We start from the raw sequence: 46,587 nt of genomic DNA on the forward strand, positions 1-46,587 counted from the left end.
CCGCCTGACGCGGGCTGGCGGAGCCGCCCTCCCCGTCGAGCAGCATCCGGCCGAGCTGGAACTGCGCGCGCGTCGAGCCGAAATAGGATGCGGCGTGGAAGTAGAACTGCCGCGCCTGCGCCAAGTTCGGCTGCACCGGGCTGTCGGGAATGCCGGTGCGCAGGTAGTCGCCCAGCGCCACGATGGCGCTCGCGACGTAGGCGGCATTGCCGGCGCCGTCGTCTTCCTGGTGCTCACGCACGATCGATTCGAAGATCTTGAAGGCCTCGTAGTCGTCCTTCTCGACCCCGTCGCCGTCGGCATACATGCGGCCGAGCTTCCAGCGCGCGCCGGCATGGCCCTTGTCCGCGGCGTAGCGGAGCGCCGCGACGGCTTCGGTCTTCTCGCCACGCTGATAGGCCTTGAAGCCCTGCGCGAAGAGTTCGAGCGGTCCCGCATTGGGCGACACCACCGCTTCCGGATCGAGCGCGTGCGTCGGCCGGTCGGCGACGGCCACGGCCGAAGCGAGCACGAGCGCCGGCACGGCGTATCTCAGGAAGCGACGCATTCAGAAGGCGCCCGGAACGGAACGGTTGATGAAAACGGCATGCACTGCTTCGCGACGGCCTTGCACGGTCGCGCGGTACCGAATTGATCCGGCCTGGATATGGGTGCGCGTCGCGTGGCGTTCCATCTCGTCCCCCGTCACTCGATGACGGAGACGACCATTGGCCGCGCGGTTCGATCCGCGGCAGCCGCAGCCGGCTCCGGTCCTCGCCCTCGCGGATCCCTCCCGTTCCCCAACGAAAGGCTCATGATCCACGATCCAGCGACACTGCGTGTGAAGCGGCGGTCCAACCCCTCAAAAACCGGACCAACCCCTTCGAGTGCGGCCTGACCTGAGGCGCGTTTTATGGCGGCAACAGGGCACTTCGTCTCGTCGGCCATCATATGCGATGCACCGTTGCAATAGTGTTGCCGACAAACAACGAGTTGGAGCGTTGCTTGAACCGGCTTGAGCGACGAGGGTCCGCGTCGGCCGTTGCGGCCGTGTTGCGATGACGGAGTCGTGAACGAAACAAATGGGGCGCCGTCGGCGCCGCGTCGCGAAAAAGCGCCCCGCCCTGAGGCGGAGCGCTCGCGGAATGCGCGGGTTCGGGCGGCTCGGTTCAGAAGTTCAACTTCACCGAAGCGGTCGCGCCGTAGATCCAGTCGTTGCCGACCTCGCCGTCGAAGTAGGCGCCCTCTTCGATGCGCTGCTCACCGTCGGTCCAGTAGCCGACGAGGCCGCCGACCCGCAGCTCGGCGAACTTGTTGTCCTTGAACGAGAAGCCGCCGGCGAGGGTGTAGAGGTCGGTATAGGTCGTCTCCGAACCGGTCGAGACGCCGCGGTCGTAGCCGACCGAGATCGCGCCCGAGACGAACTCGTTGAAGGCGCGGCCGATGCCCAGCGAGGCGGTGTAGCCGTCGCGCCAGTTGTACGGCGCGTAGCTCGACGAGGTGAAGGCCTGACCCGCCAGCGTGCCGTTGATCGTGCTGACGACGGCGTCGTTGGTGCTCCAGTCGGTCCAGCGCAGCGAGGCGAGCAGCAGCGTGCCCTCGGCGATGCCCGTCTGGGCGTTGATGGTGAAGCTCTGCGGGCTGATCGCCGTGTTCAGCGACGACTCGACGTCGAGCGCCGGCGAGGAACCGAGGGCGCCGAGCGTGCCGCCGATCTGGGCGCGCTGGGCGGGCGTCAGACCGAGCGCCGGGTTGGTCAGGAACACCGGTACGGACACGGTCGCGCCGTTGGCGAGGCGCACGAAGGCAGTGCTCGGGTCGAACGTGCCGCCGCCGGCGATCGAATCGTGCTCGATCTCGGAGCGGTAGATGCCCTGGATGCGCAGCGCGATCTCGGGCTTCTCGTAGGCGAGGCCGAGGCGATAGCCGGCCTCGTAGTCGCCGCGCGAGTTGACCGACACTTCGGTCGGCAGGATCACCGAGGTGCCCTGGCGATTGAGCGCGCCGCCGAGCTGCGGCCCGAGAAGGCCGTTCAGGCTGCGCTCGCCCAGACTCGATCCGCGGAACTCGAAGTCCTCGAAGAACACGCCGCCGAGGAGGCTGAAGCGGCCGACATCGGCGGAGTAGCTGACGCGGCAGGTGGCGCCGAACTCGTCCGAGTCGAAGCCGATGGTCTCGGTGCGGGACGTCAGGCCGGTCGTCAGGTTCAGGCGATCGGCGTTGGAGGTGCTCTGCGTCGCGGCATTCTGCGACGGCAGCGCGCCGCCCGGGGAGCCGCTGTAGTCCGCCTCGGCCGCGAAGCTCTCGGTGTAGTGGAAGGCGCAGCCGACGACTTCGTTGCCCGCGCCGATCGCGAAGGAGGGAATGTTGTAGGTGCCGGTGTACTCGCCGAAATCGCCCTCGACGCCGTTGATCGACTCGTAGCCGCGGCGGGGATCAATGTGGGTGAGGCCGGCGCGGAAATTGACGGTGCCCGACTCGAAGAGGATGTCCGTATCGGCGGTTCCGCGTTGGAACCCGCCGGCCTGGGCTGCGCCGACGACAGCAATGGTCGCGAGAGCGGTGTTCAAGAAGAGTCGGCCGAACCTGGGCATGTCATTCCCCCCGCCCGGATGCGCTAACCTCCCTGCGGACCGGCCGGGCCCGTTCCGCCATTGACGCGAACGTAAAACGGAAAGCTTTGCTTGCAAACGGGGGTGCGTCACGCGATCGCCACAATGCGGCATTCGCGCAACATAATCCGCAGTCCTAGGACCGCGAGGCTTGCCCGAGCCTCGCGGTGCTTCGTCAGCCCAGGCGCTCGATGGCCGCAACGAGGCGGCGCACCTCCTCCTGGTACTCCGCGAGCTTCTCGCGCTCCTGCGCCACGACGTCTTCCGGCGCACTCGCCACGAAGCGCTCGTTCGACAGCTTCTTCTCGACCCGCGCGACCTCCCCATCCGCCTTGCCCTTCGCCTTGAGGAGGCGGGCGCGCTCGGCCTCGATGTCGATCATGCCGCCGAGCGGCAGGGCGAAGAGCGTGCCGGCCACGAGGATCTGCGCCGACTGCGGCGGCACGGCGGAGCCGGTCTCGATCGTGCCGAGTCGGGCGAGGCGCTTCAGCGAGGCCTCGTGGCGCGCGAGGCGCTCGGCGACCTCCGGGCCCGGCGTGATCGCGAGGAGCGAAGCTTCCGCCCCGGGCGGCACGTTCATCTCGGAGCGCACCGAGCGGATGGCCGTGACGAGCTCGACGAGCCAGTTGACATCGGCCGCCGCGGTCTCGTCGGCGAAGTCGACCTGCGGCCACCGGGCATGGCACAGGAGCGACAGCCGCGGGCTGGCCTCCGGCGCCGTCGTCGCCCACAGCTCTTCCGTGATGAAGGGCATGAACGGGTGGAGCAGCTTGTAGACCGAGTCGAGCACGAAGCCGAAGGTTTCGCGCGTCTCGGCCTTGGCCGCCTCGTCCTCGCCCATGAAGACGGGCTTGGCCAGCTCCACGTACCAGTCGCAGAAGAGGTTCCAGGTGAAGCGATAGAGCGCCGCCGCCGCGTCGTTGAAGCGGTAGGCTTCCAGCGCGCCCTCGCACTCGCGCGCGGCCCGGCCGAGCTCCGTCACGATCCAGCGGTTCAGCGGCAGGCGCAGGGCCTCCGGCCAGATCGTCGCGCCGTGCGCCACGCCGTTCATCTCGCCGAAGCGCGTGGCGTTCCAGAGCTTCGTCGCGAAGTTGCGGTAGCCGGCGATACGCGCCGGATCGAGCTTCACGTCGCGCCCCTGAGCCGCCATGATCGCCAGCGTGAAGCGCAGCGCGTCGGCGCCGAACTCGTCCGCCAGCTCCAGCGGATCGATGACGTTGCCCTTCGACTTCGACATCTTCGCCCCGTTCTTGTCGCGAACGAGGGCGTGGACGTAGACGGTCGAGAAGGGCTCCGTGCCGGTGAACTCCAGGCCCATCATCATCATCCGGGCGACCCAGAAGAAGATGATGTCGAAGCCGGTGACGAGGACGCTCGTCGGATAATAGGTCGCGAGCTCCGGCGTCTCGTCCGGCCAGCCGAGCGTCGAGAACGGCCAGAGCGCCGAGGAGAACCAGGTGTCGAGGACGTCCTCGTCGCGGCGCAGGAAGCCGTCGCGACGCGCCGGGTCCTCCGCCATGGCGCGCGCTTCGGCGTCGTCGATCGTCTCGTTGGTGACGTAGTGGGCGAGCGCCTCGGCGACCGCCTCCTCTTCCGTCTCGGCGACGAAGCACTGGCCGTCAGGCCCGTACCAGGCAGGGATCTGGTGGCCCCACCAGAGCTGACGCGAGATGCACCAGGGCTGGATGTTCTCCATCCAGTCGAAGTAGGTGCGCTCCCAATTCTTCGGCACGAAGGTGGTGCGGCCCTCGCGAACGCTGGCGATCGCGGGACGGGCCAGCGTCTCTGCGTCGACGTACCACTGGTCGGTCAGGAACGGCTCGATCGGCACGCCGCCGCGGTCGCCGTGCGGGACCGAATGCGGGTGATCCTCGATCCGGGCGAGGAACCCGCCCTCCTCCATCATGGCGACGACCCGCGCACGGGCCGCGAAGCGGTCCAGCCCGTCGATCTCGGCGATGGTGCGATCGAGCTCGGGCGTGCGCACGAGCCCGTCGAGGAAGGCGTCGTTGTCCGCCAGGGTCATCGAGGCGTCGTCGCGCATCAGCGCGATCATCGGAAGATCGTGCCGGCGGCCGACCTCGTAGTCGTTGAAGTCGTGCGCCGGCGTGATCTTCACCGCGCCAGAGCCGGTCTCGAGGTCGGCATAATCGTCCGCGACGACGGGAATCAGGCGCCCGACCAGCGGCAGGCGCAGGTTCTTGCCGACGAGATGCGCGTAGCGCTCGTCGTTCGGGTTCACCGCGACCGCCGTGTCGCCCAGCATGGTTTCGGGCCGCGTCGTCGCCACCGTGAGGAAGGTCGAGGGATCCTCGGGGTCGTAGACCGTCCCTTCCACCGGATAGCGGAAGTGCCAGAGGTGCCCCTTCACCTCGCGCTGCTCGACCTCGATGTCGGAGATCGCGGTGCGAAGCGCCGGGTCCCAGTTCACCAGCCGCTTGTCGCGGTAGATCAGGCCCTTGCGGTAGAGCTGGACGAAGACGCGCAGGACCGCCTTGGACAGTCCCTCGTCCATGGTGAAGCGCTCGCGCGACCAGTCGCAGGACATGCCGAGACGCCGATCCTGCCCGACGATCGAGCCGCCGGATTCAGCCTTCCACGTCCAGACGCGCTCGATGAAGGCCTCGCGGCCCATGGCGCGGCGGTTCGGCTCCTGGCGCTCCATGAGCTGGCGCTCGACGACCATCTGCGTGGCGATGCCCGCATGGTCGAGGCCCGGCTGCCAGAGCACGTTCTTGCCGCGCATGCGCTCGAAGCGCACCAGCACGTCCTGGAGCGTGTGGTTGAGGGCGTGCCCCATGTGGAGCGAACCCGTCACGTTCGGCGGCGGGATCACGATCGAATAGGCCGGCGCGCCGGGTTCGGCCGCCGCGCCCGCGCGAAACGCGTCAGCCGCGTCCCAGCGCTCGGAGATCCGCGGCTCGATGGCCGCGGCGTCGTAGGTCTTCTCGATCATGGAGTCCGTCGATCACCGTCGAAAACAGGAGGCCGGACTAGCCCCTCGCCTTCGGCGCGTCAACGAAGAGGCGTCGGCCCGTCAGGCCGCAGCGCTGCCGCGGGCCGCCCGATGGATCTCGTCCTGGACCATCCGCTCCACGAGGTGCGGGAGATTGTCGTCCATCCATTCGCGCAGCATCGGCTGCAGAAGGCCGCGGACGATCTCCTCCATCGACCCCATCGTGCCGGCCCGCACGGCCGAGGCGAGATCGGCGAAAGCCTCCGCCGTGCGGCCGCCGGCCTCTTCCGCGATCAGGGCGCCGATCTCGGCGATGCGCGGCTCCACCGCCACCACTTCGCGGGCGACCGGCAGCATGGCGAGCGCCGTCGTCCCCGTCGCGGCAGCAGGCGCGCGCTCCATTTCCTCGTGGAGCGCCATCATCAGCGCCGCCTCGTCGAAGCCCTCGGCCTCCGCGCGGCGGTCGCCTGCATCATTGGCGGCCGCCGGCGGCACGACGGTGATGAACTCGGCCACGACCTCCGGCTCGCACACCGCCTCCGGCTCGGCCGGGACCGGCATCGGCTCGGGCGCGAGAAGGATCGGGGTCACCGCGGGCGCAGCTTCCACGACCACGTTTTCCGCGAGTTCGACGACAGCCGTCGTCGTGTCCGGCGCGACCTCGGCAAGCGTCGCCACCGCTGCGGGAGCGGCGGTGGCTCGGGCGCGGCCGCCCATGCTGTCGGCGACGGCGCGCAGCTTCGCGACGGCCATCGAGGTTTCCTGGCGCAGGAGCGCCTGGTCCGCCGAACGCGCGGTAGCGGGCACGGACGCGACGGCGGTGACGGCCGTAGTCGAGGCCACCGAAAGCTTCTCGGGCCGTCGATTGAGGCGCTGGAGAGCGGACGCGAAGCGATCGAAGCCGGCCGTGATCGGCGAGCGCAGATCGCGCGCCGCGGGGCTCGGGCGAGCGTCGTTCGCCTCGACGCCCCACGGGCGCGTCGCGGTCAGATCGTCCGACGCCGACGCGGCCTCCACGGCAGCGGGCGCCACCGGCTCCACGGCGAGCATGGTAAGCGATTCGATCGCGGCCGCTTTCGGTGCCTCGGCGACGGTGGCTCGCATCGGGGCCGAGGTGTCCTCGCCGGCCAGCGAGGTGAACACGGGCGCGGAGGCGGTTCCTTCCGGCTCGATGATCCGCCGGATGGAGGCGAGAATCTCTTCCATCGTCGGTTCGCGTGCAGCGCTTGCGCCCATTTTCGTGCGGTCCCCGGCAATCCCGCTGGCGAGATTCGCCGCCAGCTTTCCGGTTACAGGGATATGGCAGACCAGCTTGCGCGAAGAGTGCGGATGAAAGGTCCAGGCCTCCGCGGCAAGCTCCGCACCAGCCTCGACATCCGCACTGACGGTCAGCGACCGTCCGGAGTCCTGAGGCCGAACCACTTGTCCTCCACGGCCTGGAAGTGCTCCTCCGGCTTGTAGGGATCGTTGGTGAGCCCTAGCGCGGCCGCCCGCAGGCGACCGGTGGCGCTCAGAAGCGCATAGCCCGCCACGACCTCGTCGCGCTGCGAGCCGACGAGCAGGATCTGCGCCGTGATGACGTCGGCCTGGGCGTTCAGGACGTCCAGCGTGGTGCGCTGGCCGACGTTGCGCTCTTCGATGACGCCGCTCAGCGCCAGGCGGGCGGCATCGACCTGCGCGGAATAGCCGACGATGTTCGCCTGCGCCGCCTGGTACTCGGCCCAGGCCGTGGCGACCGCGGCGCGCACCTGATCGCGCGTGCCGTCGACCTCGATGCGGCGCTGACCAAGCACTTCCTTCTGCTGGCGGATCTGCGAGCTGACGAGGCCGCCCTGATAGATCGGGATGGTCAGCTGGGCACCGACGGTAGTCGACACCTGATTCTGCGTCTGCACCTGGACGCCCGGCAGGCTCGACGGGTCGGTCTCGTTCAGGCCGTACTGATTCTGGACCGATGCCGTCACGCCGAGCTGCGGCAGCAGCGAGCCTTCCGCGGACTTCACCTGGAACGCGGCAGCATCGACGGCGTGGAGCGTCGCGAGAATCGCGGGGTGCTCCTTCTGCGAGATCGAGAAGGCGTTGGTCACGGAGCCCGGGATGGAGCGGGCCGGCGGACGGGCCGGCGCCAGATCGTCGGCAGCCTCGCCGATCACGTCGTAATAGGTGGCCTCGCTCGACGCGACGGCGGCGAGCGCGTTGTTCAGCGTCGCCGTGGCGAGCGCCTGTTCGGCTTCGGCCTGCGCCACGTCGGTGCGCGTGCCCTCGCCCACTTCGAACCGGGCGCGCGCGGCGCGCACCTGTTCCTGAAGGAAGCCGAGGTTCTGCTGACGCAGCGCCGCGATGCGGCGGTCGCGAACGACGTTCATGTAGGCCGTCGCGGCGTCGAGCAGGACGTTCTGCTCGGAATTGGCAAGGTTTTCCTGCGAGGCCAGCACCTGCGCCCGCGCCGCGGCGACGTTGTTGGGCGTCCTGAAGCCGTCGAAGAGCGTCTGGTTCAGCTCGATGCCGACGCCGAGCGATCCGGTCCGCGCCTCGGAACTCGGCAGGTTGTCGCCCCGCGTGGTGCGCGAGCGCGACGCCTGGGCGCTGGCCGTTCCGGACACGCGCGGCCGCAAGCCAGCCTTGGCCTGAGGGACGTTCTCGTCTGTTGCGCGAAGCTGGGCGCGCGCGGCGTTGAGCGTCTGGCTGTTCGAATAGGCGGCAGCGAGCGCACCGTTCAAGGTCTCACCATGCGCCGCCGTCGTCACGAGCATGCTCGTGACGAGCAGGACTGCCGACCAATGACCGTGACGCATGCGCATGAACCCCCGTAGAAAAGGCAGGCCACGCCCGTATCTCGGGCGAGTCTGCCTTTTCAACATTTAGCGGAACTGGATGCACCGCGTCATTCACGGAATGACGGAGTCGCTCGATCCGGCACCAGCTTGCCGGCGAGCGTGACCGAAAAACCGCAGCCCCGTCAGTTGCGCAGCCGCGCGTGCGCCCTCAGAAGACGAAGGCGGCCTCCTTGCGGAAGCCCGGCAGGGGCTTGACCGCGCAGTTGAAGGCGACGCGATCCGAGACGATCCCGTCGTGATCCTTGACGTAGAGCTTCGCGAGCGCGGCGTTGCCGATCCCCTCGACCACCACGAGGCGGCCGCCCGGCTTCAGCTGGTCGAGAAAGGTGTCCGGAAGAACTTCGACCGCGCCCTCGAAGACGATGACGTCGAACGGCGCCTCGGAGGGATAGCCCTTCTCGAGCGGCCCCTCGACCACCGCGACGCTCAGGATGTCGAGGCCCGCCAGCGTCTCGCTCGCCTTGGCTGCGAGGCCGGCGTCGCTCTCGAGCGCCACCACCGAGCCGGCGAGGTGCGACAGGATCGCCGCCGAGTAGCCGGTGCCGCAGCCGACATCCAGAACGACGTCGCTGGACCGGATGTCGGCCAGCTGGAGCAGCTTGCCGAAGGGCGAAGGCTCCATGATGTAGCGCCCGCCGCCGAGCGGCACGTCCTCGTCGATATAGGCGAGCACCTTGCGCGCGTCCGGCACGAAGGCCTCGCGCGGCACCGTCAGGAAGGCGCGCAGGATGGCGTGCTCGGTGACGTCCGTCGTGCGGATCTGGTTGTCGACCATCTTCAGGCGGGCGGCGGCGAAATCCATGGGACGCGTGTTCCGTTGGCAGGCAGGATCGTCCTGCCGTGAGCGAGAAGGGCATGATCGCCGGCGCGGCCTGCGGGATCCTTGCGTCGCCGACCGGGAGGCCGAAGCGCTCCCTAGGAAGCGCCGGCCCGAGCCGAGCGCCGCGCCGTCGACGAAAGGACCTCGCCGGCCAAGCGCCGGCCGGCATCGGTGCCGTTTCTTAGTGCCACACCCGACCGCCCGCAAGGCAAAGCCGGGAGACCGCTCGTGGAACCCGCGCCAGCAGGCCACCCGCTCCAGGATCTCGCACCATGAGCGCGGAAGCCGCGGCCCCCTGATGGACGATGAACACCCGTCCCGTCGCCGCCCTCAGTCCTGCGCTTCGTCGGTGAACTTCCCGACGTTGACGAGATCGTTGTCCAAGCCCTCGAACTGCGATGTCGCTTCATCAGCCTTCGCCGGCTTGTCCGTCGCCGCTTCCTGTCGCAGCTCCTCCTCGATGCTCGCCGAGCCGGCATCGTCTTCCGAGACGATCTCATGGTGCTTCAACGGAGCGCCCCTTTGTTGTTCGGCGCTCACCCCGAGACCATCATCCTTGATATCCGCCATGACAATCTCCTCGTCTGTCGAATGCTGAAGAGAGGCTCGGCCCGGAAGTTCCATAAAAGGCTCGGCACAACCCGCAGCGACCCCAACGATCGGTCCCATGCGAACTGGACGGCGACCCGACAGCCGCCGCTGATCCGCCGGCCGACAGCGAGTGCGCCGCCGCCTTCGCGCCTCTCTGCGCGCGAAGCGGCCGACGCTTCCGGCGGGGCGATGCCGCGCTTCAGTCCGAGATGGCGGCTCGGTCGGGCTTGCCAGACGCGAAGGCGCCCCTCCGACGCATGAGTGCTTTCGAGGCCGGCGCTGAGACGAGCTTGGCAATTGGTATCGGACGGTCTCTCCTCCACTCGTCGCCGAGCCGAAAAGGACCGTCCGCGACATTCGGTGGCGATCAGGCGCTCATGCGCTTGAAGCCCTCGTTAAGATCGAGATCCAGACCTTGCCGGGTCGGTGCAGGCGCCGCGCGGGTCATTTCGGCTCGGCTTGCTCCGAACTCGCTGACACGATCCTGTAAGGCCTGCACCGTCTCCTTGCGCTTCACGGCTCGCTTCGGCGATGCGATGACCTCTGACTCCCCTGTCCGGAAGAAGCCGGCGCGCTCGTTCAGCCTCCCCGCCTCGGCCGACAGCTGCGCCGCCGTTGCCGACATCTCGTTTGCCGCGCCGGCGTTGGCCTGCGTCACCTGGTCGAGTTGCTGGATCGCCTGGTTGATCTGCTCGACCCCGATAGACTGCTCGCGGCAGGCAGCGGAGATCTCGGACACGAGCTCGGCCGTCTTCTGGATGTCGGGCACCAAGGTATCCAGCATCTGCCCCGCTTCCTCCGACGTCAGGAGCGACTCGGCTGACAGCGTTCCGATCTCGGCCGCTGCCAGCTGGCTGCGCTCGGCGAGCTTGCGCACCTCGCTCGCGACGACCGCGAAGCCCTTGCCGTGCGGCCCAGCCCGAGCCGCTTCGATGGCCGCGTTCAAGGCCAGCAGATCCGTCTGGCGGGCGATCTCCTGCACGACCTTGATCCGCTCGGCGATCTCGTGCATCGCCTTCACCGACTTGCCCACTGCAGCGCCGCTCTTCTCGGCGTTCAGACTTGCGGCCGCCGCGATGCGCTCGGTCTGGGTTGCATTGTCGGCGTTCTGACGGACGTTGGCCGTCATCTCCTCCACAGCCGCGGAAGCCTGCTCGGAAGCCGCCGCCTGTTCGGTCGAGCCCGAGGAAAGCTGTTCGGCCGTCGCGGCGGACTGCGTTGATCCCGAAGCCACCTGCTCGGCGGAAACCCTGACGTCCGTGACGATCTCGCTCAGCTTGCCGGCCATGGCCGCCATGGCGCGCTGCAGATCGGCGATCTCGTCGGTCCCCTTGGCATCGACCCGCTGGGTCAGATCGCCGGCGGTGATCGCCTCGGCGAGAGCCACCGACCGCCGCAGGCGTCGAGCCGTCGATAAGGACAGCCATGCGGCGACGCCCGCTCCGGTCACCACGGCGGCGATGATCAGTGCGATCGACAGGTTGCGTGTCGCGATGTAGCTGGCTTCGGATTCTGCGACGAATGCGTCCGATCGCTCGTTCGCCCGCGCCGTCAGATCGGTCACGATCTTCGAGACCGCTGCCGTGGCCGGCCGCTGATCGTTGACCAGGGCCTGGGCCACCGCAGCCGACCGGTTCAACAGCCCCTCGTCGCCGCGGACGCGCATGCCGGCGAAATGCTTGTCGGCAAGCGTTGTGACCTGATCGAGATCGGCATCAAAGCTGGCGGGCAGCAACGTGCGCAGGCGGTCGACGTTTGCACGAACGAGCGCTTCCAAGTCGTTCAGCTGAACGCTCCCTGACTGCATCCGATCGCGATCGCTGTCCACGATAATACGGAGTGTCGCCAGAACCGACGTGAGCAGAGCCGCTTCCGTCTGGTAGACGATGTCCGTCGGCTGGGAGCCTAGCTTCTCAGCCCGTACTTTGGACATGAGAGTCGAGAGTTGGTCGCGGACTTGCGCGAGATCCGCTTCGGCCTGCGCCAGAACATCCCGAGCCTCGTTCGGGTTCACGAGCATGGCGTCGGCCATGATCTGGTCCGAAACAGGTCGCAACGCCTCGATCGACGGGCGCAGTTCAGCCATAGCAAGCTTGCCCTCTGGCGTCTGGACCCCTGCCTCGTACCGGTCGAGAGACGCCAGCATTCGCGCCCAAGCTTCCTGGTACGACTTCATCTGAGCCGCCTTCCCATCGGCGGTTGGCTCAGCCATCGCGTTGCGCGCGAATCGTCGAACGGCCTCCAGGTTGGCGGCAACACCACCCAGTCCCTGGACTTGCTCGAATGGGCGCTGTGTAAACTGGTCCAGCTCGTGATTGCTGTCTGACAGAGCCTTGATACCGAAGTAGCCGACGGCGGTAGTCATCAGAAGAACGCTGGCGAAACCGGCACCCAGTTTCATACCAATACGGTATTTCATAAGTCGACCTTCTCTTTCCGGGCGCCTCCCGTCATCTCGTTACCTCGATTGTTCTAATGGATCGTATCCTTGGTAGTTGTAGGCAGTTCACACTTGTGCGCGCCGTGCTACCCGAACGGTTCCAGGACCATGACGCCCCAAGGCCACGCTCTCGCCCGACCGGTGCGGGAGCGTCACGTCCATGCCGATCACCATCGTGGCTTTGCCATCCTCAAGCCCGAACTGGGGGCGCTTGAGCGTCACCATCTGCCCGAGGCGGATGCCCATCGCCTGCGAGGCGCGTGCCGGCATCTTGCAGCGCTTCCGCCGTTTGAGGCATCCATGAATGGGCGGCAGCTGGCGGCTTGAATGGAACGCCCCCAAAGGCTTTTTTAGATTGCCCCGAGGATCGTTTTTCGGAATGCCGCCGACGCCTCTTGCGCAAACCCCTATGGGTCAGTAGGTACGGCCCCGTTGAGGCCTCGTGGCGGAGTGGTCACGCAGAGGACTGCAAATCCTTGCACGCCGGTTCGAGTCCGGCCGAGGCCTCCAACGCTTTTCTATAGTCGCTGCAGGCACTTAGGTAGCGATCTCACCTCCCTCTCCTGCCCCGCCATGTCGCATCCGTGTTGCAGCCATTACCCTTGATTTGCAGGGGTTTCGTTCGGCGCACGGCAGCTCCATGCGACATGTCGCGCGACATGGAATGCCCTCGACAGGGGCGAATCCGTAACGGTTACGGATTTGCCACCGTCGCCAGTTCGGACGCGCAGAAGTGTGGGCGCACTCACTTTTGAGGTCTCCTCCGTTGGAGGAAACCTCGGTTCCAACCGGACGCTCGGATCGTAGTGTCGGCCGAGGTCTCCACCGTTGGTGGGAACCTCTCATCGCGCGGGATTGCACAGTGCAGACTTCCACCAATGGTGGGAGTCGAGAGCACGCGCTCGCCGCACCGTAAGCCGAGTCGCGAAGCCTGAGCCTCGCGCCGCCGCTAGCAGAGGGTTACTCCGTTGGAGGAGACCTGCGACCACCCCGACAACATCGGGTTGGTTGGCGTCCCAGCGGCGGACGCCGATGGGTGTCACCAGAACCGGGGGCCCATATCTCCCAGATGTGGGGGATGGCGTCACACCGTTCGGCACCAAGGTATGGTCATCATGACCACACCTCCGGGTATACGCATCACGCATACCCCTTGCCGTCATCTCGCGGGCATTGCCATGATGGCAACACCTCTCGGTCGCTCTGAACTCGCGCCGCACTGGATGTCCAATGAACTCCGTCCCCCTGCTCGGCTGGGCCCTCCTCATCGCCGTGCCCCTATCCGCGTTCTGGATGCTGTCTCAACCCCGACCGAAGAGGCGCCGACGCGGCAGCGATTCCGGTGGATCCGGTGACGACGGCTCTGCGGGCGGCTTCTCCCACCACTGCGACGGCGGGTCCGACGGCGGCGGAGATGGTGGCGGAGGCGGCGGCGACTGAGCGTTGCCATCCGTCATCCATTGCCAGATTATATGCAGGTGCGCTTGTCCGCTTAGCTCAGCACGAGATCGAAGGAGCGGATGAGGGGCACCTCACCGCCATCGATCTCAGCTCGCTTCTTCGCCTTCGCCAGGGCATCGGTTGCGAGTGCCTCAGGCATGTCGCTGAGCTGCTGAACCGCCGATCGTGAGACACGGAAGCGGCCGCAGGTCGGGCACGTGAACTCGGCGAAGTCGCCCGTGCTCGACTGATCCTGCTGTGCGGGCTCGTTGGTCACGGGACATTGTTCGTTTGTCGAGGACATCGGATCTCCTTGTGCCGGCGGATTGAGGCGATGGCCCGAACACCGGCATAGCCCAACGGCATGCAAGGCGTTCGGTTCGCGTGGCCCTTGATGCTGGAAGGAACGCTCGAGCGCTGGCCAGCTTGTCCCCTGACAAGTCACCAGCAGGAGAAGCCCCGTGGCAATCGCACCGCAGAGATCTAAAGGCGTTCGCTGGCTCTACATTATTATCGCGCTGGTCGTAGTGCTCGGCCTCGCCTACTGGTTCACGAACTACAACGCAGGCACCACAACGGACCGCGCCGCACCGGGAGCCGCACCCGCAGCCGCTCCGGCGGCGACGACCTCGAACTAGTGGCCCCCGGCACTTGATGGGGTTTGCGCCACGGTGGCGCGAACCCACTCCATGATTGCTCCTGGGTTTGAAGACGGACGTTACGCCGCCTCGGCGACCATCTTCCCGGGATCAGGCCACAGCAGCCTCTCCAGATCCAGATAGAGAAGCGCGCGCAGCGAACCCCTTACCGGCCACGGACGGCACTCCACGGCCCGCAGGCGCGCCTTCTCGAGGTCGATGCGGTTGAGGGCGGCTTGGAAGGCCCTTGGCTCAGCGCGCCAGGCGGGACACGAGATCAGCACGTCCGAGACCGAGGCGATGACCTCGCTCCAAAGCGCCTCGCAATTGTGCTCGCTCTCGCGCAGGCAGTGGAGCACGAAGCGAAGGTGCGCCTCGCCGTGCTCGGTCAGGATCTCGGTCAGAGCGCCGCGAGCATGTGTCTCGCCGGGGCGGCGACGGCGAGATGTCGGCACGATGCGGATGCCAGCCTCGGCGCAGATGGCGGCTAAGCGGTCAGTGGATTCGAGCATGTGGGATCCCCGCGCGAGATGCCCGGTAACATAGCACCACACGCGCTAGGCGGAAGGCACGGAGATGAGGCGCTGGGATCGCTTTGAGCTGCCATCGGCACCCGGTTGCTTACAGCTTCGGGGTGCGTCCGATTGGCTGTAGGAAATCGGTGACCACTTCCATATAAATCCGGATGAGTGAGGGGGACGCAGCAGTCGAATGATACCTGGATTCAACCAGTCCGGTGTGCTGCCGCCATTCGTTGGCGCGGATCCGACGCAGCGCACGGGCATGTCGCCTTACATCGCCGACATGCCCCAAGTGGTAGCCCGCTTCTCACAGACACATGAACGCCGAGCGATCCTCTCAGGCGTACTCAATTACCGGCAGGAGCTTTATCAAGCTGGTTTCACCAGTGGCGTGCAATGGTTTGATGGCAGCTTCGTAGAGGATGTTGAAACGCAGCAAGGTCGAGCGCCGCGGGACATTGACGTTGTCACGATTGCCGATCGACCCGCGATCGCCCTGGCGGACTTCCGCGCGTTTGTTCAGCAAAACCTCCACTTGTTCGATCCCCAGCGGCTGAAGCAACAGCATAAAGTAGACGGCTATTTCATCGACCTCGGAAAACTCGATAAGGTGCTTCTGGTCAATGATATCTGCTACTGGTATGGTCTTTTCTCGCATCGACGCCAGACGTCGCTCTGGAAGGGCATGCTGCAGGTTCCCCTCGATCCAGCGAATGATGCCATCGCTCGGCTCTTTGTGTAGGTGAACGATGATGCTTAAACGTTTGGAATTGCAAGCACTTCAGGCAGACCTCCAAACTGTAAGCTCTCTCCTCGGAGCCAGGACGGAGGAAGAGGATCCTATCGGCTTCCTGCAGTTCAGCTATCGTCGAGATGAACTCACGCGACAGATCGAAGATCTTGCCGATCTGCATGTCTCGACCGCGAACGTCGGGTTGTTTTTCGGCGGGCAGCCGGTGCTGGGATCGCGCGGGATCGACGCGACCTTCGGCAGCAAGGCTATCGAACAGTTTCAGATGCTGGTGTCGACAAAGTACGGCGCGACGAATGGCGCTGTCGGCTCCCGTGGACGGCTACCTCGTCGCGATCAATCCGAACTTCTAGTCACGGATGTGGTCAGAGGCTCTTTCGGCTTCGTCATGGAAGAGAACGGTGATGCCGACCTCGTTGATAGCGGGCTGAAGCACGCTGTTGCAGAGGTAGTCGACCTTATCTACAGGCTCGGAGCGCCGGACGAGGAAGCTTTCGAGGCAGGGCTCGAGAGCCTCGACAACCGGCTGCTCACCGCGCTCAAGAACTTCTTTCACACTCTGGATGACGCAGGTGCGACCATCAGGTTGGTGGAAGATACGCGTGACTTCTCTTTGATGCGGGACAGCGTCACCAGAGCTCGCGAACGGACCGATGGCTTGGCGATCACGGAGGATCGGAACGTCCAAATTCAAGGTCGGCTCTACCTTCTGCCAGATGCTCATCGCTTCGAACTCCACCCGTCCAACGGCGATCCGACAGTCCGTGGCACGTTTACAGAGTTGAGTCTGGAAGGCGTCGCTGATGCTGACGGTCGGATTCCACCAGGAGTGATCGGCGAAACATGGCTGGTTGATCTAGCCGTTCGCACCGTCCGCGTGCCGAATCGGGATGATCGACATACCTACCGGATTGCCCGTATGAGACGGGCCGGCATCTAAAAACCAAACGGGACCCAGACGGTGCAATCGCGCCTATTGCGGGCAACCCTGATCCGCGCTCCCGTCACCAACCGCTACGCCGCACTCCATGATGGTTGCGATCACGTCCTCGGCCGCTGGCGATCTCAGGCGCTTGCAGGCCACCGTGGCGCTGGCAACTTCGTCGAGAGGCTCCATCGGCTTCCCGCGCGCTTGCCGCAGCTCGATGACGTGGCGCTTGATGCACATCTCATATTTGCCGTCGGCGCCACGATACTTCTGCGGCAGGAGTTGCTGAGCGGCGGCAGGGCTGGCTGCGAGCATGGCGACGGCAAGAGCAATCCTCATCATGGTCGACGTTCCTCCTGCTGTGCCTGAGCGCCACCTCTAGCGTCCCTCAGCAGCCTCGTGTCGGCCGCCTCGTGAGCCGAAGGGCGTCACGGCTGCTGACGAACAACCATATCATCGATCTGGCGAATCCGCCGGCGGATGGCGCTGAGCTCCTCCTCTGCAAGTTCCTCGAATTGCAGGAAGGCTGCCACAGCGTCCGACCATCGTCCGTCAAGCTCATCTGCTGCGAACGCCGCTGCCTCCTCCATCTCCGCGTAGCGATCTTCACCGGGCCAATACTCGTCAGGCGGGTAGAAGTGAACCGGCTGAATGATTGTGCCAAGACATCTATTGAGTAGTTCAAGGGAGGAAATGATCCGGTGCCTTTGGGCCTCAATGCGATCAGTTCCAAGCATTAAGGCTTGTGAGTTCCGGAGGTTTCTGAAGGTGGATGCTATTTCATGCTCGCGGTTGTGCACCCACTGCATATCAAGGGGACGGCGAAATGATCCATGCTCTTGGTCGAAAGCATGATCGAAATTGCTGAGTGTTCTCGAGATTCTCTCTCGGTCTTCTGCGATTAGCATCTCAAGAGCTGCAAGGCGTTCGGCGATGATCTCCCGAGAGGCGATCTCGTTCTGCTGGGCCATGCGACCGAGCTGCATCCACACGGGCCGCAGTGCCAGCATGGCAGCCAGCAGAGCGATGATGCCGGCAACGAGGGTCTGCATCTCCTTGAACAGCCGGAAGAGGATGCATGTCTTCCAACCACGGACAGGATCATCCTGGCTCGGCGCATAGCAGGTGAGCTCACCCGCCCCGATGAGGACGGCCACCATGATGAGCACGGCGATCGTCAGCACGATGTACGAGCTGTTTGGCAGGATCTTCACGAGGTCGGCTCAGCTGCTGTCGGGCGGGGCGCGCGCCGCCGGCAGGCTATCAGGAGCCGGCGACGCACGCTCGAAGCAGTGATGCCCTTATGGCGAAGCTACAATCAACCCCGCTACGAACAGCATCGTCGCCGCAGGTGAGGATAGGATCCGCACATCCCCCTCCTGAAGGCCGCAGCCGTTGCCAGATGCGGCCACAACCGGGTCATTATCAGTCCGAGAAGTTCGCCATGTTGGCGGCGAAGCTGTCGATCTGGTCCGCGACGAAGGGCAGGGTCTTCATGAGGCCGAGGACGTTCTCCGGCGTCGCTTCGGGGCGCTCGCCGTTGAGGGTGACGCCGTCGGCCCACGTCCAGCCGGCCACCGCGGCGGCGATCTGCTCTTGCGCCTGGCGCTCCAGAGCCTCGGCGGATCGGAAGCGCTTCGGGTTCCGGATGCGCTCGTTCGTCACCTCGTTCTGACAGGCGCGCATTTTCACGCCCTGGTAGCCGAGTACCTTCACCGTCAGGCCGATCGGCTTCTGCGTGACGGGGTGGAGGATGTCCAGATCGGCGCCTTCGTCCTGCCGGTCGTAGATCTTGGAGAGGTCGGAGAGGTCGGTCATGGTGGTTCCTTGGTCGTGGGGGAGTCAGGCCGCGCATTCGCGGGTCATCTTCGCCTGCCGGCGGCGCTCGGCGCGGTTCTGTGCGGGCAAGGGGATGACGTTGGAGGCCGAGGCCGCCGGCATCCCCGCGGCGGGGCGGATGGGGTGGCCGACACGGTCTTCCGGCCAGGTCTTGAGGATCTGGTGGGTGATGCCGGTGCGTCGAACGAGCGTCAGCATGACGTGGCCGCCGACGACGAGGTTGCCGCTCGCACGATCCGCGTCGGACTCGGCCTCGCCGCGGTAAAGGCGCTGACGCTCTACCAGAGCGACGCCGTCGCGCATGACATCGAAGCGCGAGCGGTCGATCGGCGCCTCGCCCATCAGCGGCATTCGGATCGTCGCCGGCTCCCCGAAGGGCTGCTCAAGCTCACTGGCGAACATGACGAGGCGGGCGCGGTCCTGGTCTGTCGACCACCCCGCCATCGCAACCAGGATCTCGCGTCCGCCCTGCTCCTCGAGGAAGTCGGCATAGACCGCGTGCCAGTCCTGGAACCACGCCCCGCCCTCAGCCGAAATGTGATCGATGTCCTCGAAGTCTCGGGCCAGAAGGCGGGCAAGTGCTTTGTGCCCTGCCGAGGCCCCGGATACCGCCAGGACGATGTTCGGTCCCTTGATCGTCTGGCACTTCGGACCGATCCGCCGGACGATACCCTGGCGGTCGTAGGAGGCGCCATCGGTCAGGATGACGGCGGCATCGTCGTAGCGGATTGCGTTCAGGGCGGTCATTCGCCGGTCTCCTCTTCGAAGGTGATGCCGATGTCCCGGAGGGGGGCGGCGATCTTGCGCTCGGCCTCGGGAAGCTTCGCGATGGACGTCTCGAAATCGAGGTTGGCCATGAACTCCGCTCGGCGGTCGGTCAGAGCCTTTTCCTTGTTGAGGGCGGCCAGACGGTCGGTCATGGTGCTGATCTCGCCGGCGGCCGTCTTGATGTCGGCGATCTGGCCGGGCGTGACGACCTGCCCGGCGGCCGCAGCGGCGCGGCGAGCCTCGGCAAGTGCGCCCATCTCGAAGCGCAGAGCCGCCGCCGCGCCCTCCGTCATGCCGAAGCCGTCGACCTGCGCCCGAAGGCTGTCGACCTCTCGCTCAATGGCGTACCTCTGACGCTCAAGGGTATCGCTGTACCGCTCGGCCTCGGTGCGGGCCGTGCGGCGCCGCGTCGTGGTCTCCGTTAGGGCGTCAGCCTGGTCCTTGAGGGCCTTGCGGATGTCCTCCGCGCCCTCGGGGTCCATGCGGTCCATCAGGCCCCGCTCCTGGTCCCGGGTGGGAGTGCGTAGGCGCCCGCCCTTCTCGGCGATCCCCATGCGCTCCAGTGCGAGCGAGGCCTCATCGGCCCGCGCCGTGAGGCCGGCCAGCGTCTTCGTATATTCGAGCGCGGCTTCGATGGCGGTGCGCATCTCCTGGTCGTCGCCGGCCACCTCATGCAGGTATTCCATCTGCTTGCGGAACGGGATCACGGCGTCCGTCTCGCCGCGCTTCAGCGCCTCGCGGAGCGTGTCGACCTGCTGACGGATCGGGTCGAAGAGGCGCTTAGTCGAGCCTTCGTCGAAGTCCTTGAAGCCGAACTCGAACTGCGTCGCGAAGCGATCGGTGAAGCCGACGTCGACGTTCTGCATCTCCGCCTTGATCTGCCGCTCAAGGTCCCGGCGATCAATCTCCAACTCGACGCGAAGGCCAATGGCCTGCTCCGCTTCGCCGATGGCCTCCAGCTTGGTCTTCAGGTCGTCGTACTGCGACGTCACCCGGTCCAGGATCTGACTGTGACGCTCGAGCACCGTCGCGGCGTCCGGCAAGCTGTCGCGGAAGGCATAGGCGAGCGCGCCGACCGCGGCTGTGACGCCAGCGACCGCGATGCCAACGGGGCCGAGGGCGGATGCCAGGGAGGCGCCGCCAGCGATGGCCGCGTTCTTCATGGCGATGAGCGAGCCGCGCACGCCGCGGGGGCCGTCGCCGAGCACCTGGACGACCTGACCGGCCTGCGAGGCCATCACCTGGAACGGGCTCGCGCCCATTGCCAGCATCGTGCCGACGTCGTTGATTTGGTAGCCGAGCCCCTGAACCTGGCCCCTGGTCAGGCGGATATTGTCGTTCGCCACCTTCGCGGCGGCGCCCATCGAGGTCAGCCCACCGGACGCGGCCACGGTCGCGGCGTCGACCTTCGCCATCTCCCGGGCAAGCTGCTCGTACATGCCGCCGGTGCCCTTGAGGTGGCGCTCAAGGTCGCGTTCCATCTTGAGCTGGCGCTCGATCATGCGCGTGTGCGCGTCGACGGCCTTGCTGGCGGTTTCTGTCTTGCGGCCCGCCTGCTCTATGCCGCGCCCGAGGGCGTCCGCGGCCTTCCCGGCTTGATCCGCAGTGCGGACGACCGACTGCAGAGCAGTGTGACCTGCTTGGAGGCCGGTGGGGTCGAAGCTGACCCGAAGGGCTGCGAGATCAGGCACGGAGGCCTCCCTTTGCTCGAACCTCGGCCACGGCTGCGTCGACGTTGGATTGCCACCGCTGGGCCGCCATCAAGATGAAGGCCGTGCCCGGCCGCCCCTCGGTGCCGTATTCGACCGCCGCGGCGTAGCTGGCGGAGAAGGTGGCGAAGATCGGCTTGTCCCCGCTCGCGTTCAGGAGGACGAGCTCGTAGGCCACCTCGTCGAGGTCGTACGTCTTCGTCGGATCTTGGGGAGGCATGACCCGCACCTGGGGCGTGCTTTCCGACAGCATGAAGCTCGCTCGTAGGTAACCAGTATCCACGGGGAGCCGGCCCGTGCCGCCAGTGCGGGCCACAGGGCCCGAGAGCTGCCGGCGGTTTTTCCCGCGTCCGGTGGAGCCGATGCCGGCGGCGATCGCCTTCTTGGTCGAGGCCACGGACGGGCCGGGCTCGATCATCTGCCCGACGGTCGTCTGCACGGCGGTCTTGAAGACGGCGACCATGGCCGCTTCGATCTCGCGGACCTGCTTGGCGACGTCGGCGGCGAAGGTCTGGGTCATCCGAACGCCCCCATGCGCGCCTGCATGAGCCGAGCGGCATCCGGGTACTTCTCGGCGACATCTCGGCGCCTGGCCTCGAAGGCGGCCACCTGACTGTCGGAGGGCTCCATTCGGCCTACGCCGTCCGTGTCCTGCGCGCGAAGCTCTTCGATCAGGTCCCAGAGGGCCATCAGGGACGCCGCGTCACTGTCGGGGCGCTGGTGGGCGTAGAACCGGCGGCGCTCGATGGTGCCAGTGTCTCGGTCCAGGGCCACGATCGTGAAGGGGAACTTCACGTGGCCTTCCTCAAGCGAGCGGTCATCCTCGAAGGGCACGCTGTCGCGAAGGCGCATCCATGCCAGCGGGTGAAGCCTGAACCACTTCCGGTCCATCTTCTCGGCACGCTCGGCGGCGCGGCGGTGGCGCTCTTCCGGTTGGGTCATGACGATCTCCGAAGGGAAAGGGCCGCCCGCCGCGGGAACCCGTGCGGCGAGCGGCGCAACGGCCGAGGAGGAAGGGGCATCGGCCGCCATCTGCATCAGTCGAGCACCGTACGGTGGGGCTTGTAGTCGTGGCCGGCCTGGACGCCTTTTTCGGCCGTCACCACTGGCGACCAGTCCTGACGGAAGAGAGAGGCCGCCACCTCGACGAGGCGCTTGCTGTTGAAGTACCCAAGCTCGGGCTGCTTCGCCCCGGTGTCCCGTGCCAGGTCGGCCGTCTGCCTGGAAAGCTCCTCTGCCCGGTTCTGGATGGCGCGCCATGCCTCGACGCGCTCCATGAAGGCGGGCCACATCTCGCACATCTGGTCGACAAGCTTCTGAGCGTCCTCGCCAAGACGGCCGTGCTCTTCGACGAGGGCGGCAAGCATGGCCTCGCCCTCGCGTCGCACCGCGTTCGGCAGCTCTGCCTCCAGAGCGGTGCGCTCGACGCGCAGGCGACGGGCGAAGCGCTCGGCCTGGAGGTGCTGTTCTTCGATCGCGTCGACGTCGGCGCCGGTGCGGATCGCCTCCGCCAGTTCAGCGTCGAGGTCGCGGGCTGAGTGCGCCTTCTCCTGTCGGCCGATATCGGCGAGACGGGCGCGGATCGTGTCGGGGGTGAGCGGGGCGACGATGTCCATCAGTCGTCAGCCTTCGGAAGGCGGAAGCCGTAGCCTGCTGTCGTAGGTTTCTGGCCATTGGTGGCCGCGGTGATCTCGCTGACCGCGTTGTGGATCGGCGAGAAGGAGGCCATGAGCTGGTCGGCGACGGAACCCCGACCTGACGCTCGGAGCACATTGCACGCCAGCTCGATCCTGCTCTTCAGGAGGTTGAATGAGGCCTTCATTGCCTCGTCGTCAGCCTGCCGGCGGGCGCCGGCTTGTGCGTTTATGAAGTGATGCACGGTCGTGTCCTCCGCAGATCAGGCGGCGCGATCCACGCCGACCATGTCGAGGTCGCCGCGATGGAAGATGCCGGGGAACTCGGCGCCCGAGCGCTTCAGCTTTTCGGCGGCAGCGGTGATGACGAACTCGTTGGGCGTGATGCCGGCGCGATTGGCCTGGTCGAAGAGCGCGTCGCGGAACTCACGCGTGACGCGGGCGCCGTTCAGGAAGAGCTGGGCTGAAGCCATGAATGCCTCCGTTGATGGAGGCAGTAGACTAGACATGAATAAACATGTTTAGTGGGCATGTCCGGACACAGACAGCATGCCGCATTCTACAGAATCGTGCGCCTGACATGCTGGGAGGAGCAGCCTTCCGGTACAGCAACGCACAAGCTTACTTATCATCGGAACCCGAAGGTAGTAGCCATGCGAGCAGCAATCGGAACTCTCCTGATTATTTTGTGTGGAACAGTCGCATTCGCGCAGGCGCCGCCGCTTGAGGACACGCTGCCGCTTCAGGAAGGATCAGCTAAGATTTCGATACCGCTGAAAACCGAGGATGCGGACCTTAGATCTTTCTTGAGCGCTCCTGCCCAGCTATTCCTCACTGTCGAAGTTAAAGGGCAATGCGCTCTCGTGTATGCGAAGCACGAACATCAAGCATACGTGACTCAGGGTCGGGGTGGTCCTCGTCAGCCAATACGCCGAATCGATTTGCATTCGAATATTGCAGGTGATCGTCAGACCAAAACCTGCGAGAATACAGAATTTTGCGGCAGAACAGAAGAGGAGTATAATATTGGCTGCAGAAGAAGCTGTGTATCAGCCACTGGTACGCTGCAGACTGGGCAGAAGTGGTTCGTGAATGAGGCGTGCATCTGGTAGGCCGCCGGGGGAGGCTACGTCAGCCCCAGGTATTTGGCATATCTATGGACATGCTCAGAACGAAATTCGCCAGACCTGAGAGATCTTAATGCTTCAACATCGCCGTAGCGCTTGGCTTCAAGCGCTACGGCGCTGATTTCCCATGGCGCCCCAGGCGAGGTGCGTCTTCCAATACCATCCTCCTTGCACCACCGGCGTATCGTCTTCTCGTTCTTGCCGGTCCGAAAAACAGCCTCCTTGAGGCTGATTACCTCCTCAGGGCGCATCAGAACCGATAGCGCGGCTTGCTTCATTGTCATCGGCCATCTCCGGAGCCGGAGCGATGCCTCGCACTCAGGAACATGGCCACAGTAGGTGCCGTCTGACCTACCAGCCCAACCAGGCAGCCTGCCACGGCATTGGCGACGTCGTCGTGGCCGTTCGGTGGATGATCGATGCTATCCCGACCCCCTCGGCTGGTACGTCGCTCCAGGCTGGCGAACTGCGCCACCAGCCGGTCGTGGTCCAGCAAGTCCGCCTTCTTCGAGTTCAGCGCGGGCAGAACGTCACGATAGAGGTCGCTCTTCGGCCGCGCCGACGGCTCGTAGTCGATGCCGTGCTTCCGGAACTGCTCCCGCGGCCACTCGCCGGCATAGCGGTCGCCCTGGACCTTCGTCACGCCGTAGGCCTTCAGGAGCTTGGCATAGTCGGCGACGACGCCCTCCGGACTGAAGGGCGGTCTCACCTCACGCAGGGCGTCGAGGACCGCGACGGCGTTCTCCATATGCCCGATCGCCAGAGTGAAGCTGTCGGCTGATCCGCCAGAGGGATCCACGAAGGCGGTGTAGCGCTGGCTGGACAAGGGAGCGCGCTCACGAACGCCGGTCGCCACGCAGGCCTCTACCGCCTCGCGGCTGATGAAGCCCTCGATGTCCGTCCGGAACTGCGCCCCGTACTCGGCCGCTGCACTCGATGCGTCCCGATCGATCGCCCGGTCGATCACCTCCTGTCGGATCGTCGGGTTCATCGTGCGCGTGGAAGCCTGCCAGACGAGCGGCGCACCATCGACGCCATAGAACCGCTTGTAGGCGTCCCACAGCGCTCCACGCCTTGCGTACGGGCTAGAGGCGCATAGCAGCACCGACGTCGGGATCGACGACATGCCCGGGCGGATCGCGTCAAGGATCTCGAAGTCGGGCTCGGCTGCGTCATCGGTGTTCCAGAAGGCGAGCTCGTCGCACAGCACCGCCGCGAAGGCATAGCCGCGCGTGCCGCGGAAGGTGGCCGTGCCGACCTCGACCGTCACCTGGTTCTTCAGATCGAATCCATCAGCGCGGGGATCGCTCTCGAGCATCCGCTTCAGCATGGGGATCCCGTCCACCATAGCCTTGGCGTAGCGCAGGATCACACGCGCTTGCCGGCGGTCGGTGGCGATCACCAGGACCGTGGCCCGCTCACCCGGGGCAAGGAACTCCCGATAGCTTTTGAAGCAGGCGAGGTAGACGGCGATCAGCGCCATCACGAAGCTCTTACCGCCACGCCGGCCGATGACGAGCCACGCCTCATTGGTGGGCACCGTCGGCAGCACCTTCCGCCCGGTGCAGGCGCGATAGGTGGCGGCCTCATCCTCGGACATGGGCTCGCCGAAGAGAGCAGCCAGGAACGCCCGCCAGGCCGTCCAAGTGGCTCGATCCTTGAACCAGGGACCGAAGAGCTTCGGGTCCTCCGCCGCCTTGAGAATGTTCACTCGGACGCACCCGCGAGATAAGCGGCGAGGTCGGGCTCGGAGGATGCCGATCCGGCCGACTTGATCCCGAGCTGCCGGATCAACCGGGCTTGGAGGTTGGAGAGGCGCACCAGCTGCTCGTGGTTCACAGCCTCGCCCTTCACGATCGCGGCCTGGAGCTTCTCGCTCTCGACGATCACCGCGGCGAGCTGCCGGATGGTCGTCTCCTGCGCCGGGTTCAGCTTGGAAGCCCCGCCGAGGTCATCGGCGAAGCTCATGCACAGGTCCCGGTAGCGCCGGCCCATTGGCTTGCGGTTATCCACGCCCTCCAGGATCCATGATCCGTTCGTGATCGCAGACCGGTTCTTCTTCGGATTCGTGACGAAAGGTGGTCGAACAGCGCTCATGCAAGCAGGAATGGAGCGACATCGTAGCTTGATCAACGGCTTACGCGGCTATCCTGGAAGCTGGCACTCTCGCGATGCTCGTTCCTGCACGGCGCCGCCTCGGGGCGCATGCGATCACATCCGGGTGAAGTCTGTGGATAACCGCAGGCTGAGGAAGGGGATCATCTCCGGTGCGAGGTTGGCCTCGTCCTGCGCCAGTGTTCAAGGCGAAGGAACCCTCGGACGATGAGATATCCAGGGACGGACGCAATCGCTGCCCACGCCCAAAGTTGCTCTAGAGCCCACTCTGACTTGCGATCGACTAGGTGAGGCAGGAAAGGACCGACCATGATAAGGCCGATGAGGAACGATAAGGTGAGCTTCAGAATGGCCAGCCTAAGCGGGGTGATCCCGGTACTACGGGGCGCAGCGTGGGCAGCCTTAGTCGTCTCTTCCATCTGTTCCTTAAACCGCCTGTGACAACACGCGAGAGACTTGCACGGCCGTCCACGAAGCGCCACCTCGCGCCGTCGGGATGCCGCGGTCCATCAGGCCGCGGGCCAGCGCTCCCAGGCTCGTAGCGCCTCCCAGACGCATCTCCTCAATGATGGGCATAAGATCCGCAGCCCTTGCCTTCGCTCGCGCTGTGGCGGCCTTCCTGCCGGCCTGACGCGCCTGGGCGCTGATGATGGAGCCGCGGTTGCCGCCGAGCTTCACGCCCCGTGCCTTTGCCGCCTGCAGGGCATCCTTGGTCCTTTGCGAGATCATGGTGGCTTCGTGCTCGGCCACAGCCGCCAGAACGTGGATCGTCAGCCGGTTGGCTTGCGGGAAGTCTACGGCGATGAAGTCGATGCCGGCTTCCATTAGCGCGGAGACGAAGGCAACGTTGCGGGCGAGCCGATCAAGCTTGGCGACGAGGAGCGTGGCTCCATGGATGCGGCAGAGGCGGATGGCTTCGGCCAGCTTCGGGCGGTCGTTCTTTCGGCCGCTCTCGATCTCGATCACCTCGGCGACGAGGGACCAGGATCCGCCGTTCAAGTGCCGGCGCACCGCTTCTTGCTGCGCCTCCAAACCGAGGCCGGATGCACCCTGCCGTGCCGTCGAGACGCGGTAGTAGGCGACGAACTTGCCCTTGGCCATCGGGTCCTCACGAGCGTTACGTTGGTCTCAACGCCCGTCGACAATGACGCAAACAGGGCAGAACGCAAGGGCTTCAGAGGGAAGAAAACGCAGAAAAATCAGGCGCTTCAGTCTTCGTCTTGAGGAGGAAGAATAGGAGGGCGCTTAGGCCTTCCACGCCGCGTTGAGCATCTTCCATCCATCCCGGCATGCTTCCATTGGAGAGCGCGGCAGGCGCTGGCCCATTCTGATGTATGGATCAAGCAGTGGGATCAGCTCTTGAGCTAGTTCGAGGAAGTGCGCGTCCATCTCCGCCACAAGGTGCGCAGCCTCGTTCGGTTCGCCCAATCCACGCCCGGCCTCTAGCCGAATGCGTGCATGGGCGAGCCTCAATGCCACTTCGCGCATGGTCTCAAGGTGCTTCGCGACATCATCGCCAACGAGATATTCCATCTCGTAGGAAGCCCGGTGGAACGGCCGGTCAATGCCGTACCTTGGCGCAGGATTGTTCATCAGATTGGCGATCTGGCTGCGCAACTCCTTATATGCGTCATAGCGCTTTTCGAAAAGATCGAGCACGAGCTTCTGACGAGCCACATGCCATTGACCCCATGCAAAGACAGCGGCGATCAGCGCCGCCGCAAGAGCGGGCGCTGCGACGGCAACCTTGGCTAGGATGCCGATTGCGAAGCCGACAAGCGGGAAACCCGCGATGACCGCCAATCGCCCTTGATGCCTGTAGGCCCATTGCTGAACCGACCTAAGCCACAAACGCATCTTCCAACCGCCCCTTCCACTGGGTGTGCCCCTACCGCTTCTCGACGCCTTCCCACCCTAAGGGCGCAGGCTTCCGACGGGTGTGTGTTCCGACCCTATTCTACGTATAGGTAGCCGGCGCGCTTCTGAGGGCACCTTCTCTTGGATGATGATCAGGCTTCGAGAGCGCTGAGGCGATCGATGAGGCGCTTGTAAAAGGTAGGCTCCGGAAGCTTAGACCGTTCCCCGGCATACCCGGTACGGCGGATCTTCAGCTGACCGATGATCCGGGCGAGATAATCGTGCCGGCGCCCTTCCAGATGGGCGAGAACCGGATTCACCTCGGAGACCACATCGTCAAGCGCGGCTTCCATCTCGATCGTGCCGTTGGCAACGGCGGTGGCCTTCGTTGTGGCAAGGCGGAGCGCTTCGTTCGGATCGACGGTGTTCATGATCATCCCCCTTCGATCACGGCCTGAGGTGCGTCTGCAGGATGGAGGATGAAGGGTTCAAGAGGCCGAATTCTGACGCTCCTTCTCGACGAGCTCGCGCACCTGTGTGCCGAGTTCGAGATCGGCGAGCATCCGTCTGGCTTCCAAGTTGCCGTGCCTCCTCATTAAGTGGAGCGCCTGTCGAACATCCGCCACGTTCACCTTCACGACGAAGGTTGATCCCTGCTGCCTACCAGTTCCGAAATCCACGACACGGTAATGCGCCGCTTCACGATGGTCGACGGCAGGCCGGCTGAAGCCACCCTGGAATATGTCGGGCGGAACATCCTCCTCTACGCGATCACTCTCACGCTGCAGCTTCATCACGTGTCCGCCTGTCTGACGTAGATCACAGGCACGCCGTTCTCCTCAGACCAACGCCTTGCGGCACCCAAAGCTGCCACCTCGCTCTCGAAGGGCGCTGGGGTGAAGAACGTGACGGCATGGCTGCCTGCCGCCGAGCCGTTGACCACGTACCGGCCACCGGCGGTGCGTTCGACGACCATGTGATCGCTATCCTCAGGGACACGCTCGCCCTTGGCGATCTCTCGCACTTCGACCATGGGGACTACTCCTCCTCGCCAGCGATCTGCCGAAGGATGTTAACGAGCGCCGGACCGTTCGGTCGCGAACTCGCCGACTCAATCGCGCCTGCGAAAATGCCCTCGACCTCCATCTGACTGAGCGTCTCGGTGCGCAGCAGCGTGGCGATGAGGTGCTGCTGAAGCATGATGCTCGCCTCGGTGAGATCTACGAGCTTGTGACCGGTCTGGCTCATGGGCGGGTCCTCTGATGTCGAGGTGCCGGGATATAGCGGCGACGCGCAGATCTGCCCTCGCCATCAGCCCGCCTCCCTCGCGACGAGTGCTTTCCACCAGCGAGCTTGCCGTTCTGTCAGTCGCAGAACCGGGTTGCTCCGCCGAGCCCTTCGCTCCATCGACATGACGAAGCCGCGCTCGTTGTCGGCCAGGGGTCGAGCCAGGAGCCTGGCTGATGCCGACAGCACCTCCTCTTTCGAGACGCTCGTATCGAAGCGCGGCTGACGCACATGGATCTGCGGGCGCCGCACAGCAAGCGGCTCATCGAGAAACCCGTTCCGGTCGACCCACCCCCAAGCCTCTGCGTTGGTTTTGAAGGGGCCAGCTAAGCGCCAGTTGCTGTTGCCGGCGACGTAGAAGCTGCCGTCGCGATCGGACTTAACGATCATGCCGCGTCACCTCCCTCGGGCTGGCGGCGGATGGCATGTCGAGCTCGCCGATTGAGCTCAACCTGTACGGCATCGAAGAAGGCCCGCAGCTCGCGCTCGATGCGGTCGTCAGCGATCCCCGCCCGCTCCATCTGGCGGCGAAGGTCGGTCACGGTCCGCCGCCAATAGGCCTCAGCGCCACGCTGTGTGCTGTCGTAGAGCTGCTGCGCCGTGCGCCTGATCTTGCCCACGCGCTTGGTCGTCGGGAACGGGATCACCTCGACAGGAGGAGGCGTCCAGCGGAAGAGAGGGAGGTCGGAGTGACGATCCATCAATGACCTCTTGAGGCCAGAGCATACTGGTTAGACGTCCCACCCTTCTCAGAGCGGTATATCTCTTCAGGTGTTCCGTTCAGGTGTTTAGCCGCCATGGGTGGCGGGTCGAGAGCCGCCATGGGTGGCGGGTCGAAGTGCTCTCGAGCCGCCATGGGTGGCGGGTCGAGACGAAGCTCCCGACGTGCATCTCGGAGCATCGCGCGCCGGTCGTCGATTGCAGTGGCACGGACCCTGTTGTCGACGAAGACGTAGCGGTTGGACTTCCGGCGATCGTACCGGCGCACCTCTACCCAACCGGCTGCCTTGAGGTCCGCGACGGCGCGCTCCACCACTCGCTTCGACAGGCTGAGATCGTCCGCGATCGTCTCGATCGCCGGATTGCACTGGCCGGTCTCCGAGTTCACGCACGACAGAAGGTAGATGCCCACCAGCTTCGCGTTCACGGGCAGGACCGGATCGCACATGATCCAGTCCTGCGCGTCGAGCTTGGCCGAGGTGAATGACTTCCGGTTCCGCTCGGCGGCGCGCTTCTCCTCACGCCGCCGAACCTGGACCGACACCTCGGACCCGCTCACATTGCCCTCGCGTGCATCAGCCCGGCCTCGCGGATGGCGATGCAGGCTTGCTGAGGCGAGAGTCCAAAGCGCTGACGCATTGCCGGCACGATCGGCCGAGGACGATCCTCTTGAGGCAAGGATGCGAGCCAGCGGGCCGCCTCGTCGATCTGCGCCGTGCTCTCGTGATCGTGGCCGGTGGTACCGCCTACGGGGATGGTGCTCATTCGGCCGCCTCCTTCTCCGCCACGAAGGCGCGTAGGAGACGTAGCCCCTCTTTGGCCGACTCCTGGTTCCGCATGAAGAGGTCGAGCTCTCTGCGATCGAAGGAGATCTCGACCCAATCCGGATCCTCGTTCTCATCCCAGTAGTCCCGGCACTTCTTGATGAAGGCGGCTGCCCGTTCGTTCCAATCAATCAGCATGTCGGCGGCTTCGGTGAAGGTCTCAGGCTGCTTGCTCACGCCGCTTTCCCTTCGTTCCGGGCGGCAATGCGCGCCTCGAGCCAAGCTTCGACCTCGACCTCCATCCAGCGAGAGGCGTGATTCGTGACCTTCACGGCGGCGGGGAAGGCGCCCCGCCGCATCATGTCGTAGATGGTCCGACGGGCGAGTCCGGTGCGGTCGCAGACGTCGGCGATGCGGAGCATGCGATGGTGATCGGACGCGCTCACTGGCCAGCCTCCAGGCTGTCGAGCCGCTCGAAAAGGACTTCGAGATTTCGGCGCATGTCTTCGGCGATCTGGGCGATGGCGTTGCCGAACTCGCTCCTTCCCTCGGCGATGATGCCGTTGCCGACGAGGAGGAGGATGCGGGCGCGGTGTTGAAGGGCGGACAGGTCATCCATCGCGGCGGAGAGGTCCAGGGCGGTCATGCCGACTTCTCCACCGCGAGAGTGGCGATGTCTTCGACCGCGCGCACGAACGCCAGGGCAAGGTCCATGAACTCGCCGTTGATCGTGCAGACAGGCTCCTGGCCGACCGAATACTCCGCGTTGGCGATCAGGGTGTGGCTGGCCTGCTCGGCGATGATCTTGATGGTGTTCAACGCGCGTTCGGACTCGCTGGCCAATTGGAACCAGTGCAGGTCGCTTGCCGCAGGCGCGGCCGCGGTGGTATCGGTGCGGGTGCCCATACCTATCTCCTTGCAGGGATGTTGAGGGTCATGGTCCGGCGAGGTGGCAGCCTCGGCCGGGCCGCTTGCTTCCGAGACCTGCAAATTTGCGGGTCTAGGCTGGTCGTAGGCGAGCAGCCGGTGGATGATCTCGGCGTTCATCGAGCGCCCGTGCAGGGCGCCTTCTTCCTTGATCTTGTCGCGAAGGCCATCGGGAAGACGAAGGCCAACCTGATCCGCGCCGCGCCCGTGGGAGCGACCCATGAGGGCGTGGGCCGCGCTCAAGCGGCATCCCCGGTGAACACGGCGACGAGCTTGCTGCGCTCGATCACCCAGCGATTGCCCACCTTGCGGGCAGGAATCTCACCCGACGTGCATAGGTGGAACGTCTGGCGCTCAGTCCGCCCGATCATCCGCGCGATGGCGGTCACGCCCCAGATGAGCTCCAGGTTTTCGGTACTCTGTGTCACTAGCCGTAATTCCCTGTTAATGGACCACGTGTAAACCACGGTGGGTACATGCACACAGGGGAGACTTGCCGTCAACCCCACGCTGGTGCATGCATGGACCACGATCAGGTTGAGGGGCTTATGGCGCGCGAAGATCCACAGATGAAGCTCAGGCTTCCCGAGGCGCTGAAGACCGCCATTGCAAAGGCGGCAGAGGCTAACGGTCGCAGCCTCAATGCCGAGATCGTGCAGCGTCTCGAACAGTCGATTGGGTTCGAGGAGGAGTACGGACCGCTGGAAGAGGTTATGCGTGAGGTCTGGAACGACATCGAGAAATTGAAGGCTCGTGTCGCTGAGCACGACGAGCATCTATTCCCCAACCGCTACGATCGGGACTGACCATGTCTGTCCGCAAGCGCGCCTGGACGACGCCGAAGGGCGAGGAGAAGACGGCCTGGGTCGTCGACTACACGGACACGGCGGGCAAGCGCCGGCTCAAGACGTTCCCGCGGAAGAAGGAGGCCGACGCCTTCGCCGCCACCGCGAGCGTCGAAGTGCGCGAGGGTACACACGTCGCGGACAGCGCAAGTGTGACGGTGACAAAGGCGGGAGAGCTATGGATTGCTTCCGGCGAGAGCGCCGGGCTCGAACGGTCGACGATCAAGCAGCGCCGCGCGCACCTCGACGTCCACCTGACGCCGTTGATCGGCCCTACCCTGCTCTCGAAGCTGACGGTGCCGCTGGTGCGCGAGTTCGAGGACCGGATGCGCAAGGAGGGCCGCTCGGCGGTCCTGACGAAGAAGGTTCTGACGTCGCTCGGGTCGATCTTCGCCGACGCCAACGAGCGCGGCCTCGCCACCCGTAACCCGGTGCGCGACATCCGCGGCAGCCGGAAGGGGCGCGAGCTCCGCGCTGAGAGGCGCCAGAAGGGGCGGCTGGAGGTCGGGAAGGACATTCCAACCCGCGAGGAGATCCGCGCGCTGGTGGCTGCCCTGGACGATAATTGGAGGCCCCTCCTCCTCACGGCCGTTTTTACCGGCATGCGCTCATCCGAGCTGCGCGGGCTCCGCTGGCAGGACGTCGACCTGCGGAAGGCGTGCATCCACGTCCGGCAGCGCGTTGATGAGTTCGGGCAGATCGGGCCGCCGAAGTCCGAGGCAGGCGCCAGGACGATCCCTGTGCCGCCGCCGGTCATCGTCGCGCTCAAGGAGCAGAAGCTTCGCCAGGCGAAGGGCGTCGACTTCGTGTTCGCCAATCCCGAGGGCAAGCCGCGCTCGCACACCAACACGATCGACCGCGGCCTGATGCCGGCGATGATTCGCGCTGGCGTGACGGTGACGACGGGCGAGGTCGACAAGGACGGCCAGCCGATCGCGGCGGCGAAGTACACGGGCATGCACGCCCTTCGGCACTTCTACGCCTCCTGGCTGATCAATCGGAAGGAGGAAGGGGGGCTCGGCCTGCCGGCGAAGATGGTGCAGGAGCGGCTCGGCCACGCCTCGATCGTGATGACGATGGACGTCTACGGCCACCTGTTCCCGAGGGCCGACGACGGCGAAGAACTGGCCGCCGCCGCGAGGGCTCTGCTCGGCTGACTGCAACATGGCCGCGACATGCGGCCGAAAAGCTCAGCGAAATCAATGCCGGGTCGAAGCCTGCAAATCCTTGCACGCCGGTTCGATTCCGGCCGAGGCCTCCACCAGTGCTCAACACCATTGATAATGCTGGAGAAATTCCAGCATATCGCAACGCCGAACGGTACCCGCGCGGCGAGGTGTATCAGTCGGTTGCCGAGCCGTTCCCCGACTGGCAAAGAGAACTGTCCTTCGTCGCTCCGCCATCCATCCCCGCCGAACTGTCCGACGACGCATGCGGCACAGTCGTCGAGTGGATGCAGCGCCCACTCACCACCTCGGCGCCCGAGCGAGGCTATCGAGGCCTGTCGGGCGAGTACGTCGAACTGGCGGCCCTCTTCCTCTCCGGCGAGATGACGTTCGAGCCGGTTCACCTCCCATTCAAGGGCGGCCGCTTCCAGGATCAGAATCCGTTCGAGCTAAATCTGCGAATGGTATGCAGAAGCGGAAGTTATGTTTGCATACAAAACAGATGGAGCCAGCCGACAATGCTGCTTAAACATGATCCTGGAGCGCAACATAAGCAGCCGGTCGCTATTGCGCTAGAAGCGATCGGGGCGCGGCGGCGGCGTTGCAATCGAATGAACCTGCCGGTAGGACGATGTTGCCCGGCATGGTCGCGACTTATCTGATGATCTATCTGTAGAGCATGGCATTTGAAGCGCCCCAGCTGAGGCTGAAACATTCAATCCGCGGGGATGATTCACACGTCGAATCGCGATCGGCCGACAGCATCATCAAGCTGCACGAGCTCCCGTCCGTCGGCGTCGGCATCCACATGGACATGGTCTACTCCAACGTCGCGGGCCTGGGGTGCTGGTCGGTGAACTCACCGTCCGGCTTCGTCGCCTCGGTCGAGCCGCAGAGCAGCTACGTCCTTCTGCATTGGATGCGATCGGGACGGATCGATTATCACACCGGCCCGTGCCGCACCGTGTTCTCCGCCGGCTCCGTCTTCACCTGGAGTTCCGCGGAACTCCACCGCGTGGAACATGCGTCGGACCTCGACATCGTCGTCACTACGATCCGGCAGGACGATCTCGCGCGCTTCGTTCAAGTGCTGACGGGTAGCGAGCACAAGGGTCGCGTCGAGTTCTTCGCGGTGCCTCCGGACAGCCCCAACGAGCGCGGCTTGCGCTTCGTCATGGCGACGCTCGCCGGCGCGATCCTGGACGACACGCCCCTCGCCTACGCGCCCCTCGCCATCGCCTCGCTCAAGGACATGACGCTCGGCGCGATGATCGAACTCTGCCCGAACAACATCCGCATGCCGGGTTTCGTCAAGCCGTCCGAGCCGGTGGCGGTCGCCCGGGCTCGCGACTTCATGCGGGCCAATATGAGCCGGCCGATCCGCGTCGCCGACATCGCTCGCGCCAGCGGCATCCCGCTGCGCACACTTCAGATCGCCTTTCGCCGCGCGACGGGAGAATCCCTGGTCGAGCACCTGCGCATGCTGCGCCTCGAGCGGGCCCGCTTCGATCTGACCGATCCTGCCTGGTCGCCGCGGGTTTCGGAGGTCGCCTATCGCTGGGGCTTCAGCAATCTCAGCGACTTCTCGCGCCGCTACCAGCAGGCTTTCGGAGAGCGGCCCCGCGATTCTCTTCGTCGCAAATGGCACGCCTGATCAGGCAGCTTCCGCGTCTCCGGCGTCGGGAAGCGCGGGGCGATTCGGCGCCTCTGCGCAAGGGCCGAGCCCGTGCCCGGGCCGCTGATGCTCGCGCCGCCGACGAGCGCCGCGACAGCCTCTTGCCAGTGCGCCGATTTTTCAGGCGGCCGGCAGTTCGAGCAGCTTCTTCGGCACGCTGACCTGATCGCCGGATATAGTAACGACCTGGAGAGAGTTGGCTCCCGCGCCGTTCCTGTAGAACGGGTAGCTCGCTCCCGGCATCAACCCGAGCGAGATGGCGGAACAAGCGTCATCGCGGACACGAACATACGAAGTCATGGCTCAAGACCTTTCGCAATCGAGGCGTTTCTTGCCTTCGAAGCGATAGAACCATGAGATTGCTGAACCGAGCCTGAAGCCGCCGTTCAGGAAGCGCAGGATGGTTTCCGCTTTGCCACCCGACGCTCAGGCATGTCGGGCATATCGGCCCGCTACCGCGGCGTTCCGGAACCCGAGACCCGCCCGCGGATTCGCTCTGAAGAACGGGGCGTGCGCGACCGGAGTTCCAAGTGCCGGCTCCCTCGTCCGCCCCGGGCGCGGAAGAGGTGTTCGATCCCGCGGAACAACTTGCCGGCCGAAATTCCGGCCGGCAGAAGATTTTTCCCGCTGCGCCGAGAAGAAGAGTTCGCGAAAGGCTTTCTGCGAAGGGCTCGTTGACACGATGATAGACGCCTGATCAGCATTGTCCATCTTCTCTATAGGGATAGTAACGATGCCCCGCTTCCGAACTCTCGCGCTCGCCCTTCTCGTGTCCGTCGGGGCAGCCATGCCGGCCCTCGCCCAGCAGACCCTCCTCAACGTCTCCTACGATCCGACCCGCGAGCTTTATCGCGACTACAATGCCGCCTTCTCGAAGCATTGGCAGGCCGAGGGTCATGACGCCGTCGCCGTCCAGATGTCGCACGGTGGTTCGGGTGCCCAGGCCCGCACCGTGATCGACGGCCTCGACGCCGACGTGGTGACCCTTGCCCTGCAGGCCGATATCGACGCCATCGCCAAGGCGACGACCAAGATCCCGGCCGACTGGCGCGCCCGCCTGCCGCACAACTCCGCACCCTACGCCTCGACGATCGTCTTCCTGGTCCGCAAGGACAACCCGAAGGGGATCAAGGACTGGGGCGACCTCGTGAAGGACGGCGTCGAGGTGATCACGCCGAACCCGAAGACGTCGGGCGGCGCGCGCTGGAACTACCTCGCGGCCTGGGCCTACGCCAACAAGGCCTTCGGCAACGACGAAGCCAAGACGAAGGAGTTCGTCGGCGAGATCTACCGTCACGTCCCCGTGCTCGACACGGGCGCGCGCGGCTCCACCACGACCTTCGTCCAGCGCGGCATCGGCGACGTGCTGCTCGCCTGGGAGAACGAGGCCTTCCTGGCGATCGAGGAACTCGGTCCGGATCAGTTCGAGATCGTCGTGCCCTCGATCTCCATCCTCGCCGAGCCGCCCGTCGCGCTCGTCGACGGCAATGTCGACGCCAAGGGCACCCGCGAGGTGGCCGAGGCCTACCTCAACTACCTCTACTCGCCCGAAGGCCAGACCATCGCGGCCAAGCACTTCTACCGCCCGTCCGAGCCGGAGACCGTGACCGACCAGGCCCTGCTGCAGCGCTTCCCCGACGTCGAGCTGGTGTCGATCGACGACGCCCAGTTCGGCGGCTGGGAGAAGGCGCAGCCGACCCACTTCGCCGATGGCGGCGTGTTCGACACGATCTTCAAGCCCGCCAACTGAGCGCGACGGCCATCGGCGTGCCGCGCGCGGGGCTCCGGCTCCCGCGCGCGGCGCCGTGCCGTTCGATCACGGTGAACCAACCCGGGACCTGGATGCTCCATCGCTCATGACGCAAGCTCTCGCCTTCAAGCGGCCGAGCGTGATCCCCGGTTTCGGGATCGCGTTCGGCTTCACGCTGTTCTATCTCGGCGCCATCGTTCTGATCCCGCTGGCGGCGCTCATCCTGCGCGCCGCTGGCGTGGGGTTCGCCGAGTTCCTGACCCTCGCGACCGATCCGCGCGTCACGGGCGCGCTGAAGCTGTCCTTCGGCGCCTCGTTTGCCGCGGCTGCGATCAACGTGGTCTTCGGCTTTCTCGTCGCCTGGGTGCTCGTGCGCTATGACTTTCCCGGCCGGCGCCTCGTCGACGCCGCGATCGACCTGCCCTTCGCCCTGCCCACGGCGGTCGCCGGCATCGCGCTGACGACGCTCTACGCGCCGAACGGCTGGATCGGCTCGCTCTTCACGGCGTCCGGCCCGCTCGGCTTCCTGTTCGGCGAGAGCGGCCTGAAGATCGCCTACACGCCCCTCGGCATCGTCGTCGCCCTCACCTTCGTGTCGCTGCCCTTCGTGGTGCGCACCGTGCAGCCCGTCCTCGAAGAGGTCGACATCGAGCTCGAGCAGGCCGCCGCGACCCTCGGCGCGAACCGCTGGCAGACGATCACGCGCGTCGTCCTTCCCGCCATCGTGCCGGCCCTCCTCACCGGCTTCGCCCTGGCGCTGGCCCGCGCCGTCGGCGAATACGGTTCGGTCATCTTCATCGCCGGCAACATCCCCTATGTCTCGGAGATCGCGCCGCTCCTGATCGTGATCCGGCTGGAAGAGTTCAACTATGCCGGCGCCACGGCGGTCGCCGCGATGATGCTCGGCATCTCCTTCATCATGCTGCTGGTCATCAATCTCATCCAGGCCTGGAGCCGCAGGAGGTTCGGACATGGCGCTTGAGGCCGTCCACATGCCCGCCGCCGACGCGACCAGCGCGAGCCCCCGCGCGCCCCGACCCGTCACCACGGAAAGCCCCCTGGTGAAGTGGCTGCTGACCGCGGTCGCCCTCGCCTTTCTCGCCTTCTTCCTGTTCCTGCCGCTCGTCGCCGTCTTCGCCGAGGCCTTCCGCAACGGCCTCGACGCCTATTTCGCGGCCCTGGTCGAGCCCGACGCGCTCGCGGCCATTTGGCTGACGCTGATCGTCGCGGCGATCTCGGTGCCGCTCAACCTCGTCTTCGGCCTCGCCGCGGCCTGGGCCATCGCCAAGCACGACTTCAAGGGCAAGAGCCTCCTCCTGACCTTGATCGACCTGCCCTTCTCGGTCTCGCCGGTGATCGCGGGCCTCGTCTTCGTGCTGCTCTTCGGCGCGCAGGGCTACCTCCAGCCGCTCGTCGCCTGGACGGGCATCAAGATCGTCTTCGCCATTCCCGGCATCGTTCTGGCGACGGTCTTCGTCACCCTGCCCTTCGTCGCGCGCGAGCTGATCCCGCTCATGCAGGAGCAGGGCACCGGCGACGAGGAAGCCGCCGTCTCGCTCGGCGCCAACGGATGGCAGACCTTCTGGCGCGTGACGCTGCCGAACGTGAAGTGGGCGCTCCTCTACGGCGTCCTTCTCTGCAACGCCCGCGCCATGGGCGAATTCGGCGCCGTGTCCGTCATCTCGGGCAAGATCCGCGGCTTCACCAACACGATGCCGCTGCAGATCGAGATTCTCTACAACGAATACGCCTTCTCCGCCGCCTTCGCGGTTTCAACGCTGCTGGCCGGCCTCGCCTTCGTGACGCTCGGCATCAAGGCCGTCCTCGAAGCGCGCTATGCCGGCGACATCGCCGCCACCGGCCGCGGCCGACACTGACCTTCGCCCGAAAGGACAACGCTCATGGACATTTCCGTCCGCCATCTCGCCAAGGAGTTCGACGGCTTCCGGGCGCTTCACGACGTCTCGCTCGACATCCGCTCGGGCGAGCTGATCGCGCTTCTCGGCCCGTCCGGCTCCGGCAAGACGACGCTTTTGCGGCTCATCGCCGGCCTTGAATTCCCCTCCGCCGGCACGATCCGCTTCGGCCAGGAGGATGCTTCTTTAAAGAGCGTGCAGGAGCGCAATGTCGGCTTCGTGTTCCAGCACTACGCGCTGTTCAAGCACATGAGCGTCGCCGACAACATCGGCTTCGGCCTGTCCGTGCGCCCGCGCGCCACGCGCCCGAGCCGCGCCGAGATCCGCCGCCGCGCCGCAGAGCTCCTGGATCTGGTGCAGCTCCCCGGCCTCGGCGAGCGTTATCCAGCCCAGCTCTCCGGCGGCCAGCGCCAGCGCGTGGCGCTCGCGCGCGCCCTCGCCATCGAGCCGCGCGTCCTTCTCCTCGACGAGCCGTTCGGCGCGCTCGACGCAAAGGTGCGGCGCGAGCTGCGACGCTGGCTGCGCGAGCTGCACGACCGCACCGGCCACACCACCGTCTTCGTCACCCACGACCAGGACGAGGCGCTGGAACTCGCCGACCGCGTCGTCGTCATGAGCCAGGGCCGCATCGAGCAGGTCGGCTCGGCGGCGGACATCCACGACCGCCCGGCCTCGCCCTTCGTGTTCTCCTTCGTGGGCTCGTCGAACATCCTGCCCGTCGAAGTGCGCGGCGGCGAGATCGCCTATCGCGGCACCGTGCTCGGGCGCACCGAGGACGCCGACGGTCCGCGCAGCCTCTTCGTGCGCCCCTACGACCTGGAGCTCGTCTCCGACGGCGCGCCGGGCATCGGCGGCACGGTCTCGCTCGCCCGCCGCTCCGGCGGCTCGCGGATCATCGAGATCGAGACGCCGGACGACGGGCGGATCGAGCTGGAGCTGCCGGCCGAAGCGCCGGGCAGCGTCGGCGACCGCATCGCGGTGCGCCCCCGCCGCTGGCACCTGTTCGAAGCCGCCGCCTCGCGCGCCGACGCGCCCGTCACGGGCGGCTGACGCCGCTCCGCGTCGCCCCGTCCACCAGCTCGGCCGCCGTGTGCGAGGTCGGCACGCCGCCGTCGCGCCCGCGGCGGCCGCGCCAGCGCGCCCAGCGCACGGTCGAGCGGCGGCGGGCGCGCCGCACGATCGCGATGTCGATCGACAGGACCAAAAGGCCCAACGGCACCATCCAGAAGCCGAGGATCGGCAGGAAGCCGAGAAAGCCGCCGAGGATGAGCGCGACGCCGATCGCGATGCGCCAGCGGCGCTGACGCGGCAGCTCGACGCCGCGCCCGAACATCTCGATTCGCCCGCGGCGCACGCCAAAGCCGGAGCCGCCGCCCTGCGAGCTCGCTTCCGAACCCTTTCCAGCCATCCCGCCGCTGCCTTTCTTCTCGAACCGACGCGCGCAACCCTGCGCAATGGCCCGGCAAATGGGCATTCTTGGCCAACGATGGAATGGCCGAGCGCGGTTTGCGACGGTTTTTTCACGAGGGCGCTTTGCAAGCCCGAACCACCCTGCTATAGGCCCGCTCACACGCAGCAGCGTGGCGGTCCCCGGTAGCTCAGTGGTAGAGCAATCGACTGTTAATCGATCGGTCGCTGGTTCGAATCCGGCCCGGGGAGCCAAATACCACCTTCGCCTTGCGGCGCATCCCCTGGAAATGTAAGGCTTCAGCGTCTCGGCAGCTCGCGCGTCGCCCGCACGATCTTCGAACCTGCATTCATTTCGGCATACAATTCGACATACAGGGCTTCGGGAATGGCCTCGGAAACGCTGCCCCGCTGGATCGTCCGGATCGACGGCCGGCTGCACTATCGGCCGCGCGTCCCGACGCGCTACGCGGCCCTCGACACCCGTCGATTCGTCACACTCTCCTGCGGCACGAACGACGTCGCGCAAGCAATCGTCGCCCGCGACGCGCTGAACCGGATGACGGAGAGCTTCTGGCAGTCGCTGGCGCGCGGCGACGATCCGAACGCGCGCGAGCGCTACCGCGCGCTCGTCGACCAAGCGCATGCCGCCGGCTTCGCCTACGTGCCGCTCGCCCAGCTTCGGACAGGGCCGCTCGCAGAGATCGACGCGCGCATGGCGGCCGTCGAGGAGGCGCTACGCGCAGGCGGCGCGAGCGCGTCGAAAGCTTCAGCGCTTGTCGTCGGCGCGCTCCTCGGCCGCGAGGACGAGCCGCCGCTGACGCTCTCGACCGTCTTCGCCGCCTACGAGGACCTGACCCGAGAGGCTCGGCTGAACAAGTCGGACAACCAGGTCCGCAAGTGGCGCCTGCCGCGCCAGCTCGCCTTCTCCAACCTCATCGACGTCGTCGGCGACAAGCCGATCGCGGATTTCACGCGCTCGGACGCCCTCGCCTTCCGCGCCTGGTGGATCGACCGCATCGCCGACGAGGAGCTCCTGCCGGACACGGCGAACAAGCAGTTCGTCCAGGTCGGCACCGTGATCGCGACGGTGTCCGACCGCCTGGACCTCGACCTTAAGCGGCACTTCCGCGGCCTGTCTCTGAAGCAGGTTGAGGCGAAGCGGCCGCCGTTCTCGACGGCGCACATCCGCGAGGTCCTGCTACGGCCGGGCGCCCTCGACGCGCTGAACGCCGGCGCACGCGGCATCATCCTGACGATGATCGAGACCGGCGCGCGGCCTGTCGAGCTCGCGCACCTGCGGCCGAAGATCGACATCCGCCTCGACGCCGAGATCCCGCACATCTCGATCGCACCCTACGAGCGCTACTCGCTGAAGACGAAATACTCGGAGCGCACGCTGCCGCTCGTCGGCGTCGCGATCGAGGGGGCGAAGCTCCTCATGGAGGCGAACCGCCGATACCAGGGCCGCACCGACGCGCTCTCGGCCGTCGTGAACAAGTTCCTGGTGACGAACGAGCTGCTCGAGAACCCCGACCAGTCAATCTACAGCCTTCGCCACTCCTTCAAGGACCGGCTGACGGACGTCTCCACGCCCGACACGATGGAGACCGCACTGATGGGCCACAAGTTCGATCGGCCCGGCTACGGCTCGGGTCCGACGCTCGAGCGCAAGCTCGAATGGATCCGGAAGATCGCCGTCAGCACTCCTGCCTGCTGATGTTCCGCCTGCGAATGGTGTCGGAACGTACCCTCTTTCATCCTGCGATCGGCAACTTTTCCAAGTGCTCGATGAGCCACCTTATGACGCTGAGTGCTCGTTCATCGTCGGCAAAGAATCTAAGAAACCAGTCCTTGTTCTGGATGAACCATTGAGCTGCGGCATAGCCGCCAGTGACTGCACCGCCGGTCCAGAGGATTGCGCGACCGAAAATGACCTTCAGGAGGTTGCGAATACCCTCTGAGAAACGTCTTGCACGGCGATCAGATGAGGATGCGTTGGGAGGCACAACCCTCGCCTCCTCCTTCAGCACCTCTACCGCACTCTCGGCAACGATGCCTGTCCGCTGTGCGCTAGCCGCGATCGCCAACGCTTCGCCTGGATCTATAATCTCGGCCTGTGTGTCCGGCCCATACTGCGCTTCGTCGTAGCTTCTCAAGGCTTGGTCGCTGGCTACGAAGGCATTGTATGCCCGCACGAGAACCAGGAGGTCCCCGCGGAGGCTGTCTGGCAGTGGCGCCACGTCAGAGAGCCGATCGTCATCAAGAAGCTCTTGCTGCGCGCTGAACTGCCGAAGTGCTTCGCCTCGAGGGATCAGCAGTCCTGGTCTAACTTCTGTGATGGTTTCACCGATGGCTTCGACGAGCAGCCTCGATGCCTCTTTCACCCGTCCAGCAGTGTTGCTACCGGCATGCTGGACTCCTGGATCAGTCGCAAGGCGGCCTGCGAGACGACGTACCTCAGAGTGCAGATCACCTAACGTCGGGGTCGGGGTGACAAACCTTCTTTGAAAATCGGGGTCATTTTCTATGACACCTTGCGGATTGACCACAAAAACGGGCGCCGCCTCAACTTGCGGCGGCACTTCTGGAATATCATCATCCCTACGTTCAAGTTCGGGCAACTCAGAGAAAATTACATCTAAATCAACAGTCCCTGGGAGATGCCGCTCTACCTCCTCTATAGTTCGACGCAAGCGCCCGTAATTCAGCCGCACAGATGACACGCGAGCACTGAGAGTCTGAGCTGCGGAATCGAACGTAGACAAGAACTTCTTGTAGCATTCCTCTCGGAACGTCGGGTCGTTTCTGTCTCCCTTGGCCAGGAACACATCGAGCATCCAGCGCTCATACGATGACACCGCTGCTTTCGCCACGATCCCCCCAACGACTTGAGTGCCTACAGTCTGATCGTCCACGCCGGCGAGGTCGAGTCCCTATATTGGCTTCGGCGCAAGACCATGTACAGGCGAGTTTCAGGGTTGCGCCTCGGAGTCGTGATCAGTCGAAGTTCGTATCCGGCTCCACTGGTGCCAGCTTGTCACGCGCGACCTGCACCGCGGCGGGGTCGAGCCCGGCGCGGTTGGCGAAGTCCATTGTCGTCGGCTCGTAGGCGAGGATGAAGTCGAGGAGGCCGACAAAGAAGGCGGGCTTCGCCGCCTCGGCGCGCAGCTGCCCGACCTCAAGGCCGGACAGGTCAAGGAAGCGCTGGAAGAGCTTCGGGTCCTCGGCGATGAAGTTCAGCGCCTCGATGCCAACGGCTTGCGCATCGACGCCCGCACTCGCCTTCTTCAGGTTCGTCAATTCCAGCATCGTCCACCTCGAATCAACCGTCGGGGCGCATATGATCGCTGCATCGGCGAGCTAGAACAAGACGTGAACGATACATCGAGGAGAGATGAATGCGCCTGCTGACGATGGCTCTTGCGACCACTCTCCTGTCCACGGCCGCGCAGGCGGCGGACCTATCGGGACGCGCGACTGTCGTCGACGGCGACACGCTGCAGATCGAGGGCGTCAAGGAGCGGATCCGCCTCTACGGCGTCGACGCGCCGGAGAGCAAGCAGACCTGTGACGACGCGCGGGGCAAGCGCTACCTCTGCGGCTCGCGCTCGGCCGAGGCTTTGGCCGAGATCATCGGCCGACAAGGCCGCGTCCAGTGCTTCGAGGAGGATCGCGACCGCTACGGCCGGATCGTCGCCGAGTGCGCGACGGCCGGCAACACCGTCGTCAACGCCGAGATGGTCCGGCAGGGTTGGGCCGTCGAGTACGACGACTACTCCGATGGACGCTACGACCAGGAGGAACGGGAGGCGAAGAAGGCGAAGCGCGGCATCTGGGCCGGCCGATTCGTCAAGCCGTCGGCCTGGCGCCGCGGAGAGCGCCTGGCGAGCGAGCAGGCCGCCACCGTCGAAGAGCAGGGCGCGCCGTCGACGAAGTGCCTGATTAAGGGCAACATCTCCGGCTCGGGCAAGATCTACCACACGCCCTCGTCCCGCTCCTACGAGAAGACGGTGATCGACGAGGCCGACGGCGAGCGGTGGTTCTGCACGGAGACGGAAGCGAAGGCGGCAGGCTGGCGCGCGCCGCGGGGCTGACCTCTCGACAACCCCAGAACCCATGTGCATCCTCGGGTTCTTGGGAGGAATCACATGAAGATCATCGCCGTCCTGGCGCTGTTGGCCTCGGCCACGGCGCAGCCTTCGCACGCGCCCAGCGCTCCAGCCGAGCCATCCGGCCCCAGCGTGCGGGAGCAGTTCGAGAGCTACCGCGTCGCGCAGCGGCGCAGTTGCAAGGCGGCGAGCACGTGCGAGGAGGCGGTGCGCATGTGGTGCGACGGCTACGCCGGCGCCGACCGCGACAAGGACGGCATCCCCTGCGAGAGCGTTTGCCGCTCGAAGGCGCAGGTCGACGAGATCAAAGCCGCGATCGGCTGCTGACGAAGCGCGCGGCTCAGGGTCGCGGCTCGGCCGGCGACGTCGCGCCGACGATCGCGCCATCCTGAACGAGAACCTCGTTGGCCGACTGGACGGTGATCGACTTGTCGGTCGCGCTGCCGGCCGGAAGGCTCGCCGTCACCATCAGGCTATAGGCGCCGTTGGGGAGTGCGTCCCAGCGGCAGTCCGGCAGGAGGCGGTCGATCGGCACCACGGCGCGATCGGTGTCGCGCTCGATGACGCGCCGGCCGCTCGAGGCGCAGGGCTGCGAGCCGTCCTCGCCGAGCAGCTCTACGACGGACACGACCGGCAGGTCGCCGACGTGGCTGCGCCGCCAGACGATCACGACGTCGCCGGGCGGCAGGATCTCGACGCGGTCGATCTCGAACCAGAACGACGCCGGCGCGACCTGGACGGCGAACCGCCAGAAGGCATCCCAGCAGAAGAGCAGGAGCGAGAAGATCACGAGGATGCGGAAGAACGTCGCCGAGGCGCGCGCGGCAGCGCGGCGCACCGACCGGAGGACAGCGGGCATGGTCATTCCCCCTTCCCTTCGTCGACGGGCCCGACCTTCAGCATGCCGGTGATCACGGCCTTGAAGACGGAGCGCGCCCAGTTGACGTCGACGCCGAGCGCGACGGCGAGGAGCATCAGGTAGACCTCGGAGCCGACGGGCTTGGCCCACAGGTTCATGCCGTGGTCGGACACGTAGAGGGCGCCGAGCGCGAGAAGCGCCAGGACGCGGAGAACGGCTTCGACGGTCACGGCAGGCGCCTCACGGACATGATGGTGGTGGACAGCGTCCAGGCGACGGCCGCCCCGGGATGCGCGATCGCGAGCCCCAGCCCGGTCGAGGTGAGAAGGAGCGCGACGGCGCAGGTCGCGAGGCGGCCGGCGCTCATGATCAGACGCCGGGGTTGGAGGCGCCGCCGGCGCCGAAGCCGCTGCCGCCTGCATCGCGGGCGATCTTGCGGCCAAGCTCCTCGTCGAAGTTGGCGTCGGAACCGGGGCGGCTCTCGCCGGTCACCATGAAATCGTTCTACAGCGTCAGGGCGCAGACGACGAGCGTGGTGCCCGGAAAGACGTGGAACGCCTCATCCTTGATCGAGGCGTCGATGTGCGCCGGCGTCAAGCGCGGCGCTGTCAGGCCCTTGCGCTGGATCTCGGCTTCGATAGCGGCTTCGTTGCTCATCTTCGTCTCCCGGCATGAGCATGAACGAACGGCCAGCGACGCGCGGTTGCGCGAGCCGGCGGAACTATCCACAGATGGAGTGGGTTATGGCGCCTAGTGTCGTCACGGGCTGCAGCTGTGCAGAGCCGCAGCCCGGGCTGGACGACAATGACGTAGGACCGCCATGCCTGCGCCCGGCCCATCCGGAGCGCAAGAAAAGAGCGCGGAACGGGCTTGTTCGAACCCCGTTCCGCGCTTCTGTCTGGTGAGGTGCCGCACCGCACGAACGCGATCAAGCGCGTTAAAAACGCACCGTTTTCGGCCTACTCGCAATCCTGTGGAATACGCATTTACTGCCACTCGTGGCGCCCGGGGTCAAGTCTCTCCCCGAGCCGCCTTCGCAGCCTCGCGGCGCAGCGCGTGCGCGATCTCGGAGCGCTCCTCGAAGAACGCCTCCGGATCGCGATGCGACAGGCTGAGCCGCTCGACCCGGCTGGCGAGCACCTCGATGCGGTCGCAGAGGCTGGGCGTGCCGGCCGGATCAGTGCTTCGCTCGCCCATCATCCTCGTCCAGGTCACGCGCCGGCCCGTTCGACAGGCCCCAGTGCTGGACGAGCGCGTCGAGCGCGGCCCGCAGCACCTTGCAAGCCGTGCGCCGGCTGCACTTGATCTTCTTCGACAATTCCCGGAGCGAGTGTCCCTCCCCGGCCACGAAGCGCGCGATGCCGTAGTTCCGCTCGCCAACAGCGAGGTACGCGCTGCGCAGCTCGAAGCCGGCGGCCATGCGCCCGTCGTTGAAGGCGTCCGGCGCGCTACCGCCGTCGACCCGCTCCTTTGGTCTGCCCCCTGAAAAGTGGCCCTCCCTGAAGTAGGCTTTTGAGCCTTTGGAGGATGCCGAGAATGCCGAGGAAGAAGCCGAGCCCGGAAGAGATCGTCGCCAAGCTGCGACAGGTGGACGTTC

General features: G+C 65.7%; 62 protein-coding genes and 2 tRNA genes (1 of these 64 cut by a window edge). 15 read left to right on the plus strand and 49 right to left on the minus strand.

The window, feature by feature from the left end; all coding sequences use genetic code 11:
- The 9 genes from FZN60_RS22725 to FZN60_RS22765 form a co-directional block, all read right to left on the minus strand.
- Positions 1–547 carry the 5' portion of a tetratricopeptide repeat protein gene (locus tag FZN60_RS22725; protein WP_158875809.1) on the minus strand. The gene continues 281 nt to the left of window position 1, outside the view, so only the first 547 of its 828 coding nucleotides appear in the window; the start codon lies at positions 545–547; its stop codon lies off the left edge, out of view.
- 601 nt (positions 548–1,148) lie between these two features.
- The gene (locus tag FZN60_RS22730) at positions 1,149–2,549 is read right to left on the minus strand and encodes a long-chain fatty acid transporter (protein ID WP_246727076.1); all 1,401 of its coding nucleotides are present in this window, start codon (positions 2,547–2,549) and stop codon (positions 1,149–1,151) included.
- Between the two features lie 217 nt (positions 2,550–2,766).
- Positions 2,767–5,547, minus strand: a complete 2,781-nt coding sequence (locus tag FZN60_RS22735; protein ID WP_158875811.1) for a valine--tRNA ligase — start codon at positions 5,545–5,547, stop codon at positions 2,767–2,769.
- 81 nt (positions 5,548–5,628) lie between these two features.
- Positions 5,629–6,753, minus strand: coding sequence for a PopZ family protein (locus tag FZN60_RS22740; RefSeq protein WP_158875812.1), 1,125 nt, complete (start codon positions 6,751–6,753; stop codon positions 5,629–5,631).
- A 182-nt stretch (positions 6,754–6,935) separates the two neighbouring features.
- Positions 6,936–8,342, minus strand: coding sequence for a TolC family outer membrane protein (locus tag FZN60_RS22745; protein WP_246727077.1), 1,407 nt, complete (start codon positions 8,340–8,342; stop codon positions 6,936–6,938).
- A 190-nt stretch (positions 8,343–8,532) separates the two neighbouring features.
- Positions 8,533–9,186, minus strand: coding sequence for a protein-L-isoaspartate O-methyltransferase family protein (locus FZN60_RS22750; protein WP_158875814.1), 654 nt, complete (start codon positions 9,184–9,186; stop codon positions 8,533–8,535).
- Between the two features lie 348 nt (positions 9,187–9,534).
- Positions 9,535–9,774: a hypothetical protein gene (locus FZN60_RS22755; RefSeq protein WP_158875815.1), complete on the minus strand. Its 240-nt coding sequence runs from the start codon at positions 9,772–9,774 to the stop codon at positions 9,535–9,537.
- 388 nt (positions 9,775–10,162) lie between these two features.
- Positions 10,163–12,214: a HAMP domain-containing methyl-accepting chemotaxis protein gene (locus FZN60_RS22760; RefSeq protein WP_246727078.1), complete on the minus strand. Its 2,052-nt coding sequence runs from the start codon at positions 12,212–12,214 to the stop codon at positions 10,163–10,165.
- An 87-nt stretch (positions 12,215–12,301) separates the two neighbouring features.
- Positions 12,302–12,505, minus strand: a complete 204-nt coding sequence (locus tag FZN60_RS22765; RefSeq protein WP_158875816.1) for a hypothetical protein — start codon at positions 12,503–12,505, stop codon at positions 12,302–12,304.
- Positions 12,506–12,671: 166 nt separating this feature from the next.
- On the opposite strand from FZN60_RS22765, the gene FZN60_RS22770 reads away from it, so the two are divergent.
- Positions 12,672–12,745 (plus strand) — tRNA-Cys (locus FZN60_RS22770).
- Between the two features lie 982 nt (positions 12,746–13,727).
- Here the strand turns inward: FZN60_RS22770 and FZN60_RS22775 are convergent.
- The gene (locus FZN60_RS22775) at positions 13,728–13,952 is read right to left on the minus strand and encodes a hypothetical protein (protein ID WP_158875817.1); all 225 of its coding nucleotides are present in this window, start codon (positions 13,950–13,952) and stop codon (positions 13,728–13,730) included.
- Between the two features lie 441 nt (positions 13,953–14,393).
- Positions 14,394–14,825 carry a hypothetical protein gene (locus tag FZN60_RS22780; RefSeq protein ID WP_158875818.1) on the minus strand — a complete coding sequence of 144 codons (432 nt, stop codon included), beginning with the start codon at positions 14,823–14,825 and terminating at the stop codon, positions 14,394–14,396.
- Positions 14,826–15,024: 199 nt separating this feature from the next.
- Between FZN60_RS22780 and FZN60_RS22785 the strand changes: the two genes are divergently transcribed.
- Both FZN60_RS22785 and FZN60_RS22790 read left to right on the plus strand, forming a co-directional pair.
- Complete coding sequence (locus FZN60_RS22785) at positions 15,025–15,576, plus strand: DUF6932 family protein (protein ID WP_158875819.1); 552 nt, start codon at positions 15,025–15,027, stop codon at positions 15,574–15,576.
- A gap of 10 nt (positions 15,577–15,586) precedes the next feature.
- Positions 15,587–16,525 (plus strand): hypothetical protein, encoded by a 939-nt coding sequence (locus FZN60_RS22790; protein WP_210253430.1) that lies wholly within the window; start codon positions 15,587–15,589, stop codon positions 16,523–16,525.
- 33 nt (positions 16,526–16,558) lie between these two features.
- Here the strand turns inward: FZN60_RS22790 and FZN60_RS22795 are convergent, their stop codons facing one another.
- The 28 genes from FZN60_RS22795 to FZN60_RS22930 all read right to left on the minus strand — a co-directional run bounded on the left by FZN60_RS22795 (position 16,559) and on the right by FZN60_RS22930 (position 31,649).
- Positions 16,559–16,855: a hypothetical protein gene (locus FZN60_RS22795; RefSeq protein ID WP_158875821.1), complete on the minus strand. Its 297-nt coding sequence runs from the start codon at positions 16,853–16,855 to the stop codon at positions 16,559–16,561.
- A gap of 86 nt (positions 16,856–16,941) precedes the next feature.
- Positions 16,942–17,727, minus strand: a complete 786-nt coding sequence (locus FZN60_RS22800; RefSeq protein ID WP_158875822.1) for a hypothetical protein — start codon at positions 17,725–17,727, stop codon at positions 16,942–16,944.
- Between the two features lie 211 nt (positions 17,728–17,938).
- The gene (locus tag FZN60_RS22805; RefSeq protein ID WP_158875823.1) at positions 17,939–18,331 is read right to left on the minus strand and encodes a hypothetical protein; all 393 of its coding nucleotides are present in this window, start codon (positions 18,329–18,331) and stop codon (positions 17,939–17,941) included.
- Between the two features lie 24 nt (positions 18,332–18,355).
- Positions 18,356–19,099 carry a hypothetical protein gene (locus tag FZN60_RS22810; RefSeq protein WP_158875824.1) on the minus strand — a complete coding sequence of 248 codons (744 nt, stop codon included), beginning with the start codon at positions 19,097–19,099 and terminating at the stop codon, positions 18,356–18,358.
- The gene (locus FZN60_RS22815; protein ID WP_158875825.1) at positions 19,096–20,811 is read right to left on the minus strand and encodes a phage tail length tape measure family protein; all 1,716 of its coding nucleotides are present in this window, start codon (positions 20,809–20,811) and stop codon (positions 19,096–19,098) included. The genes FZN60_RS22810 and FZN60_RS22815 overlap by 4 nt, the downstream gene beginning before the upstream one ends.
- Entirely contained in the window at positions 20,804–21,349 is a 546-nt protein-coding gene (locus FZN60_RS22820) for a hypothetical protein (protein WP_158875826.1), read from the minus strand. Before FZN60_RS22820 ends, FZN60_RS22815 begins: the two co-directional genes overlap by 8 nt.
- Positions 21,346–21,867, minus strand: a complete 522-nt coding sequence (locus FZN60_RS22825) for a hypothetical protein (protein WP_158875827.1) — start codon at positions 21,865–21,867, stop codon at positions 21,346–21,348. The genes FZN60_RS22820 and FZN60_RS22825 overlap by 4 nt, the downstream gene beginning before the upstream one ends.
- Positions 21,867–22,445, minus strand: a complete 579-nt coding sequence (locus tag FZN60_RS22830; RefSeq protein WP_158875828.1) for a hypothetical protein — start codon at positions 22,443–22,445, stop codon at positions 21,867–21,869. The genes FZN60_RS22825 and FZN60_RS22830 overlap by 1 nt, the downstream gene beginning before the upstream one ends.
- The gene (locus FZN60_RS22835) at positions 22,445–22,708 is read right to left on the minus strand and encodes a hypothetical protein (RefSeq protein WP_158875829.1); all 264 of its coding nucleotides are present in this window, start codon (positions 22,706–22,708) and stop codon (positions 22,445–22,447) included. Before FZN60_RS22835 ends, FZN60_RS22830 begins: the two co-directional genes overlap by 1 nt.
- 18 nt (positions 22,709–22,726) lie before the next feature.
- The gene (locus FZN60_RS22840) at positions 22,727–22,936 is read right to left on the minus strand and encodes a hypothetical protein (RefSeq protein ID WP_246727079.1); all 210 of its coding nucleotides are present in this window, start codon (positions 22,934–22,936) and stop codon (positions 22,727–22,729) included.
- 653 nt (positions 22,937–23,589) lie between these two features.
- Positions 23,590–23,874 (minus strand): hypothetical protein, encoded by a 285-nt coding sequence (locus FZN60_RS22845; RefSeq protein ID WP_158875831.1) that lies wholly within the window; start codon positions 23,872–23,874, stop codon positions 23,590–23,592.
- Complete coding sequence (locus FZN60_RS22850; RefSeq protein WP_246727080.1) at positions 23,871–25,301, minus strand: terminase large subunit domain-containing protein; 1,431 nt, start codon at positions 25,299–25,301, stop codon at positions 23,871–23,873. The genes FZN60_RS22845 and FZN60_RS22850 overlap by 4 nt, the downstream gene beginning before the upstream one ends.
- Positions 25,298–25,558, minus strand: coding sequence for a hypothetical protein (locus tag FZN60_RS29035; RefSeq protein WP_246727081.1), 261 nt, complete (start codon positions 25,556–25,558; stop codon positions 25,298–25,300). The genes FZN60_RS22850 and FZN60_RS29035 overlap by 4 nt, the downstream gene beginning before the upstream one ends.
- A 573-nt stretch (positions 25,559–26,131) precedes the next feature.
- Positions 26,132–26,806 carry a recombinase family protein gene (locus FZN60_RS22860; protein WP_158875832.1) on the minus strand — a complete coding sequence of 225 codons (675 nt, stop codon included), beginning with the start codon at positions 26,804–26,806 and terminating at the stop codon, positions 26,132–26,134.
- Between the two features lie 144 nt (positions 26,807–26,950).
- The gene (locus FZN60_RS22865; protein WP_158875833.1) at positions 26,951–27,508 is read right to left on the minus strand and encodes a hypothetical protein; all 558 of its coding nucleotides are present in this window, start codon (positions 27,506–27,508) and stop codon (positions 26,951–26,953) included.
- A gap of 206 nt (positions 27,509–27,714) precedes the next feature.
- Positions 27,715–27,993, minus strand: a complete 279-nt coding sequence (locus tag FZN60_RS22870; RefSeq protein WP_158875834.1) for a hypothetical protein — start codon at positions 27,991–27,993, stop codon at positions 27,715–27,717.
- Between the two features lie 57 nt (positions 27,994–28,050).
- Positions 28,051–28,356 carry a hypothetical protein gene (locus FZN60_RS22875; protein WP_158875835.1) on the minus strand — a complete coding sequence of 102 codons (306 nt, stop codon included), beginning with the start codon at positions 28,354–28,356 and terminating at the stop codon, positions 28,051–28,053.
- On the minus strand, positions 28,356–28,595 hold the full coding sequence (locus FZN60_RS22880) for a hypothetical protein (RefSeq protein ID WP_158875836.1): 240 nt from the start codon (positions 28,593–28,595) through the stop codon (positions 28,356–28,358). The genes FZN60_RS22875 and FZN60_RS22880 overlap by 1 nt, the downstream gene beginning before the upstream one ends.
- 5 nt (positions 28,596–28,600) lie before the next feature.
- Entirely contained in the window at positions 28,601–28,810 is a 210-nt protein-coding gene (locus FZN60_RS22885) for a hypothetical protein (protein WP_158875837.1), read from the minus strand.
- A 63-nt stretch (positions 28,811–28,873) separates the two neighbouring features.
- Positions 28,874–29,239, minus strand: a complete 366-nt coding sequence (locus tag FZN60_RS22890) for a hypothetical protein (RefSeq protein WP_158875838.1) — start codon at positions 29,237–29,239, stop codon at positions 28,874–28,876.
- On the minus strand, positions 29,236–29,550 hold the full coding sequence (locus FZN60_RS22895; RefSeq protein WP_199266631.1) for a DUF6074 family protein: 315 nt from the start codon (positions 29,548–29,550) through the stop codon (positions 29,236–29,238). Before FZN60_RS22895 ends, FZN60_RS22890 begins: the two co-directional genes overlap by 4 nt.
- Positions 29,550–30,128, minus strand: a complete 579-nt coding sequence (locus tag FZN60_RS22900; RefSeq protein ID WP_158875839.1) for a helix-turn-helix domain-containing protein — start codon at positions 30,126–30,128, stop codon at positions 29,550–29,552. Before FZN60_RS22900 ends, FZN60_RS22895 begins: the two co-directional genes overlap by 1 nt.
- Positions 30,125–30,334, minus strand: a complete 210-nt coding sequence (locus FZN60_RS22905) for a hypothetical protein (protein ID WP_158875840.1) — start codon at positions 30,332–30,334, stop codon at positions 30,125–30,127. The genes FZN60_RS22900 and FZN60_RS22905 overlap by 4 nt, the downstream gene beginning before the upstream one ends.
- Positions 30,331–30,570, minus strand: a complete 240-nt coding sequence (locus FZN60_RS22910; protein WP_158875841.1) for a hypothetical protein — start codon at positions 30,568–30,570, stop codon at positions 30,331–30,333. Before FZN60_RS22910 ends, FZN60_RS22905 begins: the two co-directional genes overlap by 4 nt.
- A complete protein-coding gene (locus FZN60_RS22915; protein WP_199266632.1) occupies positions 30,567–30,779 on the minus strand; it encodes a helix-turn-helix transcriptional regulator in 213 nt (70 codons plus the stop codon). The genes FZN60_RS22910 and FZN60_RS22915 overlap by 4 nt, the downstream gene beginning before the upstream one ends.
- Positions 30,776–30,979, minus strand: a complete 204-nt coding sequence (locus FZN60_RS22920) for a hypothetical protein (RefSeq protein WP_158875842.1) — start codon at positions 30,977–30,979, stop codon at positions 30,776–30,778. Before FZN60_RS22920 ends, FZN60_RS22915 begins: the two co-directional genes overlap by 4 nt.
- The gene (locus FZN60_RS22925; RefSeq protein ID WP_199266633.1) at positions 30,976–31,503 is read right to left on the minus strand and encodes an Arc family DNA-binding protein; all 528 of its coding nucleotides are present in this window, start codon (positions 31,501–31,503) and stop codon (positions 30,976–30,978) included. Before FZN60_RS22925 ends, FZN60_RS22920 begins: the two co-directional genes overlap by 4 nt.
- Positions 31,500–31,649, minus strand: coding sequence for a helix-turn-helix domain-containing protein (locus FZN60_RS22930; RefSeq protein WP_246727082.1), 150 nt, complete (start codon positions 31,647–31,649; stop codon positions 31,500–31,502). The genes FZN60_RS22925 and FZN60_RS22930 overlap by 4 nt, the downstream gene beginning before the upstream one ends.
- Before the next feature lie 132 nt (positions 31,650–31,781).
- Between FZN60_RS22930 and FZN60_RS22935 the strand changes: the two genes are divergently transcribed.
- The 8 genes from FZN60_RS22935 to FZN60_RS22970 all read left to right on the plus strand — a co-directional run bounded on the left by FZN60_RS22935 (position 31,782) and on the right by FZN60_RS22970 (position 39,662).
- Complete coding sequence (locus tag FZN60_RS22935) at positions 31,782–32,066, plus strand: Arc family DNA-binding protein (protein ID WP_246727083.1); 285 nt, start codon at positions 31,782–31,784, stop codon at positions 32,064–32,066.
- Between the two features lie 2 nt (positions 32,067–32,068).
- A complete protein-coding gene (locus FZN60_RS22940) occupies positions 32,069–33,262 on the plus strand; it encodes a tyrosine-type recombinase/integrase (protein WP_158875844.1) in 1,194 nt (397 codons plus the stop codon).
- A 107-nt stretch (positions 33,263–33,369) separates the two neighbouring features.
- On the plus strand, positions 33,370–33,933 hold the full coding sequence (locus FZN60_RS22945; RefSeq protein ID WP_158875845.1) for a hypothetical protein: 564 nt from the start codon (positions 33,370–33,372) through the stop codon (positions 33,931–33,933).
- Between the two features lie 146 nt (positions 33,934–34,079).
- The gene (locus FZN60_RS22950) at positions 34,080–34,925 is read left to right on the plus strand and encodes a helix-turn-helix transcriptional regulator (protein ID WP_158875846.1); all 846 of its coding nucleotides are present in this window, start codon (positions 34,080–34,082) and stop codon (positions 34,923–34,925) included.
- 754 nt (positions 34,926–35,679) lie between these two features.
- A complete protein-coding gene (locus tag FZN60_RS22955; protein ID WP_158875847.1) occupies positions 35,680–36,696 on the plus strand; it encodes a sulfate ABC transporter substrate-binding protein in 1,017 nt (338 codons plus the stop codon).
- Positions 36,697–36,802: 106 nt separating this feature from the next.
- Positions 36,803–37,678 (plus strand): sulfate ABC transporter permease subunit CysT, encoded by an 876-nt coding sequence (gene cysT / locus FZN60_RS22960; RefSeq protein ID WP_158875848.1) that lies wholly within the window; start codon positions 36,803–36,805, stop codon positions 37,676–37,678.
- Positions 37,679–37,688: 10 nt separating this feature from the next.
- On the plus strand, positions 37,689–38,573 hold the full coding sequence (gene cysW / locus FZN60_RS22965) for a sulfate ABC transporter permease subunit CysW (protein ID WP_246727087.1): 885 nt from the start codon (positions 37,689–37,691) through the stop codon (positions 38,571–38,573).
- A 24-nt stretch (positions 38,574–38,597) separates the two neighbouring features.
- The gene (locus FZN60_RS22970; protein WP_158875850.1) at positions 38,598–39,662 is read left to right on the plus strand and encodes a sulfate/molybdate ABC transporter ATP-binding protein; all 1,065 of its coding nucleotides are present in this window, start codon (positions 38,598–38,600) and stop codon (positions 39,660–39,662) included.
- Here the strand turns inward: FZN60_RS22970 and FZN60_RS22975 are convergent.
- On the minus strand, positions 39,649–39,945 hold the full coding sequence (locus tag FZN60_RS22975) for a hypothetical protein (RefSeq protein ID WP_246727088.1): 297 nt from the start codon (positions 39,943–39,945) through the stop codon (positions 39,649–39,651). The two genes, FZN60_RS22970 and FZN60_RS22975, sit on opposite strands and share 14 nt — an antisense overlap.
- 254 nt (positions 39,946–40,199) lie before the next feature.
- Between FZN60_RS22975 and FZN60_RS22980 the strand changes: the two genes are divergently transcribed.
- A tRNA-Asn gene (locus FZN60_RS22980) sits at positions 40,200–40,274 on the plus strand.
- Positions 40,275–40,407: 133 nt separating this feature from the next.
- On the plus strand, positions 40,408–41,739 hold the full coding sequence (locus FZN60_RS22985) for a site-specific integrase (protein ID WP_158875852.1): 1,332 nt from the start codon (positions 40,408–40,410) through the stop codon (positions 41,737–41,739).
- Between the two features lie 37 nt (positions 41,740–41,776).
- Here FZN60_RS22985 and FZN60_RS22990 read toward each other — a convergent pair whose 3' ends face one another.
- Both FZN60_RS22990 and FZN60_RS22995 read right to left on the minus strand, forming a co-directional pair.
- Positions 41,777–42,937, minus strand: a complete 1,161-nt coding sequence (locus tag FZN60_RS22990) for a hypothetical protein (RefSeq protein WP_158875853.1) — start codon at positions 42,935–42,937, stop codon at positions 41,777–41,779.
- Positions 42,938–43,019: 82 nt separating this feature from the next.
- Positions 43,020–43,331, minus strand: coding sequence for a DUF3572 domain-containing protein (locus tag FZN60_RS22995; protein WP_158875854.1), 312 nt, complete (start codon positions 43,329–43,331; stop codon positions 43,020–43,022).
- Between the two features lie 89 nt (positions 43,332–43,420).
- Between FZN60_RS22995 and FZN60_RS23000 the strand changes: the two genes are divergently transcribed.
- Together FZN60_RS23000 and FZN60_RS23005 are read left to right on the plus strand one after the other, a co-directional pair.
- Positions 43,421–44,116, plus strand: coding sequence for a thermonuclease family protein (locus tag FZN60_RS23000; protein ID WP_158875855.1), 696 nt, complete (start codon positions 43,421–43,423; stop codon positions 44,114–44,116).
- 54 nt (positions 44,117–44,170) lie between these two features.
- Positions 44,171–44,458 carry an excalibur calcium-binding domain-containing protein gene (locus tag FZN60_RS23005; RefSeq protein ID WP_246727084.1) on the plus strand — a complete coding sequence of 96 codons (288 nt, stop codon included), beginning with the start codon at positions 44,171–44,173 and terminating at the stop codon, positions 44,456–44,458.
- A gap of 13 nt (positions 44,459–44,471) precedes the next feature.
- Here the strand turns inward: FZN60_RS23005 and FZN60_RS23010 are convergent, their stop codons facing one another.
- From FZN60_RS23010 to FZN60_RS29340, 7 genes are all read right to left on the minus strand, one after another.
- Positions 44,472–44,996, minus strand: coding sequence for a hypothetical protein (locus tag FZN60_RS23010; RefSeq protein WP_158875856.1), 525 nt, complete (start codon positions 44,994–44,996; stop codon positions 44,472–44,474).
- A complete protein-coding gene (locus FZN60_RS23015; protein ID WP_158875857.1) occupies positions 44,993–45,220 on the minus strand; it encodes a hypothetical protein in 228 nt (75 codons plus the stop codon). Before FZN60_RS23015 ends, FZN60_RS23010 begins: the two co-directional genes overlap by 4 nt.
- Positions 45,217–45,357, minus strand: coding sequence for a hypothetical protein (locus FZN60_RS23020; protein ID WP_158875858.1), 141 nt, complete (start codon positions 45,355–45,357; stop codon positions 45,217–45,219). Before FZN60_RS23020 ends, FZN60_RS23015 begins: the two co-directional genes overlap by 4 nt.
- Positions 45,358–45,359: 2 nt before the next feature.
- Positions 45,360–45,485 carry a hypothetical protein gene (locus FZN60_RS29200; RefSeq protein WP_255476091.1) on the minus strand — a complete coding sequence of 42 codons (126 nt, stop codon included), beginning with the start codon at positions 45,483–45,485 and terminating at the stop codon, positions 45,360–45,362.
- A gap of 9 nt (positions 45,486–45,494) precedes the next feature.
- A complete protein-coding gene (locus FZN60_RS29040; protein ID WP_246727085.1) occupies positions 45,495–45,647 on the minus strand; it encodes a hypothetical protein in 153 nt (50 codons plus the stop codon).
- 354 nt (positions 45,648–46,001) lie between these two features.
- On the minus strand, positions 46,002–46,187 hold the full coding sequence (locus FZN60_RS23030) for a hypothetical protein (protein WP_158875859.1): 186 nt from the start codon (positions 46,185–46,187) through the stop codon (positions 46,002–46,004).
- Positions 46,168–46,410: a hypothetical protein gene (locus FZN60_RS29340; RefSeq protein WP_158875860.1), complete on the minus strand. Its 243-nt coding sequence runs from the start codon at positions 46,408–46,410 to the stop codon at positions 46,168–46,170. The genes FZN60_RS23030 and FZN60_RS29340 overlap by 20 nt, the downstream gene beginning before the upstream one ends.
- Between the last annotated feature and the right edge of the window lie 177 nt (positions 46,411–46,587).

Source organism: Antarcticirhabdus aurantiaca (assembly GCF_009765365.1).
In the GTDB taxonomy this organism is placed as follows: Bacteria; Pseudomonadota; Alphaproteobacteria; order Rhizobiales; family Rhizobiaceae; genus Antarcticirhabdus; species Antarcticirhabdus aurantiaca.

Excerpts from the sequence above, each read along its gene's own strand:
- FZN60_RS22920 (WP_158875842.1), bottom strand. The coding sequence starts at position 30,979 with ATGACCGCCCTGGACCTCTCCGCCGCGATGGATGACCTGTCCGCCCTT.
- FZN60_RS22795 (WP_158875821.1), bottom strand. The coding sequence starts at position 16,855 with ATGATGAGGATTGCTCTTGCCGTCGCCATGCTCGCAGCCAGCCCTGCC.
- FZN60_RS22810 (WP_158875824.1), bottom strand. The coding sequence starts at position 19,099 with ATGACCGCCCTGAACGCAATCCGCTACGACGATGCCGCCGTCATCCTG.
- FZN60_RS22950 (WP_158875846.1), top strand. The coding sequence starts at position 34,080 with ATGGACATGGTCTACTCCAACGTCGCGGGCCTGGGGTGCTGGTCGGTG.
- FZN60_RS29200 (WP_255476091.1), bottom strand. The coding sequence starts at position 45,485 with ATGGTGACCGGCGAGAGCCGCCCCGGTTCCGACGCCAACTTCGACGAG.
- FZN60_RS22785 (WP_158875819.1), top strand. The coding sequence starts at position 15,025 with ATGATACCTGGATTCAACCAGTCCGGTGTGCTGCCGCCATTCGTTGGC.
- FZN60_RS22830 (WP_158875828.1), bottom strand. The coding sequence starts at position 22,445 with ATGGACATCGTCGCCCCGCTCACCCCCGACACGATCCGCGCCCGTCTC.
- FZN60_RS22790 (WP_210253430.1), top strand. The coding sequence starts at position 15,587 with ATGCTTAAACGTTTGGAATTGCAAGCACTTCAGGCAGACCTCCAAACT.
- FZN60_RS22825 (WP_158875827.1), bottom strand. The coding sequence starts at position 21,867 with ATGCAGATGGCGGCCGATGCCCCTTCCTCCTCGGCCGTTGCGCCGCTC.
- FZN60_RS23005 (WP_246727084.1), top strand. The coding sequence starts at position 44,171 with ATGAAGATCATCGCCGTCCTGGCGCTGTTGGCCTCGGCCACGGCGCAG.
- FZN60_RS22875 (WP_158875835.1), bottom strand. The coding sequence starts at position 28,356 with ATGAAGCTGCAGCGTGAGAGTGATCGCGTAGAGGAGGATGTTCCGCCC.
- FZN60_RS22760 (WP_246727078.1), bottom strand. The coding sequence starts at position 12,214 with ATGAAATACCGTATTGGTATGAAACTGGGTGCCGGTTTCGCCAGCGTT.
- FZN60_RS23030 (WP_158875859.1), bottom strand. The coding sequence starts at position 46,187 with ATGGGCGAGCGAAGCACTGATCCGGCCGGCACGCCCAGCCTCTGCGAC.
- FZN60_RS22870 (WP_158875834.1), bottom strand. The coding sequence starts at position 27,993 with ATGAACACCGTCGATCCGAACGAAGCGCTCCGCCTTGCCACAACGAAG.
- FZN60_RS22735 (WP_158875811.1), bottom strand. The coding sequence starts at position 5,547 with ATGATCGAGAAGACCTACGACGCCGCGGCCATCGAGCCGCGGATCTCC.
- FZN60_RS29040 (WP_246727085.1), bottom strand. The coding sequence starts at position 45,647 with ATGAGCAACGAAGCCGCTATCGAAGCCGAGATCCAGCGCAAGGGCCTG.
- FZN60_RS22940 (WP_158875844.1), top strand. The coding sequence starts at position 32,069 with ATGTCTGTCCGCAAGCGCGCCTGGACGACGCCGAAGGGCGAGGAGAAG.
- FZN60_RS22780 (WP_158875818.1), bottom strand. The coding sequence starts at position 14,825 with ATGCTCGAATCCACTGACCGCTTAGCCGCCATCTGCGCCGAGGCTGGC.
- FZN60_RS23000 (WP_158875855.1), top strand. The coding sequence starts at position 43,421 with ATGCGCCTGCTGACGATGGCTCTTGCGACCACTCTCCTGTCCACGGCC.
- FZN60_RS22995 (WP_158875854.1), bottom strand. The coding sequence starts at position 43,331 with ATGCTGGAATTGACGAACCTGAAGAAGGCGAGTGCGGGCGTCGATGCG.
- FZN60_RS22885 (WP_158875837.1), bottom strand. The coding sequence starts at position 28,810 with ATGAGCCAGACCGGTCACAAGCTCGTAGATCTCACCGAGGCGAGCATC.
- FZN60_RS22745 (WP_246727077.1), bottom strand. The coding sequence starts at position 8,342 with ATGCGTCACGGTCATTGGTCGGCAGTCCTGCTCGTCACGAGCATGCTC.
- FZN60_RS23020 (WP_158875858.1), bottom strand. The coding sequence starts at position 45,357 with ATGAGCGCCGGCCGCCTCGCGACCTGCGCCGTCGCGCTCCTTCTCACC.
- FZN60_RS22970 (WP_158875850.1), top strand. The coding sequence starts at position 38,598 with ATGGACATTTCCGTCCGCCATCTCGCCAAGGAGTTCGACGGCTTCCGG.
- FZN60_RS23010 (WP_158875856.1), bottom strand. The coding sequence starts at position 44,996 with ATGACCATGCCCGCTGTCCTCCGGTCGGTGCGCCGCGCTGCCGCGCGC.
- FZN60_RS22975 (WP_246727088.1), bottom strand. The coding sequence starts at position 39,945 with ATGTTCGGGCGCGGCGTCGAGCTGCCGCGTCAGCGCCGCTGGCGCATC.
- FZN60_RS22750 (WP_158875814.1), bottom strand. The coding sequence starts at position 9,186 with ATGGATTTCGCCGCCGCCCGCCTGAAGATGGTCGACAACCAGATCCGC.
- FZN60_RS22895 (WP_199266631.1), bottom strand. The coding sequence starts at position 29,550 with ATGGATCGTCACTCCGACCTCCCTCTCTTCCGCTGGACGCCTCCTCCT.
- FZN60_RS22890 (WP_158875838.1), bottom strand. The coding sequence starts at position 29,239 with ATGATCGTTAAGTCCGATCGCGACGGCAGCTTCTACGTCGCCGGCAAC.
- cysW (WP_246727087.1), top strand. The coding sequence starts at position 37,689 with ATGCCCGCCGCCGACGCGACCAGCGCGAGCCCCCGCGCGCCCCGACCC.
- FZN60_RS22985 (WP_158875852.1), top strand. The coding sequence starts at position 40,408 with ATGGCCTCGGAAACGCTGCCCCGCTGGATCGTCCGGATCGACGGCCGG.
- FZN60_RS22955 (WP_158875847.1), top strand. The coding sequence starts at position 35,680 with ATGCCCCGCTTCCGAACTCTCGCGCTCGCCCTTCTCGTGTCCGTCGGG.
- FZN60_RS22845 (WP_158875831.1), bottom strand. The coding sequence starts at position 23,874 with ATGACAATGAAGCAAGCCGCGCTATCGGTTCTGATGCGCCCTGAGGAG.
- cysT (WP_158875848.1), top strand. The coding sequence starts at position 36,803 with ATGACGCAAGCTCTCGCCTTCAAGCGGCCGAGCGTGATCCCCGGTTTC.
- FZN60_RS22765 (WP_158875816.1), bottom strand. The coding sequence starts at position 12,505 with ATGCCGGCACGCGCCTCGCAGGCGATGGGCATCCGCCTCGGGCAGATG.
- FZN60_RS22860 (WP_158875832.1), bottom strand. The coding sequence starts at position 26,806 with ATGGCCAAGGGCAAGTTCGTCGCCTACTACCGCGTCTCGACGGCACGG.
- FZN60_RS22820 (WP_158875826.1), bottom strand. The coding sequence starts at position 21,349 with ATGACCCAGACCTTCGCCGCCGACGTCGCCAAGCAGGTCCGCGAGATC.
- FZN60_RS29340 (WP_158875860.1), bottom strand. The coding sequence starts at position 46,410 with ATGGCCGCCGGCTTCGAGCTGCGCAGCGCGTACCTCGCTGTTGGCGAG.
- FZN60_RS29035 (WP_246727081.1), bottom strand. The coding sequence starts at position 25,558 with ATGAGCTTCGCCGATGACCTCGGCGGGGCTTCCAAGCTGAACCCGGCG.
- FZN60_RS22905 (WP_158875840.1), bottom strand. The coding sequence starts at position 30,334 with ATGAGCACCATCCCCGTAGGCGGTACCACCGGCCACGATCACGAGAGC.
- FZN60_RS22880 (WP_158875836.1), bottom strand. The coding sequence starts at position 28,595 with ATGGTCGAAGTGCGAGAGATCGCCAAGGGCGAGCGTGTCCCTGAGGAT.
- FZN60_RS22840 (WP_246727079.1), bottom strand. The coding sequence starts at position 22,936 with ATGGCTTCAGCCCAGCTCTTCCTGAACGGCGCCCGCGTCACGCGTGAG.
- FZN60_RS22755 (WP_158875815.1), bottom strand. The coding sequence starts at position 9,774 with ATGGCGGATATCAAGGATGATGGTCTCGGGGTGAGCGCCGAACAACAA.
- FZN60_RS22805 (WP_158875823.1), bottom strand. The coding sequence starts at position 18,331 with ATGACCGACCTCTCCGACCTCTCCAAGATCTACGACCGGCAGGACGAA.
- FZN60_RS22935 (WP_246727083.1), top strand. The coding sequence starts at position 31,782 with ATGGACCACGATCAGGTTGAGGGGCTTATGGCGCGCGAAGATCCACAG.
- FZN60_RS22740 (WP_158875812.1), bottom strand. The coding sequence starts at position 6,753 with ATGGAAGAGATTCTCGCCTCCATCCGGCGGATCATCGAGCCGGAAGGA.